Origin of the sequence: Streptococcus saliviloxodontae, assembly GCF_016908655.1 — a bacterium.
Lineage (GTDB): Bacteria > Bacillota > Bacilli > Lactobacillales > Streptococcaceae > Streptococcus > Streptococcus saliviloxodontae.
Genome location: NZ_JAFBEI010000008.1, coordinates 1 through 57671, shown reverse-complemented (window position 1 = coordinate 57671; position 57671 = coordinate 1). Strand labels below are relative to the sequence as shown.

Genomic DNA, 57671 nt, shown 5'->3' with positions numbered 1-57671 from the left:
AAACATATAATGTTTGTACTTCCATTAAGTATACAACCCCCTAGTGCTAGTTAATCTCAAAATATCTTAGATTATAAGCAAGTATAATTTGTTCAATTCTCAAATGGAGTCCTGTTAAACCTCTAGCTAGTGTGTGTTCTATATCAAAAAGGGCACAAAGCTCTGAAAATCGGGTTTCAATAGTTCGTCTCATAGCCATCAAGTGCCAATGATTATGTTGCTTAGCTCCAGCCATATTCTGACGCAGAGGTGTCCAAAGATGATAGCCTTTCTGCTTTAACTGTTCTTTAAGTTGTCGGATAAGATAACCTAAATCAGCTAAAATAAAGGGTTACCGGCAATTTTCTAGTAAATCATCCACTACTCTAATATCATGAACAGAAGCAGGTGTTACAACATAATTCAGGATATACCCCGACAGAGTGACCAGCATATGGACTTTAAAGCCGTAAAACCATAGGTACTTCGAAGCATTATAGCCAATATCTGCGATGCCATTAAAAATCTTAGCTCTGTGATTACGAACAGGCTGGCAAAGTGGTAAAGGAAAACTATCCATAATGGCAATCGTATCCTGAGAAATTTGATTGTTCAATTCTTGACGAATCAATTGTCTTGCTCGTCGATCAAAGCTACTCCGCTCTAACAATCGTTCACAAGGAAATAGTTGGCAGATGCGATAGAAATGACGTTGCGATTTAATGCCTAGCTCATCCTGTAAAAGAAGTAAAACTAGTAGTGACTCATCGGACACTTTGGATAACTTACGATTACGACGATGTTTGAGAGAATCAGGGCAGTAATCATGGTAAAGCTTTGAACAAATTTGAGATAATTGTTTCATATTCCATTGTAAATGATGGGATTTAGCAGTATACTGTAAGTGGCGCATTTGGACTAACCTCCTGTATGTTTCGTCACTTACAGTATAGTCCTTTCGGGCTTTTTATTATATTTTGAGATTAACTAGCACCACGAGTAGTATACAATGAATTGTAACTACTTTTGTCATTACTAAAATAATCCACTGAGCTATTTTAGTCCTCTTATCTGACCAGCTGAAGCAGCACTATGAACTCTACCAATGTCTTCTCTTTCATTTTCAAGAAAAGCAAGTGGATCACTTCTTTGGCCTCATTTCGGATACTATCAAGGAGGTTAATCCTATCTTCAAGACTGTTTTTTCAACCTTCCTCAAAGACCAGGACAAGATCATCAATGCAATGAAGCTCCCTTATTCCAACGCCAAGCTGGAAGCGACTAACAATCTCATCAAGGTTATTAAGCGTAACGCTTTTGGTTTCAGGAACTTTAAAAACTTCAAAAAACGGATTCTCATCGCTTTGAACATGCAAAAAGAGAGAACCAATCTGATTCTCTCTCGCTGCTGATTATAAGTCAACCCACTACAGTTGACGAAGAGCCAAAAAAACGCCTGCTTACGAAAGAGATTTATAGAAACCTATAAATCCTTTTCGTAAACAAGCGTCGCTTGTTCTCTATTCTATGATGAGTGTTCCCGCCGAGGGAATCCTCAGCGGTAGACCAGAGCTAGACTAAGAGGTTTCCCTCCATCATCATAACACTCAACAAAATTGATAAAAATTAAACTAATTCGATGATTGCCATCGGTGCAGCATCACCACGACGTGGTTCAGTTTTAAGAATACGAGTGTATCCTCCGTTACGTTCTGCATAACGAGGTGCAATTTCTCCAAAAAGTTTTTGAAGTGCAGTAGTTGAAGTATACTTGTCAGTTGCTTCATCATAGTTTTCAGAAGCAATTTCATTACGTACAAATGCAGCAGCTTGACGACGAGCGTGCAAATCACCACGTTTACCAAGTGTAATCATTTTTTCAACTGTTTTACGGATTTCTTTAGCACGTGCTTCTGTTGTCACGATTGATTCGTTGATAAGAAGATCTGTTGTCAAATCACGAAGCATCGCTTTACGTTGAGAGCTAGTGCGTCCTAGTTTACGGTAAGCCATTTTGTCCTCCTATATTATTTTATTTATCATTTTTCAAACCAAGCCCAAGGTCTGCAAGCTTAAGTTTAACTTCCTCAAGACTCTTACGTCCAAGGTTGCGAACTTTCATCATTTCAGGCTCAGTTTTTTCTGCTAGATCATGTACAGTATTAATACCTGCACGCTTCAAGCAGTTATATGAACGAACAGACAAATCAAGTTCCTCAATAGTGCGATCAAGAACCTTGTCATCATTAACTTTCTCAGTTTCTTTCATTACTTCTGTTGTTTTAGCAACTTCTGTAAGGTCCGTAAAGAGATTTAGGTGCTCGATAAGAACACGAGCAGACAAGCCAAGAGCATCTTCAGGAATGATTGTACCGTTTGTCATAATTTCTACAGTCAATTTATCAAAGCCATCGTTACTACCCACACGAGCAGGTTCAACTTGATAATTAACCTTTTTAACTGGCGTATAGATTGAATCTACTGCCAATGTCCCTACTGGTGCATCATCTTTTTTATTTTCATCAGCTGGTACATAACCACGGTTTTTAGCAACTGTCATAGTAGCCTTCAACGTAGAACCTTCTGAGATTGTAAAGAGATAATGATCAGGGTTAACAATTTCGATATCACTGTCAGTCAAAATATCCCCTGCAGTTACTTCAGCAGGACCTTCAACATCAAGTTCAATGATTTTTTCGTCTTCGACGTAAGATTTTACAGCAAGCCCTTTAATATTTAGGATAATTTGCATCACATCTTCTCGGACACCAGGCACAGTGTCAAATTCGTGTAATACCCCATCAATTTTAATCGATGTTACAGCAGCACCAGGAAGTGATGATAAAAGCACACGACGAAGTGAATTACCCAAAGTTGTACCATAACCACGTTCTAGTGGTTCGATAACAAACTTGCCATAATCTTTATTTTCATCAATTTTTGTTATTATTGGTTTTTCAAACTCAATCATTTATTTACTCCCTCGAAACGAATCTTGTGTATTAGTGAAATTATGATTACACACGACGACGTTTTGGAGGACGAGCACCATTATGCGGTACAGGAGTTACATCACGGATTGCAGTTACTTCAAGACCAGCAGCAGCAAGAGCACGGATAGCAGACTCACGACCTGAACCAGGACCTTTAACAGTTACTTCAACTGTTTTAAGACCATGTTCTTGTGCAGATTTCGCAGCAGCTTCTGAAGCCATTTGGGCAGCAAATGGTGTAGATTTACGTGAACCTTTGAAACCAAGTGCACCAGCAGATGACCAAGCTACAGCATTACCATGCACATCTGTAATCATAACAATAGTGTTATTGAATGTAGCGTGAATGTGAGCAATACCAGATTCGATATTCTTTTTCACACGACGTTTACGTGTTGGTTTAGCCAATTTCTTTTACCTCCTATTTTATTTTAAATTATTTCTTCTTACCTGCAATCGCAACAGCTTTACCTTTACGAGTGCGAGCATTATTTTTAGTGTTTTGTCCACGGACAGGAAGTCCACGACGGTGACGGATTCCACGATATGAACCAATTTCCATCAAACGTTTGATGTTCAAGTTCACTTCACGACGAAGGTCACCTTCTACTTTGATTGAATCAACTTCACGACGGATTGCGTCTTCTTGATCTGATGTCAAATCTTTAACACGGATATCTTCTGAGATACCAGCTGCTGCCAAGATTTTTTTAGATGTTGCAAGACCGATACCGTATACATAAGTAAGTGAAATTACTACACGTTTATCATTTGGAATGTCAACTCCAGCAATACGAGCCATTTTTTCTCCTTTCTATTATCCTTGACGTTGTTTGTGTTTTGGATTTGTTGGACAAATAACCATAACACGACCGTTACGACGAATAACTTTGCAGTATTCGCAAATTGGTTTAACCGATGGTCTTACCTTCATGTTCTAATCCCTCCAATTATTTCGATTATTTAAAGCGGTATGTGATACGTCCACGTGTCAAATCGTAAGGACTCATTTCAACAGTAACACGATCACCTACCAAAATACGGATGTAGTTTTTACGGATTTTTCCTGATACAGTTGCAAGAATTTGGTGTCCATTTTCCAATTCCACAGTAAACATTGCATTAGGCATCGTCTCAACAACTTTACCTTCAATTTCAATCACGTCTTCTTTTGCCACGCAAAAGTACCCCCTAAATTTCGATTTGATTTCCCCTGAATACAGGGGTAACAATTATAAGTCAGACTAAATCATTATATCATGACTCAGTCTAGTGTGCAAGTATGAAAATTTAATTATTCAGTGATGAAATCACTTTCTTAACATCTTCAAATACATCGTTGATATCTTGATTTCCTTCAATATCAAAAACCAATCCTTTTTCACGATAATGATTGATGATTGGTTCACCTTGAGCAATATTAACATCCAAACGGCGTTTTACAGTCTCAGGTTTGTCGTCTTCACGTTGATAGTAATCATCTTCATTGTAATCTCCAACAGGTGGATTAAAGACTTTGTGGAATGTTTCTCCTGTCTCACGATGAATGATACGACCACTCAGGCGTTCCAACAGACAAGATGGATCAACTTCAATATTGATGACACCATCAAGTTCAATCCCCAAATCAGAAAGAGTTTGATCAAGCGCAAATGCTTGTTCGATAGTACGTGGATAGCCGTCTAAAAGAAAACCTTTTTCTGCGATATCGTTTTCAGCAAGGCGTTCCTTAACAATTCCATTTGTAACTTCATCTGGAACGAGTTCACCTTTATCAATAAAGCTCTTTGCTAATGTACCCATTTCCGTTTGATTTGCCATGGCAGCACGGAACATATCTCCTGTGGAAATATGAGCAACACCAAATGCATCTACAATTTTTGAAGCTTGAGTACCTTTACCAGCACCAGGTAAGCCCATAATTAAAAGATTCATCTTACAATCTCCTTATTTTGTTTTCAAATAAGTCCATAAACTGACTATGGACTTATTTGAAAACAAAATAGAAGGTTGACAGTGTCAACCTGTTTTCTATTTTGTATTCATAAAACCAACATATTTTTTCTTCAATAAGTAACCTTCTAATTGTTTCATTCCCTCAATTCCTGTAGAAATTAGGATAAGAAGGCTAGTCCCTCCAAAGGCAACTGCATTTGATAAATGGAATACTTGCTGTGCTACAATTGGCATTAGAGCGATAAAAGCAAGGAATACTGAACCGACAGTCGCCAATTTTTTAAGGAGACTTGACATGTACTCTTCTGTTTCTCTACCTGGTCTTACACTCGGAATGTAAGATGAATTTTTTTGTAAGTTTTCCGCTGTTTTTTCTGGGTTAACTTGAACAAAAGTGTAGAAGAATGAGAAAAGGATAATCAATAAACCATAAATCAACATTCCTGTCGGAGTTGTATAGGTAAAAATTCCTTGCAGTGTGTTTAACCATGAAATATTATGGTGATTACTTTGTAAAAAGGTAATAATTGAGCTTGGTGCTGCAGTGATAGAACTTGCAAAGATAACGGGAATAACACCAGCTGGATTAACTTTTAACGGAAGATATGAACTAGTTGGAGCTCCCTGTGCCAATTTTGTGTATTGGATAGGGATTTTATATTCAGCCTGTTGAACAAATGTTGTGAAGAAAATGATAAGCAAAGTTGCTATCACTAAAATACCAACATAAATTAATGATGTCATCATGTCGCCTGAGCGCACATTGACAAAATAATCTTCATAGATGGAACTAATTGTTTTCGGGATTGAAGCAATAATACCTGAAAAGATAATCATTGAAACACCATTACCGAATCCTTTATCAGAAATCTGCTCGCCCAGCCAAGTGACAACCATACTACCAGTTGTTAAAATACAACCAATCATGAGGTAGGTTTGCCAATTAGGTGTTGCTACTAGTGATAAACTAGATAACGAGTTGAAACCAGCAGTAATACTAAGCGACTGGATAAAAGCTAATACGAGTGAAATATAGCGAGTAGCCTGATTAAGTTTTCGACGACCAACTTCCCCTTGTTTTCCCCATTCAACAAACTTCGGTAAGATGTCCATTTGTAATAACTGGACTACGATAGAAGCTGTAATATAAGGGCTAACCCCTAATGAGAAGACTGAGAAGTTAGAAATGGCGCTACCTGAAACCAGGTTCAACAAATTCAAAAAGGGAAGTTCACTTAACTGTTCTAGACTTTGTGCATTGATACCCGGAATAGTAACATGTGTTCCTAAACGAAAGACAAAAATGATAAAAATCGTAAATAATATTTTACTTCTAACATTTTTGATCTTCAAGGCATCTTTTAAAATTTTAAAGAACATATTGAGTTACCTCGCGTTCCTTAGATGACTTCGATTGAACCACCTTTAGCAGTAATTGCTGCTTCAGCAGATTTTGAGAATTTAGCTGCTTTAACAGTCAATTTTTTAGTCAATTCGCCGTTACCAAGAATTTTAACACCTGATTTTTCAGCACGAACGATACCTGCTTCTTTAAGAACAACTGGTGTTACTTCTGTACCATCTTCAAAGATGTTCAATTGATCAAGGTTAACAAGAGCGTATTCTTTAGCGTTGATGTTAGTAAATCCACGTTTTGGAAGACGACGGAACAATGGTGTTTGTCCACCCTCAAATCCAAGACGAACACCGCCGCCTGAACGAGCTTTTTGACCTTTTTGACCACGTCCAGAAGTTTTACCGTTACCTGATGATGTACCACGACCTACACGGTTACGAGTTTTACGAGAACCTTCTGCAGGTTTTAGTTCATGAAGTTTCATTTATTTTCTCCTTTTTTGTAAAATGCTAGCGCCTCTACGAGGGGAAAGGACTCCCCATAGAAACTCGCCTATACACAAATTTCAGATTAAGTCGCAAAGAATACTCTGCGACTTAATCATATATTTATAAGTAATATTTACTTATTTAACTTCTTCAACAGTTACCAAGTGAGAGATAGCGTTAACCATTCCACGGATAGCTGCGTTGTCTTCTTTAACAACTGAAGAGTTCAATTTACCAAGTCCAAGGGCAACAACTGTTTTACGTTGTTCTGGTTTGCGTCCGATTGGAGACTTAGTCAAAGTAACTTTAATTTGAGCCATGAGTATCTCCTTTCTTATGCCAAGTCAGAAACTGAGATGCCACGAAGAGCAGCAACTTCTTCTGCACGTTTAAGTTGTTTCAAACCTTCAACTGTAGCACGAACGATGTTGATTGGAGTGTTTGATCCAAGTGATTTAGATGTAACATCTGCAACACCTGCCAATTCGATGACGGCACGAACTGCACCACCAGCGGCAACTCCAGCCCCTTCAACAGCTGGTTTCAACAATACTTTCGCTCCACCAAATTCTGAACGAACTTCGTGAGGAATTGTTGTTCCAACCATAGGAACTTCGATCAAGTTTTTCTTAGCATCGTCAACTGCTTTACGAATAGCTTCTGGTACTTCTTGAGCTTTACCTGTACCAAAACCAACGCGACCGTTACGGTCACCAACAACTACAAGAGCAGCAAAGCGAAGACGACGTCCACCTTTAACAACTTTTGTAACGCGGTTAATAGCAACTACGCGTTCTTCAAGTTCAACTGCATTATCTTTAAATGCCATTATTAAGTGTCCTCCCTATTAGAATTTCAATCCGTTTTCACGAGCTGAGTCAGCCAAAGCTTTAACACGTCCGTGATAGAGATATCCACCGCGGTCAAACACCACTTCAGAAATACCTTTAGCTACTGCGCGTTCAGCAACAAGTTTACCGACAACAACGGCTTGTTCTGTTTTAGTTCCTTTAGAAACTTCTTTATCAAGAGTTGATGCACTTGCGAGCGTTACACCCGCTACGTCATCAATTACTTGAGCGTAGATGCCTGTATTAGAACGGAAAACGTTCAAACGTGGGCGATCAGCAGTTCCAGAGAGTTTACCGCGAACGCGACGGTGGCGTTTTTGGCGGATTTTATTTTTATCTGGTTTTGAAATCACAATTTTCACCTCTTAAAATATTATGTTTTGTCCAAAGACAAGTGTAAATAGTTAGAATGCTTCAGCTTCGCATGTAAGTCATACAAAAACTGAACCAAACTATTATTTACCTGTTTTACCTTCTTTACGGCGTACAAATTCACCAACGTAACGAATACCTTTACCTTTATATGGTTCTGGTGAACGAAGGCTACGGATGAATGCAGCAGTTTGTCCAACTACTTCTTTGTTGATACCTTCAACAGTGATTGAAGTTGGATTTGCTACTGTGAAAGTGATTCCTTCTGGAGCTTCCACTTCATCTTGGTGAGATTTACCAACTGAAAGAACAAGTTTAGTTCCTTGAAGTTGAGCACGGTAACCAACCCCGCGCATTTCAAGTTCTTTTTTGAAACCTTCAGAAACACCAACTACCATGTTGTTCAAGTTTGCACGTGAAGTACCGTGGATAGTTTTCATTTCTTTTGAGTCGTTTGGACGGTGAAGAGTAACTTCAGTTCCTTCAACTTTGATTTCAATGTTTTTGTTAAACTCACGAGTGAGTTCGCCTTTTGGTCCTTTAACAGTAACAACATTGTCATTGTTAAGAATTTCAACACCAGCAGGCAATGTAATTACTTTATTACCAATACGTGACATAGTATTATTTTCTCCTGTTAGATTATCAAGCCGCTCTAAGCGACGAGTTTTCACGGGGCACTCATAACACAAAGACTCTAATCTGAGGTAATGAGTGAAGTACGCTTTTGATCAAATGCGTCAATTTGAACACACTACAAACCTATAGAAAAGGTAAATTGCTTTAGTTATGTAATCACACTGAAACAACTTCCTACTCTATTAATCCTTGTTGCGTTTTATCAGTTCAAATTACCAAACGTAAGCAACAACTTCTCCACCAACGTTCTTTTGGCGAGCTTCTTTATCTGTCAAAAGACCTTCTGATGTAGAAATGATTGCAATTCCAAGCCCGTTAAGAACTTTAGGAATATCTTCACGTTTTGAGTAAACACGAAGACCTGGTTTTGAAACACGTTTCAAGTTAGTGATAACACGTTCACCGTTTTGACCATATTTAAGGAATACACGGATGATGCCTTGTTTGTCATCTTCGATAACTTCGATGTTTTTCACAAAACCTTCACGTTTAAGGATTTCAGCAATCCCTTTTTTAATGTTTGATGCAGGCACTTCAAGAACTTCATGTTTAGCCTGGTTAGCGTTACGAATACGTGTCAAAAAGTCTGCAATTGGGTCAGTCATAACCATTTTTTATTTCTCCTCTTACTAGTAGTTTGAAGTTTTCACTTGCTAGTTAATTATAGGGTACAAAGCTTACCAAGAAGCTTTAGTAACACCTGGGATTTGTCCTTTGTATGCCAATTCACGGAAGCAAACACGGCAAAGTTTAAATTTGCGGTAAACTGAGTGTGGACGTCCACATTTTTCGCAACGTGTGTAAGCTTGCGTAGAGAACTTCGCTGGGCGTTTGTTCTTAGCAATCATTGATTTTTTAGCCAATTTATTTACCTCCTAGATTATTTTGCAAAAGGCATACCAAGGCCTTTAAGCAATTCACGACCTTCTTCGTCAGTGTTAGCAGTAGTTACGATAACGATATCCATACCACGTACTTTATCAACATCATCAAAGTTGATTTCTGGGAAGATAAGTTGTTCTTTAACACCAAGAGTGTAGTTACCACGTCCGTCAAATGATTTTGTTGGGACACCGTGGAAGTCACGAACACGTGGAAGTGATACTGATACCAATTTATCCAAGAATTCGTACATACGTTCACCACGAAGGGTAACTTTAGCACCGATCGCTACACCTTCACGAAGACGGAAGCCGGCGATTGATTTCTTAGCTTTAGTAATCAATGGTTTTTGACCTGAAATAAGTGCTAATTCAGCAGCAGCTTTTTCAAGAGTTTTAGCGTTATTTACAGCCTCACCAACACCCATGTTAAGAACGATTTTCTCAACTTTTGGCACAGCCATAACTGAAGAATAGTTAAATTTTTCAGTCAAAGCAGGAATTACTTCGTTAGTGTATTTTTCTTTTAAGCGGTTAGCCATTTATACTTTCTCCTTTCCTTCGTGATTAATCAAGCACTTCGCCTGATTTTTTGTTGTAACGAACTTTTTTGCCGTCTACAACTTTGTAACCAACACGTCCTGCAACACCGTTCTTGTCAAGAACTTGAACGTTTGATGCATGGATTGGTGCTTCTTTTTCTACGATAGCACCTTGAGGGTTTTCTGTATTTGGACGTTGGTGTTTTTTGATGATAGCAACACCTTCAACAACAACTTTGTTTACTTTTGGAAGAGCCTTAAGAACTACAGCTTCAACGCCTTTGTCCTTACCAGCAATAACGCGAACTTTGTCGCCTTTTTTTACAAACATGTGAGTTTTTCTCCTATAAATTTCTTACGCCCAAATGGGCACCCTAGACTAGCTAGGGGACTTAGTTTGTGTATTTGATTAAAGTACTTCTGGTGCAAGTGAAACGATCTTCATGTAACCACCTTCACGCAATTCACGTGCAACTGGACCGAAGATACGAGTTCCGCGAGGAGTTTTATCGTCACGGATGATTACTGCAGCGTTGTCGTCAAATTTGATGTATGAACCGTCTGGACGGCGAGCACCAGTTTTTGTACGAACGATAACAGCTTTCACAACATCACCTTTTTTAACAGCTCCACCTGGTGTAGCTTGTTTAACTGAAGCAACGATTACGTCACCGATGTTAGCGAATTTACGTCCTGAACCACCAAGAACTTTGATAGTCAAGATCTCACGAGCACCGCTATTATCAGCAACTTTCAAGCGAGTTTCTTGTTGAATCATTTCAATTTTCTCCTTTTAGTTTGATTAGATAATAACAGCTTCTTCCACAACTTCTACAAGACGGAAGCGTTTTGTAGCTGAAAGTGGACGAGTTTCCATGATACGAACGATATCGCCTGTTTTAGCAACGTTGTTTTCATCATGTGCTTTGTATTTTTTAGAATAGTTGATACGTTTACCATAGACTGGGTGGTTACGTTTTGTTTCAACTACAACAGTGATTGTTTTATCCATCTTGTCAGATACTACGCGTCCAACAAGAGTTTTACGTTGATTACGTTCCATTATTTAGAATACTCCTTTCCCAATCTATTATTTAGTTTCAGATTGCACAGTTTTAACACGTGCAATTTGTTTCTTAACTTCGTTCAAACGAGCAGTTTGATCAAGTTGACCTGCTGCAGCTTGGAAACGAAGGTCGAAAAGTTCTTTCTTAAGTTCGTTTTCTTTTTTCGCAAGCTCTTCTTGAGACAAGCCACGAAGCTCAGCAACAAACTTTTTGATTTCTTCAAGTTTCATGTCTTCTCCTTATTCTGCGTCGCGTTTTACGAATTTAACTTTAACTGGCAATTTGTGGCCTGCAAGACGGAAAGCTTCGCGAGCGATTTCTTCAGAAACGCCAGCAACTTCAAACATCACTTTACCACGTTTAACTGGTGCTACCCAACCTTCAGGTGCCCCTTTACCAGAACCCATACGAACCCCGATAGCTTTTGCTGTGTATGATTTGTGTGGGAAAATCTTAATCCAAACTTTACCACCACGTTTCATGTAACGAGTCATTGCGATACGGGCAGCTTCGATTTGGCGGTTAGTAATCCAGTGACTTGTAGTCGCTTGAAGACCGTATTCACCGAAATCTACTTGTTTACCACCTTTTGCTTCGCCGCGCATTTTTCCGCGGAACTCACGACGGTGTTTAACACGTTTAGGTACTAACATTTGTTATTTGCCTCCTTTAGTGTTTTTACGAGCTGGAAGAACTTCACCACGGTAGATCCATACTTTAACACCAAGTTTACCGTATGTAGTGTCTGCTTCTTCCCAAGCGTAATCGATATCTGCACGAAGTGTGTGAAGTGGAACTGTTCCTTCTGAGTATCCTTCTGCACGGGCGATATCTGCACCGTTCAAACGACCTGATACTTGAGTTTTGATTCCTTTAGCTCCAGCACGCATAGCACGTTGGATTGCTTGTTTTTGTGCACGACGGAAAGCAACACGTTGCTCAAGTTGACGAGCAATGCTTTCACCTACAAGGTGAGCGTCCAAATCAGGTTGTTTGATTTCAACGATGTTGATGTGAACTTGTTTTCCAGTCAATTTGTTAAGTTGAGCGCGAAGAGCGTCAACGTTTGATCCACCTTTACCGATAACCATACCTGGTTTAGCAGTGTGAAGTGAAACAATAACTTTGTTTACTGCACGTTCAATTTCGATTGTTGAAACTGAAGCGTCAGCCAATTCTTTATTGATGAATTTGCGGATTGCCAAATCTTCATGAAGGTAATCTGCGTATTCTTTTTCAGCATACCATTTCGCATCCCAGTCACGGATGATCCCGACACGCATACCAATTGGATGTACTTTTTGACCCACGAGTTTACCTCCTTATTTTTCTGACACAACAACTGTTACGTGTGTTGTGCGTTTGTTGATTGGTGAAGCTGAACCTTTCGCACGTGGACGGAAACGTTTCATTGTTGGTCCTTCGTTTGCAAAAGTTTCTGATACTACCAAGTTAGCTTTTTCCAAACCAAAGTTGTTCTCTGCGTTAGCGATAGCTGAGTTAAGAGTTTTCTCAACAACGCGAGCTGCTTTGTTTGGAGTGAATTTCAAGATTGCGATTGCGTCAGCAACGTTTTTCCCACGGATAAGATCAAGTACAAGACGTGTTTTACGAGGTGAAACGCGGACTGTACGAGCCATTGCTTTAGCTGAAGTAATTTCTGCCATTGTATCCTCCTCCTATTAACGACGTGTTTTCTTATCGTCAGCTGCGTGACCTTTGTAAGTACGAGTTGGTGCAAACTCACCAAGTTTGTGACCTACCATGTCTTCTTGGATGTAAACTGGTACGTGTTTACGTCCATCATAAACTGCGATTGTGTATCCAATGAAACTTGGGAAGATCGTTGAACGACGTGACCAAGTTTTAATTACTTTTTTCTTTTCGTCATTTGCTTGAGCTTCAACTTTTTTCATCAAATGCTCATCGACGAAAGGTCCTTTTTTAAGACTACGTCCCATTTTGTAGTATTCTCCTTTAATGATTAAACCACAGCGGCTTGGGAGCAGGATAGAACCCCAATCACTATGTTCGTCATCCTGCCCACGCACAGTTGATTAGGGGTTTCGAAGTAGCTTAATGCTACAAGAAACTTCAATCAACTACTGCGTCAGGGTGATAGTGACGACTGATATAGAATAGAGATTAACTTTATCTTACTAGCCCTACCGAGTTGGCGGATAGTTAATTAGCTAAGCGACTTGCTTATTTTTCGTTACGACGACGAACGATAAGTTTGTCTGATTTAGCTTTCTTGTTACGAGTTTTAAGACCAAGCGCAGGTTTACCCCATGGAGTAGATGGCGCTTTACGTCCAACTGGTGCTTTACCTTCACCACCACCGTGTGGGTGATCGTTAGGGTTCATTACAGAACCGCGAACTGTAGGACGGATACCCATCCAACGGCTACGTCCTGCTTTACCGATGTTAACAAGTGATTGTTGCTCGTTACCAACAGTACCGATTGTAGCACGGCAAGTACCAAGAATCATACGAACTTCACCTGATTGAAGACGAACAAGAACGTATTTACCTTCTTGACCCAAAACTTGAGCTGAGGCACCAGCGGCACGGATAAGTTCTGCACCTTTACCTGGTTGAAGCTCGATGTTGTGGATAACTGTACCGACTGGAATATTTGCAAGTGGAAGTGCGTTACCAACTTTGATATCCGCATCTGGACCTGAAACAATACGTTGACCTACTTCAAGACCTTTTGGTGCAATGATGTAAGCTTTCACACCGTCAGTGTAGTGAACAAGAGCGATGTTTGCTGTACGGTTTGGATCGTACTCGATAGTTTTAACAACTGCTTCAACACCATCTTTGTTACGTTTGAAGTCAATCAAACGGTAGTGGCGTTTGTGACCGCCACCTTGGTGACGAACAGTGATACGACCGTTGTTGTTACGACCAGCTTTGCTTTTCAATGAAACAAGCAATGATTTCTCAGGAGTGCTTGTTGTAATTTCAGCGAAGTCCAAAGAAGTCATGTTACGACGGCCATTTGTCGTTGGTTTATAAACTTTAATACCCACGTTAATTCTCCTTTGTCTTATTCAGCTTCAGTCGCAAACAACTCGATTGCTTTTGAATCAGCTGTAAGAGTGATGATAGCTTTTTTAGTTTTTGAAGTGAAACCTGTGTAACGACCAACACGTTTTTGTTTTGGTTTAACAGTTACAGTGTTTACGTTAGCAACTTTTACTCCCTCAAAAGCAGCTTCAACAGCTTGTTTGATCAAGAGTTTGTGTGCACGTGTATCAACTTCAAATGTGTATTTGCCTGCTTCAAGAGCAACCATTGATTTCTCAGTGATAACAGGTTTTTTGATTACGTCATACAAATTCATTATGCAAGAACCTCCTCGATTGTAGAGATTGCTTCTTTAGTTACAAGAAGTTTATCTGCGTTCACGATGTCAAGAACACTTGCAGTAGTTGCAGTTGCAACAGTTACGTTTGCAAGGTTACGAGCTGAAAGTTCAGCGAATTTGTTTCCTTCTTCAACGATAACAAGTACTTTTGAGTCGATGCTAAGAGCTGAAAGAACGTTTGCGAATTCAGCAGTTTTTGGAGCTGCAAATGAAAGAGCATCAACAGCTACAAATTTTTCTTCAGCAACTTTTGCTGAGTAAACTGATTTCAAAGCAAGGCGACGAACTTTTTGTGGAAGTTTGTATCCGTATGAACGTGGAGTTGGTCCGAAGACAACACCACCACCACGCCATTGTGGTGAGCGGATAGAACCTTGACGAGCACGTCCAGTTCCTTTTTGACGCCATGGTTTACGTCCACCACCTGATACTGCTGAACGGTTTTTAACCGCGTGAGTACCTTGGCGAAGGCTAGCACGTTGGCTGATTACGACATCAAATACTACTGATTCGTTTGGTTCGATACCGAAGATAGCGTCGTTCAATTCAACTGAGCTAACTTCTTTACCAGTTTGGTCAAATAGTTTTACGTTTGCCATTTTAACTGATTTCCCCTTTCCTTAATTATTTAGCAGCTTTAACTGCTGATTTGATAGTGATAAGAGATTTCTTAGCACCTGGTACGTTACCTTTGATAAGGATAACGTTTTTCTCTGGGATAACTTGGACAACTTCAAGGTTTTGGATTGTCACACGGTTGCCACCCATACGTCCTGCCAAGTGTTTGTTTTTGAAAACACGGTTAGGCGCAACAGGTCCCATTGAACCTGGACGACGGTGGTAACGAGAACCGTGAGCCATAGGACCACGTGATTGACCATGGCGTTTGATAACACCTTGGAAACCTTTACCTTTTGAAGTACCAGTTACATCAACAACATCGCCAGCTGCGAAAGTGTCAACAGTGATTTCTGATCCAACTTCCAAGCCTTCAATGTTTTTGAATTCACGAATGAAGCGCTTAGGAGCTGTGTTAGCTTTAGCTACATGGCCTTTGGCAGGTTTGTTGCTCAATACTTCGCGTTTGTCGTCAAAACCAACTTGAACTGCTTCGTAACCGTCTGTTTCAACAGTTTTAACTTGAAGCACAACGTTTGGAGTAGCTTCGATGACAGTAACAGGGATAAATTCACCAGTTTCAGTGAAGATTTGAGTCATTCCCACTTTTTTCCCTAAGATTCCTTTTGTCATGAGAAAATATTTCCTTTACTTATTTGTATTTCAAAAAGTTTTTAATGAGCGTTTTTCATGCTCAAAAAAGTTTTTAACGAGCGTTTTTTGTGCTCAGTCAAACTCTAACAGATTAAAGTTTGATTTCTACGTTAACACCACTTGGCAAATCAAGCTTCATCAAAGCATCAACAGTTTTTTGTGTTGGGTTGATGATGTCGATAAGACGTTTGTGTGTACGCATTTCGAATTGCTCACGAGAATCTTTGTACTTGTGAGTCGCACGAATGATTGTGTAAAGACTGCGTTCAGTTGGAAGCGGAACCGGTCCAGCAACTGTCGCACCAGTGCGAGTTGCAGTTTCTACGATTTTTTCAGCCGCTGTATCAAGTGTACGGTGTTCGTATGCTTTCAAACGGATGCGGATTTTTTTGTTTGCCATCTTTTTCTCCTTCTCGTCTATTTAAGATAATAGGCTAGCTCCTCAAGAAAACCAACACGTGTTGCGTGGCAATGCAACCTGGCGTGTCGCAACCTCTTGTATCATAGCTAAAGCTGTTTTGTTACAGCACCATAATATGATATCAAAAAACAGACTGTATTGCAAGGACTTTAAACAAAAAAAGCAAAAATGATTCACATTTTTGCTTAAATCGTTTTCATATTTTTTCGATACATCGTATATAGGAAAATCACTCGAAAAAGATTATCTAAGATAGTAGCAAGCCATACACCTGATAAACCCATATTCAAACTAATCCCCAATAGATAGCCTAGTATAATACGAATAACCCACATACCAAACGTTGTTGCATAGAAAGGAAGCTGAGCCTTCCCTAGACCTTGCCATACTGCTGTATAGATAAGGGTCCCAGATGTAATAGGATTTCCCATGAAGGAATACAAGAGAACAACCACGCTGGCTTCTACTGCTCTGCTATTTTCCGTAAAAAGCCCTGTCAAACCAGAACCCAGAAAATAAACAGTAGCAGCTACAACCATCATCAAAAGCGTCGAAATCCAATACGAGGTGGCAACCAAGGATTTAATCTCTTCCTTTTTACCAGCACCTAAACTATGGGCAACCAAGATAACCGTCGCTGTGGCAACACCCATACCTGGCATGTAGTTGAACTGGGTCAGTGTCTCCCCAATGGCGTTTCCTGCGACAACTTCAGTCCCAAACTTGACCACGATAGCAATGATGACTACATCTCCTGCTCGCATCATCAACCTTTCACCTGCTGCTGGAAATACCAAGTGCAACAAGTCTCTATTAAACGGTTTGCTAATCTGATAACTCTTAATGTCTAACTTCATAACCAGCCAAAGAACCACAGTTCCTATCAAACGAGAGAGAACTGTTGCTCCTGCCACTCCTACAATTCCCCAATGAAAACAATAGATACTCATTGCAGATAGAACAGCATTAAGCAAATTAGACATAAGGCTGACATTCATGGAAACCTTAGGTTTTCCTTGAGCGCGCAGGACACTACCAAAAGTCGTCATCAAGCCAAGAAATAGAATCCCACCTCCGACTAGATAAAGGTAAAGACTTCCCGCCTCTGTTACCGACGTCACCGTTCCTAACAGAGACATCATCGATGAACCCGCTAAAAGTGATAGCAAGCCCAAAGCAAGGCTCAGTAACACCGTCACAAGAATCGAATCCCAGATAAAGCGATTTGTTTTCACCTCATCTCCCTCTCCCATAGCTTTAGCAATCAAGCTAGCACAGGAAGCTCCCAAAGCGATAAAAACCGCTTGATAAATGGTGATGATATTATTAGCAACAGAGACACCTGACACCGCAATTAGACCAACTTGGGCAACCAAGTAAGAATCCACCACTCCCATAAGCATCTGTAAGATATTCTCTACCATAGCAGGTAGAGCAAGGCTTAGAATTTGTTTTATTGATTTCATATATAACCCTTATTTAATAGAAGAAAAGAGGCTGGGGCAAATCTGTCCCAACCTCTTTGGTTGATCATTTTACACTACAAGCGACTTAGATACCAAGATAACTCTCAACTGCTTTTTGCATATCACTTGTTGCAACCACTGTTTTGTGACGAACTTCTGCTGTTTCAAGTCCGTTGACAGCTGCTGGAATAGCAACACCTGACAATTGGTTGAGTTCTTGAACAGCTACAAAATCATCTCCTGCATCTTTTCCTGTGACTGCTTCTACAGCAACACGTGGGAATTTATAAGGGCTAGCCGTTGAGGCGATGATTGTTGGTGTTTGGTCACCTGTACGGTCTGCATAAGCCTTGTAAACAGCTGACGCTACAGCTGTATGTGGATCTTCGATATAGTTTGCTTCATCGTAAACACGTTTGATTTCAAGAGCTGTTTCTTCTTCTGTCGCAAAACCAGCTTCAAACAAGTCAAGAATGGCTTGATCAACCTGTGGCAAGCTATACTGACCGTCATTAACAAGAGCTTCCATCAAAGCTTTTGTCTGCTCTGCATCATTGCCAAGAAGGTGGAAAATCAAACGCTCCAAGTTTGATGACACGAGAATATCCATAGATGGACTTGTTGTCACTTTGAAGTCACGTTTTTTATCGTAAGTTCCTGTTGTAAAGAAGTCTGTCAAGACCTTGTTTTCATTTGAAGCACAGATAAGCTTGTTAACTGGAACACCGATTTGTTTTGCATAGTAGGCTGCCAAGATGTTCCCAAAGTTTCCTGTTGGTACCGTAAAGTTAACCTTGTCTCCATTTTGGATATCACCTGATTTGACAAGCTGTGCGTAAGCGTAAACGTAGTAAACCACCTGTGGTACCAAGCGACCAACGTTCATTGAGTTAGCTGATGAGAACTGTGTTTTATTGTCAAGCAAACGAGCACGCAAGTCAGCATCGTTGAACATACGTTTCACATCTGTTTGAGCATCGTCAAAGTTTCCATCAATAGCAATAACGTGTGTGTTGTCGCCTGTCTGTGTTGTCATTTGAAGTTCTTGAATTTTTGAGACACCATCTCTTGGATAGAAGACAATGATTTCTGTTCCAGGAACATCAGCAAAGCCTGCCATAGCAGCTTTACCAGTATCACCTGATGTTGCTGTCAAGATGACGATTTTGTTATCAACGCCTTGCTTTTTAGCTGAAGTCGTCAACAGGTAAGGCAAGATTGACAAGGCCATATCTTTGAAAGCGATCGTTGAGCCGTGGAAAAGCTCCAAGTTGTACTGGTTGCCGAGTTTGACAAGCGGTGCGATGGCTGGAGTATCAAACTTAGCATCGTAGGCATTGTTGATACAGTAATCAAGCTCTTCTTCTGTAAAATCATCCAAGAAAGCTGACAAAACAAGTTTGGCTACTTCTTGGTAGCTAGCGTCCTTCAAAGTATCAAAATCCAAGTCAACCGCTGGCGTTGTTGTCGGAGTGAAAAGTCCTCCGTCCGTTGCCAAACCTTGTAGGATGGCTTGACTGGCTGTTACTTTGTTGTTAGCATCACGTGTTGATTGGTATGTTAATGTCATGATATATCCTCTTTTTGATAGTCTTTTTTCTATTATAGCATTATTTTCAGAAAATTTATACAAGTTTTAGGGGTGAAATCGCTTCTTATCGCTAATTCATGAATAATCATTATTTATTCCCGTTTTAAAGCTAACGCCTAACACTATCTTATCATTTACGATTAAACGTTAGATTTTTCTTTAAGTGACCTCCAGATAGAACGACCTGATTCGCTGTCAATTGATAATCAAGTAAATCACCTTTTTCAATACCAGTAAGGCTAAATGGTGTCTGGCTTGCTACATCAATTAGTTTAAGTTGGTGGTTTACACTATCCATACGAGCTGTCAAAATAGTCTGTTGCATTTTTCTTGTTTTCTCGTTATAGGTCCCATTTTTCTGTTGTGCATAGTCTGTCAGCAGTTGAGACAAATCTTTTTCCGTCTCAGACTCTGTTGGAATAATATCTTTTTGGGTGGTATTTTGTGACGAATGGTAGAGTGCCGCAACGTAATCCTTGGCATAGGTATCACTGTTAAAACGGTAAGAGACGACAAGCCTAACGGTATCTGATTTGACCACTAGATTGGTCTCTTGCTGTAATAGGTAGGCATCAATAGATTGACTAACGTAGTCACCTAGATAAGACAGATCCCCTTCGGTCTGTGCTTTCAACTCCTGAGACAAGCGGGCACTCTCCCAAACACCTGATGGAATCACTCGGTGGTCTTTTTTCCCAATGTAAAGGAAAAAGAAGGTGACAGCAATCGCAAATAGAAAAAGCACTCCTATTATTCTGTACAAAAATGTTGATTTTTGTTTCATCTGAGCATTCTCCTCCCTCTCTTTTATTGTAACAAATTTTAAAGCCTTACAAAAAAGAGGATGCCCAGAAACAATAAAAAAGCCCGTTTTTCTACCTCATACACCGTTAGATTGGTCTGTTTGGAACATACGATACCAAGACAACGACCATTCAAGCATTGTGTTAAGGTTTCAAAAACGAACTCGTTTTACAAAATCAGACGCTAAGTCTATTATCCTGAGAGGACTTAAATTACCCAGCGTGAGTCCTTACCTGCAATCGCAATCCAAACAATCGCAAATACCATAAAAAACTTTTCTGCCATAACTTAAATCTCCTTTTCTAACATCTTATGTTACTTATATTATACAGTGGATGTTAGATTTTGTAAACCCTTTCAAAGTGGTTTTGTAAAATTTTTGCTACAAAAAAGACTGGGGAACCCCAGTCTCAGTTTTAGGATATAGTCCTATCTTGGACATGACTGATAGTGAACTCAAGATTTACCTTATTTAAGTCGTCCTGGACGTTCTGCATAACCGTAGTAAGCATCAGCCATAATTTCTTCCATATCAGCAACCATCGGCAAGCGTGGATTAGCAGGTGAACATTGATCTTCGTAAGCAAGAAGCGCAATTTCATGTAGGCTATCTTTCCATGCTTTTTCATCAATACCCTGTGCTTTGAAGTTCATCTCAATACCGACAGCAACTCCGAGGTCATAGACAGCTTGAGCGTATGAAGCAACAGCTTCTTCTGGTGTGGCAGCTGGGAGCCCTAGCATACGAGCAATATCTTGGAATTTTTCATCAGCTTTCCAATAGTTGTACTTAGGCCATGTAGTTGTCTTAGATGGGCGTGTACCGTTGTAGCGGATAACATACGGAAGCAAGATAGCATTCGTACGTCCATGGATGGTGTGGTGAACGGCACCAATTTTGTGAGCCATTGAGTGACTCATTCCTAGAAAGGCATTGGCAAAGGCCATACCTGCCATGGTTGAAGCATTGTGCATTTTTTCGCGCGCTTCTGGGTCTGCTGTTTTGACAGATTTTTCAAGGTATTGGAATACTAATTTAATAGCTTGAAGAGCAAGTCCATCTGTGTAGTCATTAGCAAAGTTAGAAGTGTAGGCTTCTGTTGCATGCGTCAACACATCCATACCAGTATCCGCCGCTATGAATCCTGGTACTGACTCAACAAGGGCTGGATCAATAATGGCAATCGTTGGTGTTAAAGCGTAGTCAGCTAGTGGGTACTTACGATTGTTAGCCTTGTCAGACACAACCGCAAATGGTGTCACCTCTGAACCTGTACCTGATGTTGTTGGAATACCGATGTATTTAGCTTTTTTACCCAAAGCTGGGAATTTGAAGGCACGTTTACGGATATCCATGAATTTTTGAACAAGATCGCTGAAGTCCACCTCTGGTTGTTCGTAGAACATCCACATGCCTTTAGCCGCATCCATAGGAGAACCACCGCCAAGGGCAATGATAGTATCTGGTTCAAAGGCACGCATAACTTCAGTACCACGACGAACCGTTGTAATGTCTGGATCTGGCTCAACATCTGAGAAGACCTGAATCGTAACCTTGTTGGCACGAAGGTTCAACTGGTCAATCACACGTTGTACAAAACCAAGTTTTTCAATTGATTTATCCGTAACAATCATGACACGTTCAATGTCCTCGCAGGTTTGGAGGTATTGAATTGAATTACGCTCAAAGTAAATTTTTGAAGGAACTTTAAACCACTGCATATTATTTCTACGTTTTCCTACTTTCTTGATATTAAGAAGGTTGATAGCAGACACATTATCGCCGACTGAGTTGCGTCCGTAAGAACCACAACCAAGTGTCAATGATGGCAAGAAGGCATTGTAAACGTCACCGATTCCACCGAAAGTAGATGGTGAGTTCCAGATGATACGCATAGCTTTCATTTCAGTACCGAAGCGTTTCGCAAGCTCTTCATCCTTCGTATGAATAGCTGCTGAGTGACCTAGACCGTTGAATTCAACCATTTGACGTGCTTTTTTAAGTCCGTCCTCTGTATCTTCTGCTTTCAAGACTGCAATGACAGGTGAGAGTTTTTCACGTGTTAATGGCTCTTTTTCACCAACTTCAGCACATTCAGCTGCCAAGATGTTAGTCCCTTCTGGTACTTGGAAGCCTGCTTGTTCTGCAATCCATGCGGCTGGTTTTCCAACGATATCTGCATTGAGTTTAGCACCACCACAATTTTTGCTATTAGCTTTCACTCCGAAACAGAATTCTTCTAGGAGAGCTTTTTCTTTTTTAGTAACAAAGTAAGTTTTATAAGATTTGAACTCTTCTACAAAGTCTTTGTAGATTTCTTTATCAATGATCACAGCTTGCTCAGATGCACAGACCATACCATTATCAAATGACTTAGACATAACAATATCATGAGCTGCCTGACGAATATCTGCTGACTTTTCAACATAGGCTGGCACATTTCCTGCACCGACACCAAGGGCTGGTTTTCCGCATGAATAAGCTGCTCGCACCATGGCATTACCACCAGTTGCAAGAATGGTTGAGATACCATCATGATTCATAAGAGCATTCGTTGCAGCAATTGAAGGCTCTGTAATCCATTGGATACAATCTTTAGGGGCACCTGCTTTGACAGCAGCATCGTAAACAATCTGAGCAGCATGAGCTGATGATTCTTGAGCTGATGGGTGGAAACCAAAGATGATTGGATTACGTGTTTTGAGGGCAATGAGGGATTTAAAAATCGCTGTTGACGTTGGATTTGTTGTTGGAGTGACACCGCAGATAACACCTACAGGCTCAGCGATTTTGGTCAAACCAGTGATTGGATCATCTTCGATAATGCCAACAGTCTTAACACCTCGCATGTTGTTGACCACATGTTCACAAGCAAAAAGGTTCTTGGTCGCCTTGTCTTCAAAGACACCACGTCCTGTTTCACGAACAGCATGTTCTGCTAAAATTCCATGAGCATCTAACGCTGCTACAGAAGCTTTAGCAACGATGTAATCAACTTGTTCTTGATTGAGTCGACGGAATTCTTCTAGGGCAACAAGTCCTTTTTGAACAAGTCCATCAACGTGTAGCTGAGCTTGAGCTAATTTTTCTTCCTGTGTAAGTGTTTTTTCTGCCATTTCATTCTCCTTTTAGAAATATTTTGTTAAATATTTCACAACTTTTATGAACCTATTATACCCTAGAAAAACCGCCTTGTAAACCCTTTCACAATAAAATGTTATTTTTTTCACAAAACAATTCCATTATGGATGACATAACTGTCTGCAAAAGACCAAATTAAAAGCCCTAACACTCCTTAGAGAATCAGGACTTTTTAAGTTTAGATTGTCAAATGTAGACTAGATACCGTATTTATTTGGCAGCTTTCTTAGCTGCTGCAGTCACTGCCTGTTGAATAGTTTTAACATAAAGCTCAGCGCCAGTTGTCGTCGCATCGCTATAATGAACACCGTCTGTTCCTCCCCAAATATCAGGATTATCAAGGGCTACTTGATACCAGTCTGCCAAAGTCACATAGGTGTACTTCTTAGCCAAAGACTTTTCATAATCACGAACAGCTTTAACCGCATCCAAACTTTTGGCATTATAAGGGGATACAAAGACTAAACGATGTCCTTTAGGTAGAGCCTCTACAAATTGATTGGTTTCCTCTTCGTAGTTGCTTGTTGAGTTAACACCGACAGCAATCACGACTGTACTTGGTAGGGTATTGCTATCAATATTATTTTTAAAAATCTCATAGGCTTCTGAGAAATTTCGGCTAACCGCCGCATCAACTTGTGCTTCTTTCATCTGTGAAGTGAATGTTGCACTTGATCTCAAGGTTACCGAGTCTCCTATAATCATGATACTGCTCAATGCCTTGGCATCTCCTGCTGTCACATTGTTAGTCTGCGTCAGATTAGCATCTGCTTGATTAAGAGAATTCACCAGAAGGCTTTCTTCAAAACTTCCCATGTATGGTGCTACAGCTGCAGTCACCAAAGTTAAGGAGGCTAGAAGTCCTACAACCCCAATAAATGGTTTTTTATAGGCGGCTAGATCAATACTCACCCCTAACAAGACTGGCTGCTTCCCAATCAAACAAGGTTCAATAATATAGAAAGATAGCACCGTAAATAGATAAGAAAAAATCAAGGTAAGGACAACTGCCAATAAATTAGGCGCAATCTGAGAGAAGATAACATAGAATGGCCAATGGAAAAGATAAACACCGTAGCTGGTATCAGCTAAAAAACTCACCCACTTAGGCTCAGCGATACCTTCTGTCTTTTCATGCAACACACGCGCTGCATAAATCATCATCACCGCAAACAAGCTAGCCAAAGCAAAACCAAATAAATAGGTCAAAATATGATCAAAATGCAGTAAAAATGTTAAGGCAAGCAAAAGCACAAAGCTCAGCACCATTTGAGCAATCGTCCTTTTAGATGACCACAGACGAGCAGTCCGCTTAAAACGGGCAGTTGTTTCACTAATTCCAGAAACCGTAGCGACCATAGCTCCTAAATAAAATGGAAAACTATGACTAAGGGTAGAGAAATACAACATGGAAAAGTTTGTCGTAAAAAAGGCACGACCAAACATGCTGACCAATCCCAGACCAAAGAAGAACGATGATATCAGAAATACCAAACCTCTAAATTGTCCCTTGCTATAATGACGCTTCGCCAAAAACCAAACAATCAATCCCCAAATGAGGTAAAAATGGACCTCAATTGCCAGACTCCACGTATGGACAAATAAATGAGGAATGAACTGTGATTCGTAGCTACTTCCAGTTAGAATCTCGTAGTAGTTCGTCGTAAAGCCAAGCGCTGCCGCTATCTGGCTCCCAATCCCTGCTCTAAAATCACTCTTCACCAAAAAACTAAAAGGAATCGTCACCAAGACCATCAAGACCAAAGGTGGCACAATCCGATAAAAACGACGTTTCAAATAGGCTAAAAAATGAAACGTCTTACTTCGAGTGTATTCATCAAGCATCAAGGCAGTAATTAAGTAGCCTGAAAAAGTGAAGAAAACATCAACACCAATAAATCCTCCGGGAAATACTGTTTTAAAGAAATGGTAGAGTAAAACAAGCAATAAACCTGTTATCCTTACCAAAGAAAACCATTTAATTCTCATTTTTGATAAATCCCCTGTTTAAACGTTCCTTTGTAAATCTTTCCAGAAGCCGTCTTCAGGGTTCCTTTCCCGTCAGCTTGCCCCTGACGAAAACTGCCCGTATAAGACCACCCCGCTTTAGCGGTCAAGGTTCCCTGCCCATCCATCACTCCATTAACAAAGTGACCCTTATACACATCACCATTCTGAAATGTCAGGGTTCCTTGTCCATTCATGCGATGATTGACCACCTGACCTTGGTAACTAATATTCCCAGAATCATAAGTCAGTTTCCCTTGATGAGATATAGGAATTGCCACAACAGACAAGCCAAAAACAAGAATCACAATTGCCGCTAGCAATTCCCACTGTCCTCTGCTGATTTGACTCAATCGATCACTAACCTGTTTTATCATTTTTCTCTTATACTCTCAGCTAAAGAGATCCCTTTCCGCTAACATTATCTGATGTAACCAGTCCTGGCATCCTTTTGTAACCAAGTCATAGGTTTCATCAAAATCACCCGTGTACCAAGGATCTGGCACACCACCCTCTACAAAGAGGAAAATCTTGTCATCAAAACGCCCTGCTGATAGACGCTTGAGATCATGCACATTGTCCTCATCCATGCCGATGATGTAGTCAAAGGTCTCCAAATCACTCACGCTAATCTGCTGAGACGCTTTCGTCACTTCATAAGCAATGCCGTGCTTCTTAAAAATAGCCTGAGTACCTCTGTGGATAGGGTTGCCATGTTCCCAATTGGAAGTCGCTCTGCTCTCAACCAAGAGGGGACTATCCTTGGCAACTTCTTTCATGACAAATTCAGCCATAGGGCTACGGCAAATATTTCCCAAACAAACAAAACACACCTTTTTCATGGTATCTCTCTCCTATTCATGATCCGGTTGGGCGTAGCCTAGGTGCTCGTAAGCCTTGGCTGTTGCCACACGCCCTGTCCGAGTTCGCATCAAAAAGCCTTTTTGGATAAGGTAGGGCTCGTACATATCTTCGACCGTTTCTCGTTCTTCAGCAATGTTGACAGACAGCGTTCCCAAACCAACAGGACCACCTGAGTACATTTCAATCATGGTACGAAGGATCTTCTGATCCACATAATCAAGCCCTTCCTTGTCCACATCTAGCATGGTCAAAGCTCTATCTGCTATGCTATCATCAATCAAACCATCACCCATAATCTGAGCGTAATCACGCACACGTTTCAAGAGACGATTGGCAATACGAGGTGTCCCACGTGAACGGCAAGCCAACTCAATCGCTGCCTCATGTGTGATCTCCGCTTCAAAAATATCAGCCGTGCGTTCAACAATCTCTGTCAAATCTTCTAATTCGTAGTATTCCATGTGCCCATTGATACCAAAACGAGCTCTCAGAGGATTAGATAACATACCAGCACGTGTCGTTGCCCCAATCAAAGTAAAGGGTGGCAAGTCCAAATGCACGCTACGACTAGTTTCCCCAGCCCCAATCATAATATCAATGTAAAAATCTTCCATGGCAGAGTAAAGAACCTCTTCCACAGCCATAGGCATACGGTGAATCTCATCGATAAAGAGCACATCACCCGGCTCCAAATCATTCAAAATCGCTACTAAATCCCCAGCTTTTTCAATTGCTGGACCTGACGTCTGCTTGAGATTGACCCCAAGCTCATTAGCGATAACAAAAGCCATTGTTGTCTTACCAAGACCTGGAGGCCCAAACAAAAGCACGTGATCTAGCGCCTCATCACGTAACTTGGCTGCCTCGATAAAAATTCTTAACTGGTCCTTGACCTTATCTTGGCCAATATATTCCTTAAAATATTGCGGGCGCAACGTACGCTCAACGTACTCCTCATCACCCATTAAATCCTTGTCTACTATTCTAGTCATGGTATTATTATAGCAGAAAAGCCCTAGAATTACTAAGGCATGTCATTCTTATTCATTATATAAGGATATTAAACTCCCCACCAACTGCCTGTACTTAAAAGTTTAGCAAATAATAATCCTACTGAAGCAAGATGACAAATCAAATATTTATATTTATTAAAAAGTTTCATACCACATCTCCCTAAGTAAATCATTTATATATTACATTGTAAACGTTTTACTTATTGAGAAACATGACACAAATGTCCGATTTTACTAATACATCCCTATCATAAAGAATTCTTGCATCTCCTAAAAACTTACAAGATATTAATTACCAATATTAAGTGATAGATATTTTAAAAACTCAATGTTACCTAATCAAAATTAAACAACCTGACTCAATTTAAGAGTCAGGTTGTTTAATTACTTTTATTATTTTACTATCTTCTTGTCATAAGTCTACTCATGTGCATGGTCTTTTTCCCACTCCCTAGATAAATTTCGGGTAAGACAATTATCCCCCATCACACTAGCAAATAGAATAGCTTTATCAAAACAAATCTGAGCCCTAGTCTCATCTTGTAAAATATCAAGTGATAACTTCCATTCAAGCATACTGACAATAGGAGCTTTTTGAAAATCTTGCACTTTCGTCATTATAATCTGGCAAACCTCTAATACTTCTTCCAATATTTTCGCCTCTTTTTTCAAGAGTAGCTGTTCACAAGTATTAATTAAAACATTATTTAGAATGAACAAATCATCTAACTCAAAATAATCAACTTGTGCCATCAGACGAGAAACTAATTTTATATAGTGATTATCTTGTAATTGACATGTTCTATCCTCTGACAGAAAGGTATTGATCAGATATAAATCTATTAAAATTAAATCATTAACATCATAAATCTTTTTTCGTTTAATCTGCTCAAAATAATCATTAATAATTCCTTGGCTAAAATGAGTATTTTGACTAATATGAACATCTAACTTTGCTTGAAGGCAGTCAATGGCTAATTGTTCGCTTTCTGGCAGATTATCATAATAATCTGTATAGATTTCATCAAACTGTTCCTCACGTAAACGAACTCGTTCCTCATCCTTATAAGTTGGTGTTCTAAGGATCAGATACTTGAGTTCTTTATATCGTTTTGGAAGCTCTAAATTTTCCTCACCAGTCAAAAAGCTAATACTAACATCTAACTTTTTGGCAATATAGGTCACTGATGTCAGTTTCGGAATACTTTTTCCTGATTCTATTCGAGCTAGCTGACGAACGGATAACTCTGACTGATCACCACAAAAATCTTCCTGCGTTATTTGTTTCTCTTTTCTAAGCTGTTTCACTTTTAACCCAAAGTCTTTAAGCATGGCAACCTCCAAATCAATAATATCCCTTTGCATATATTATAACATGTAGAGTTATGCCCTCAGATATTGTTAAAAATTATAACTACTTATAAATTTTGATTTTTATACATAGATGAATATAGTGACACTATAAAAAGCCAAGAAGATAGACTTCCTGACCTTATTATTACTGACTAATATCCTTTTCCCACTCCTCTTTTAATCTACTCACTAAATGAAGGTCTCCCGTCATATTAGCAAATAAGATAGCTTGATTATAATGTTCCTGCGCTAGAGCTTTATCTTTCAAGAAATACAAAGCATATTCCCACTCTAAAAAATGATAAATTGGCATCTTTTGAAAATCTTGATTTTTTGTCATAACCTGTTTACTACTATCTAACAATTTCCTAAGAGTTGAGTATTTTTCTAGTTTAACAGCGATATGCGAACAAGATAACAAAACATTATTCAACAAGAATAAATCTTCCATTGGTAGATGATCTAGCTGATTTACTAGCTTTAGACTTAGTCTATCAAAGGTCCTTTCATCAAAAATCATCTCATCAAACTCTGAAACAATACTACAAATCAAAAAAAGATCAATCAATATCAGATCGTTTAACTGATAAATTGTTTTTTTTCGTACTTGATCCCCATAATCTTCAACTAAATCAGATCCAAAATTAATATTTGCAGTCTGGTATACTTCAAATTTCGCTTGAACAAAAGTGATTACTTTTTGCTCCTCTTCAGGTAAATTATCATAGTAGACATTATAAATTTCATCAAATTGCTCTTCTCGCAATCGTAAACGATTCTCATCCATATAAGTTGGCATTCGTAGAATTAGGTATTTCAGCTCCTTATATCTACCAGGCAATTCTAAACTTTTTCCATCTGTTAATTCTAGAATACTAACTCCTAATTTTTTTGCGATGTATAAAGCCTTTTGAAGGCTTGGGGCTGAACTTCCAGCTTCTATCCTAACTAACTGGCGAACGGATAAATTCGCTTCATCTCCACAAAGTTCCTCTCGTGTAATCCCTTTAAACTCTCTAATCGTTCGAACACGTTTCCCAAATTCTTTAGGCATCTGATAATCTCCTTAATTCCTATCTTTGGCTCAATAAGCCAAACCTTCAAATAAAATCCCTCTGCATATATTATAACATGCTAGCCTATGTCGTCAGCAATTGTTAAAAGTTATAGCGACTTATAATTAGCGATTGCAATCAATAGTTAGTTAAACTAAAACGACTTTAGGTTTCTTTAAGCTTCGTTGGCTATACTATCTTCAATCCTAAATAAACTTTTCTTTTTCATAATTTCCCTAAAAGAGTTGGCCGCTTGCCAGCTCTTCTTTTTATCCTTAAAATGCTATAAAGAAATCCCTCGTTCTTTTGAGCGAGGGATTTTAAGAGAGTGATGAGTTTTAAAGTCCATTGGAGTTTTGAAAGGAGATCTAGAAATCAAACGGTCATCTTTTTTCAATATAAAATGAAACCACTGACTTGGGTCAGTGGTTTCAGGAGATTTATGAAAAAGATACGTCCACTGTTTGTGCTTTAGCTCATTACAGTGGCGGATACCGAACGATGTTCGGTGAAAATTTTAGGATGCTTATAGTATATAAAGACTTGCTTAAACTTATCTTAAAGCAAAAAGTGTCCTAGAAATTCTAGGACACTTTATTTCAACATTAGTCTCCAAGTCCGATGCGGTCGAAGATTTCATCCACACGTTTGGTGTAATAAACTGGGTTGAAGATTTCATCGATTTCGTCTTGTGTTAAGCGTGATGTGACTTCTGGGTCTGCTTCAAGCAATGGCTTGAAGTCTACTTGGTTGTCCCATGAATGAGCTGTCTTTGGTTGTACCAAATCGTAAGCCTGCTCACGTGTCATGCCTTTTTCAATCAAGGTCAACATCGCACGTTGGCTAAAGATAAGTCCAAAGGTTGAGTTCATGTTGCGGATCATGTTTTCTGGGAAGACCGTCAAGTTCTTAACGATATTGCCAAAACGGTTAAGCATGTAGTCAATCAAAATAGTTGTGTCTGGTGTGATGATACGCTCTGCAGATGAGTGCGAAATGTCACGCTCATGCCAGAGAGCCACGTTCTCATAAGCTGTCACCATGTGACCACGGATCACACGCGCAAGACCTGTCATGTTTTCAGAACCGATTGGGTTGCGTTTGTGAGGCATAGCAGAGCTACCTTTTTGCCCTTTGGCAAAGAACTCTTCTACTTCACGTTGTTCTGATTTTTGCAGACCACGAATCTCAGTCGCCATACGCTCGATAGATGTTGCGATGCTTGCAAGAACTGCAAAGTATTCTGCGTGGAGGTCACGTGGAAGCACCTGCGTTGAAATCTCTTGCGGACGGATGCCCAATTTGTCACAGACATATTTTTCCACAAATGGTGGGATATTGGCAAAGTTACCAACCGCACCTGAAATCTTACCAGCCTCGACACCAGCGGCAGCACGTTCGAAACGCTCAATATTACGTTTCATCTCGCTGTACCAAGTCGCCAACTTAAGACCGAAAGTCGTTGGCTCAGCGTGAACCCCGTGGGTACGCCCCATCATGATGGTAAACTTGTGCTCTTTGGCTTTCTCAGCCACGATGTTTGTGAAATTCTCAAGGTCACGACGGATAATGTCGTTGGCTTGCTTGTAAAGGTAACCGTAGGCAGTATCCACCACGTCAGTCGATGTCAAACCGTAGTGCACCCACTTACGCTCCTCACCAAGCGTCTCAGACACCGCACGGGTGAAAGCCACCACATCGTGACGCGTATCCTGCTCAATCTCAAGAATGCGGTCAATGTCAAAATCCGCCTTCTCACGAATCAAAGCCACATCTTCCTTGGGAATCTCACCCAACTCAGCCCATGCCTCATCAGCCAAAATCTCGACCTCAAGCCAAGCACGGTATTTATTTTCCTCTGTCCAAATTGCCGCCATCTCAGGGCGTGAATAACGTTCGATCATGTTTAAGATACCAAGGGCGACCAGAGAGCGACTGAATTTTAGGAAACCAACGACGGACGCTTGTGTCCTAGGCGGTTTATCTAAATTCCGAGCTTCCCGCCCGGGTTCAGTTCGGCAAAACTGGTGCCCATTTCCTTTCTATTTTGGTTAATTTTCTGGTGAATATAAATCTTTATAGAATGCATCATTGAATGGTTCAAATTTCTTTTTGCCATCTTTTTCTACCAAACTTCCTCTAAAATAGATTAAAACTGATTCTTTTCCAATAAGATGAGCAATATTCCTCGTGTTAGATCTTTTTTTCACCTGTTCAAGGTTAGAATATATTGGTGGATAATCAGAATCCACAAAATTTATAGCTAGTATCTCAGATTTACCTTTTTGAGACATAAATGCACTTAGCTCTGCTTCTCCAAAGAAAATTCTATTCTGATTCTCAATTAAGTGACCATCAGTAACATCTACAAAGTAGTCGTCAAGAGAAATAGTTTCACCTTCTACTTTTATATTTTTTTTCTCATTATTAATTTCTTGATTATTATAAAGTTCAACAAATGTTGCTAAAGCAGTTAATTTTTTATTTTGTGCCTGATTTTTAAATCCGCTGTTTGATGTCTGATATGTTCTCTTTTCTTTTGATTCCGACTCTTCTGAATTTTCTTTATTTGTTTTCGCATATTTTTTTGATTTAGCAACTACAATTATCCCAGTCTGAGTAATAATTGTAATTGCTTCTTCAATTTCTTTCTTTATTTTATCTGTGATATCCCTATCAGACGCGTAAGTACAACCTTCCATATGATGTTCAACTTTAGTCGATGGGTAAAAATAATATCTTTGCCCATCTTCTCCCCACTTAGTACATGAAAGTGGAATTCGGCAATCATTACATTCAAATGCATCCTTTTTCTGTAATTTACCTGTCATAGAAAAATGATGGGCTTCAACTGCGCTTAATTCTCTACTTAACTCATAACTATATGCTCGTTCAGTCATATTTAAACTCCTTAATCCCTATCTTCTGCTTCTATTCCCCCTCTCACCCTTTATACCGTTTCCTAATCGTATTAAGTTGAGCTTTAAGGTTTTGAAGTTCTTCGTTGCTTGGTTGTCCGTAAGCTAGGACGGCAACGAGGTCAATAAGATAGTCATAGTTTGTTTTCAGCAGACGTTTTTGCTTAAGACTGGCACCAACCTTGGTGTCTGTTTGCTCTTTCAAGCGAGCTTGATAGGCTTTGGTAAACTGTGTCTGCGCAGCTTTGAGGTTATCGTAATGAACGGTTAGGTTCAACGTCGCCAATGCAGTTGTTTTTTCAGGCGCAGCCATTTCCTCAAAAAAGCGTGTCAACTGAGCTGTCTCTTCCTCATAGGTCAAGCCTGTGATGTTCTTATGCTCTGATAGGACTTGCGTCAGTTGCTTGTAGGCTGTCTCGATGTCCTTGCCGTCAACATAGGCATAAGATTTCACGAAGTTGGCAAATGTTTGATAAGCTCGGTCACGTTTTTTGTCGGCTTCGTCCAAATCTTTGGCCAAATCAGAAGCCACCTTGCCTTTTTGAACAACCTGAAAATCAGTTTGTGCTGTCTGCAAGTTTGTCGCATGAGTGGTCAGTAGTAGCTCGTTCTTATGATTTTTAACATAAGTCAAGACTGCTTGCGCCGTGTCAGCAGAAAGTTGAGAGAGCTCGTCTGATTTCAAATGATCCGTTGCCAGAGTATCAATGCCATAAGTTTTTAAATTCATTTCTCATCTCCTTTTTTCATTGGGAAATCCCAAAGGTTGTCTTTTATCTATCAGATTATCTTTGGGAAGTCCCAAGAGTTCGTTTTTCTATCCGTCAGACCTGTGGGAAGTCCCAAAGGTCTGTTTTAACTTCTAATCACATCTTTTGGAGTTCCCTAAGATGTATTGATGATGATTTTATATAGTTTGAAAATCCCATTCGTCTTTTTTGACTGTTGGAAGAATTTATGGGAAGTTCCATCTCCCTAAAACTCCTCCACACTATCCGGCTCATCACTAAACACGGTCACGTGTCCCATTTTGCGGTTATGCTTTGCTTCTAGTTTACCATACATGTGGAGGTGGGCGTTAGGATTTTCTGTCACGTAGCTTTCTGCCTGCTGGACGTGTTGTCCGAGGACATTGAGCATGACGGCTGGGGCATGGAGGTGGATGCTTGGGAGTGGTGCTCCTAGCACGCCCAAGATGTGGGTGTCAAACTGTGAAAAATCGCAAGCCTCGATTGAGTAGTGCCCTGAGTTGTGGGGACGTGGGGCGATTTCATTGACGATGATGTCATCTGCTGTCGCAAACATTTCTACACAGAGGGTTCCTGAGAGCTCCAGTTTCTTGGCGATTTGCACGGCCATGCTCTTGGCTTTTTCAGCGAGCTGGTCGGAAATGCGGGCTGGCACAATGGTTTTTGAGAGGATATTGTTACGGTGGATATTTTCCTGAACTGGGAAAACCGTCACGTCCTTGCCGTTACCAGACACGATGACTGAGATTTCAAGGTCAAAGGTGACAAATTCTTCCAAGACACACTCGGCAGAGTTGGCAAGCTGGCTCGCCTCTGCCATGTCGTCTGCAGAGCGGATGACCTTTTGCCCATGACCGTCATAGCCACCTGTCGCGGTCTTGAGGACATAGGTCTTAGAGTGGTCAAGCCCCTCCAAGTCAAGACTAGAAGTCACCACCTTATAGGGAGCGACAGCCACACCAGCCTTATTTGCCAAGAAGTCTTTTTCAAAGATACGGTTTTGAGAAATGCGGAGCAAATCTGTCCCTTGCGGTAGCTGACCTGCTGACACTACGGCGTCCAAGCCGTCAGCATCGACATTCTCAAACTCATAGGTCAAAACGTCGCAACGCTCTGCCAATTGCCCCAAAGCCTCAACATCGTCATAGGCTGCCACGATGACCTCGCTGACACGTGAGGCAGGACAGTCAGCTGCAGGATCCAGCGTGATGACCTTGTGCCCCATGTAGATGGCCGCAATCGCCATCATCTGACCTAGCTGACCACCACCGATAATCCCGATTGTTTTAGATGAGTTCATTGGTTGACTCCTCTGCGATTTTACCTTGTTCCTCGTGGAAATGGGCTAGCGCTTCTGCCAATTTGCCATCCTCGATAGAGAGGATACGAAGGGCTGTCAGGGCTGCGTTGGTCGCTCCCGCTTCTCCGATAGCCATGGTTGCCACAGGCACACCGCCTGGCATCTGCACAATTGAGTAAAGAGAGTCCAAGCCTGAAAGGGCACGTGATTTGACAGGCACTCCGATAACAGGCAGGGTCGTTTTGGCTGCGACCATTCCTGGCAAGTGGGCTGCTCCACCTGCTCCTGCAATGATGATTTTGATGCCACGCTCACGCGCTTCCTCAGCGTGCTTGAACATGAGGTCTGGGGTGCGGTGGGCAGAGACGACTTTTTTCTCGTATGCCACGCCGAACTGTTCCAAGACTTCGGCTGTCTTTTGCATGGTTGCCCAGTCAGATTTTGAGCCCATGATAATTGAAATAATTGGTGTTTTCATAAGATACAAAGGGACGTTTCGGCTTGCCGAAAATTTCCGTAGAAAAATAGGAAAACTAACGACGACGCTTGCGTCTAGGCCGTTTTATCTTTTTTCCTAGGAAATGAGTCCCGTGTTCAGTTAGGGCAACTAACTAAACGTTCCTTTCTTTAATATCCTTTTTCAAGCCTGCCTTAGGCTGTGAGGTCGTCGTGAGCTTTCTTGCCTGTCTTGCTACACTTTTCTTCTCGTCTTTTCTTAAAAGCCGAGGAAAAGTTAGCAACACATCTTAGAAATCTCACTGACTAAGTTTGTAGCCCAAAGGTCTACAAACTTCCCTAACTGCCACAGCGACAGCAGGCTTGGTTTCATGGCGACCTTCGGTCGCTTGAGCTAGCGCTGTTAGTCTTTGATGGCTTTGCTTCCGATGTCGTTTCGGTAGAAGAGTCCTGTGGTGTCTTGTTTGTCGAGTTGGGCATAGATTTTGTCCTGCCCTGCTTTGACGGTATCTTCTGTGGTGACCAGCATGTAAACGCGTCCGCCGTTAGAGAGCAGTGCTTTGCCATTTTCCGCAAACTTCGCCCCTGCATAGTAGGTGATGATGTCGCCGTCAGTCTTCTCTGGAAGTGGCACGCCCTTCTCGTAATCGAGCGGATAGCCCTCAGAAGCCACAACCACACCTAGGGTCACGCCGTCCTCTTGCCATGTCAGGTAAGGCTCAACTCCCATCATGATGTCGCTGATGTTCTGTGCAAAATCTGACGTCAAGCGAGGGAGGATAATCTGCGTCTCAGGGTCACCAAAGCGTGAGTTGAACTCGATGACCTTAGGGCCATCAGCTGTCAAGATAAGCCCTGCGTAAAGCACACCCTGATACGGACGACCTTCTGCAATCATGCCCTCAAGAACAGGCTTAACAATGGTCTCAACTGCTGTATCCACCACGCTTTGAGGCAGGTGAGGAACGGGTGCGTAAGCTCCCATCCCACCAGTGTTTGGACCCTTATCGCCGTCGTAGGCACGCTTGTGGTCTTGCGCTGTCGGCATAATATAGAACTTGTCGCCGTTAGCAAAGGCAAAGAGCGAGAACTCCTCACCGTCAAGAAACTCCTCGATGACTACACGAGCCCCAGAGTCGCCGAACTTATTATCCAAAAGCATCTCATGCGCCGCCTCGACTGCCTGCTCGACTGTCTCAGCAACGACCACGCCTTTACCTAATGCCAAGCCGTCTGCCTTGACCACGATAGGAGCTCCTTGCTCTTCGATGTAGGCTTTGGCTTCTTCAAAATCTGAAAATGTGCCATAGGCTGCTGTCGGAACGCCGTATTTGACCATGATTTCCTTAGCAAAGTCTTTTGACCACTCAAGCTCCGCTGCTGCCTTGGTGGGACCAAAGGCTTCAAGCCCAGCCTTGTTAAAATCATCAACGATTCCAGCTGCCAAAGCATCGTCTGGACCGATAAATGTCCATGCAATCTCATTTTCTTTTGCAAAGTCAATCAGCCTAGAATGTTCGGAAATTCCGATATTAACCAAATCCAACCCATCAAGGGTCATGCCGTCATTACCAGGAGCAACAAAAACCTGATCCACACCTTTAGACGCCAACAACTTCTTAGCAATCGCATGCTCACGACCACCAGAACCAACAACAAGTAATTTCATCTTTCAGCTACCTCATGTTGAAAACTATAAAAAGCACCAGTCTTTTTATTTACGAATTTTACAAAACTATTATATCATATTTGTTCGGAGATACGAAGGTTATTCCAAAAATTACTACCTTATCTAGCTTGAATATTGATTGAAAAGATGATTTTAAAAACTCAGATACCCTTTTAACTAAACAACACCCCAACATTTTCAGTTGAGGTGTTTGTCATTATGATAGTAATAAGGGGAGCCTGAGTCGTAAGAGAGTTTTTATTGCTTAACGTCCGTAAAGAAGCTGGTTCTGATTGTTGACGACAAACCAGCTGGTACGGCCATTACTGTAGGTTGTTTTTGACCAACGATAGCCTGCTGTTCCTTGCAGTGGAGCACCTACACTTGTAACTTGTTTTGGATTAAAGACAAAGTAAGACCCTTTGTGCAAGACTTGGCTAGCCGTCATATTACCATTGGCATCGACTGTATCGACAAATTCTACCGGAATACCATTATCCTTCCATTCAAACCCTGTCGGCACTAGCTCATTATTTCTAACGAACCAACTTCCATTGACCTTTTGAAGATCATCGACGCGATAGATTTTTAACTGCTGAGCTCCTGTTGATGAGGCGGCGCTACTTGCTTGAGGGGCATAGCTTACCGATGCGCTCTGCGTAGCTGATTGACCCGTAAAGGTTGGTGCGTTAGCAATCATTCCCGTAGGATCAATCCGTCCAGAGTAGCCATTTTTAAAGTTAGGATTAGCTGGAAGAAACTCAAAGTGAAGGTGAGGCCCTGTCGCCATACCCGTCGCACCGACATAACCGATGATATCACCTTGCTTGACAGAGGCGCCTGTGTGGGTTGCGATGCTAGAGAGGTGGGCATAACCACTGTGGAGACCATCACCATGCTGAATCAGAATACTATTACCGGCTAGCCAAGTCATCCACGAGTGCTGAGCTCCAGCTCCTGCAAACTTGACTGTCCCATCAGCAACTGCTCGAATCGGAGTGCCCTGTGGTATCGCATAATCGACACCTCCATGCCCCGGATACCCATTGAAACCTGTCGTAATAACACCATTATCAATAGGTTTTACATAAGTTGCTGCTGAAGCTGAGACACTCATACCAACAGAAAAAACTGCCACGCCAAAGGTTGCGATCACTTTACTAAACTGTTTCTTCAAAAAAAATCCTCCGTTAAGATTATTAGAATTATGTCGTTTTGCTTATCATGTTTGTCAGTAAGGCCAACATCAAAAGGACACTGACCAAGCTTACACGCACGCTTATCAAGCACCGAAATAGCGACATCATGTAGTCGTCAACCGCCTACACTATATCTATTCGTCAAGATTTTTTCTTTTGAAAAAGAAAATCAGCAAACAAGAAAAGAGATAACCAACTATTGCTAGCTATCTCAAGAGATTTATGAGTTCAAAAGTCCAGTGGACTTTTGAAGGGGTGACCTAGAAATCAAAACGTCACCCTTTTTCAACATAAAATGAAACCACCGGCCTAGGTCAGTGGTTTCAGGAGATTATGAAAAAGATACGCCCACTGTTTGGGCTTTAGCCCATTACAGTGGCGGATACCGAACAGCGTTCGGTGAAAGTTTTAGGATGGTTATAGTCTATAACGCTTAACGATACTTCTCTTTCTGATTTTAATGTCTAAAATGTCTCACGCCTGTGAAGATCATGGTCAAGCCGTGCTTGTTAGCAGCGTCAATAGACTCTTGGTCACGGACGGAACCACCTGGCTGAATGATAGCCTTGATACCTGCGGCAGCAATTTCTTCGATATTATCCGCAAATGGGAAGAAGGCATCTGAGGCAAGGACAGCACCGTCAAGACGGTCTTTCGCTTGCTCAATGGCAATCTTAACAGAAGCCACACGGTTGGTCTGACCAGGGCCGACACCGAGGGTCATGTGGTCGTTGGTCACGATGATACCATTTGATTTGACGTACTTGATGGCTTTCCAAGCAAACTCAAGGGCAGTAGCTTCTTGTTCACTAGGCTTGCGGTCTGTCACCACTTGCCAGTCGGCTGGATTTTCAGCGACCACATCTTGGTTTTGCACCAAAAGTCCGCCAACAACGCCTGTGTACTCTGGCTCAACCTCGCTGGCTGCCTGAGCGTCAAATGGCAACTCAAGAATACGCAAGTTTTTCTTTTTATTGGTCAAAATAGCTAGCGCTTCTTCTGAGTAACTTGGTGCAATGATGATTTCAAGGAAGACTGGGTGCATCTTCTCAGCTGTCGCAGCATCAACCTCACGGTTAAGTACCACGATGCCACCGAAAATAGACACTGAATCAGCCTCGTAAGCGTAATCCCAAGCTGTCTCAATATCGTCAGCCTGTCCGATACCACATGGGTTCATGTGTTTGAGGGCAACAACGGTTGGACGGTCCTTGAAATCACGGATGATACGGATAGCCGCATCAGCATCACGGATATTGTTGAAGGACAATTCTTTACCGTTAAGTTGTTTAGCTGAGGCAATTGAGTAGTCCGTTGGGATAGCTTTTTGGTAGAAATCCGCATCTTGTTGTGGATTCTCACCATAACGCATAGCCTGTTTGAGGTCGTAAGTGATGGTTAATTTTTCAGGCTTCGCCTCTCCGACTTGGGCTGTGAAGTACTCAGCAATCAAAGCGTCGTAGGCAGCTGTGTGACGGAAGACCTTAGCCGCCAAGCGTTGACGGGTTTCATAGGTCGTCTGACCAGCGTCAGCCAATTCTCCCAAAACGACGGCATAATCCGCTGGGTCAACCACAACGGTCACGCTAGCGTGGTTTTTAGCTGCCGAACGAAGCATTGAAGGACCACCGATGTCGATATTTTCCACCGCCAAATCGTAGGTCACGTCTGGACGACGAATAGTCTCTTTAAATGGGTAAAGGTTAACCACGACAAGGTCGATGAGTTCGATATGGTTATCCTTAGCCGCCTGCAAGTGGCTTTCAGCGTCACGACGAGCCAAAAGTCCACCATGGATATTTGGGTGGAGGGTCTTGACACGACCGTCCATCATTTCTGGGAAACCAGTCACATCGTCGATGGCAATGGTCTCAACACCAGCCTCATCGAGGGCAACCTTAGTTCCACCTGTTGAGATAATATCCCAACCTAAGCTTTTCAATTCTTTTGCAAAGTCCACAATCCCTGACTTGTCAGAAACTGAGATTAAAGCACGTTTAGTCATGTTATTCCTTTCTTACTGCTAGTTCACACTACATGATAACAAATTTTAGTCAATTTCATATAGCAAATAATGATTATAAGTTATAATGTTCTTGAGATAATTTTGATCTTCCTGAGATAAATCAAATTCTGGAAAAAGTGCTACAAGCCTACATAGATAGAGATAATTAGGACTTTTACGATAGGAAAAATTAGCTCCACCAAATCATCCTTGACAGAAATCAAAGGCAAGTTTTAAATATTGACTCTTCGTTAACTGAATAATTGATTCTAACTCTGCTATCTGATTTTTGTCCGTATTTTCTATCATGGCTCTCATTGTATTTACCAAGACAAAAAGCCAGTCTTTAGGAGCTTTCAATTGCTTAGGCCGATGATTTAGTTCCTCTCTCAAAGAAATATAGTGTTGTGTTGATCAATAATCATTTTTCCTCTCCACCAATGATATATCTAATATAGATTAGATTCTGAAATTACTCGAACCTTTTTATCAATTTATCCTGATGCGATTGCATAATTTCTTCTAGTGAAATCTGATACTTATCTGCCAAAATCATGATATTATCAAGCACGTCACCTAGTTCTTCCTTGATATTTTCCAATTTTTCAACCTTAGTCTCCTCCTCTTCATCAGGACGGTCTCGACCTATTTCAATCTTACGAACAGCTTGAGCAAGTTCACCAACCTCTTCTGCTAAAAAATTACAACGGATAAATGAATTATAGTCATACCAGCCACGTTTTTTATAGAAGTCACTTACCCAATCTTGATAGTCTTTTAGTTTCATTTCTTCTCGTCCACCCCCAATTGTCTCAACACCCTCGGATATAACTTATATTCCGCCTCGTGTATACGAGCTTCAAAACTTTCTAGGCTATCGTCTGGTAAACGTGGCACGCGCACCTGCTGGATAACCTTACCTGTATCCACGCCACTGTCAACCCAGTGAATGGTCACGCCAGACTGGTCAACACCAGCCTCCCAAGCATCTTCGATACCGTGAGCCCCTGGAAATTCAGGCAAGTAAGCTGGGTGAATATTGATGATACGACCTTCGTAGGCAGACAGTAAGGTCTCTCCAACGATTTTCATGTAGCCCGCCAAACAAACCAAGTCAATCTCGTGTTGATTGAGTAAATCAACAATGGCTTGCTCGTAAGCCACCTTGTTATCAAACTCCTTGAGTTCAAAAGCGAAGCCTGGAATAGACAGGTTTTGAGCACGTTCAAGGACATAAGCATCTCGATGGTCTGAAAAGACAAATTCTACTGGAAATTGCTCTGCAATCACTTGAAAGTTTGAGCCGTTACCAGAAGCAAAAACTGCGATTTTCATATTCGATACAAAGGGACATTCGTTGAAAATAGGAAATTGTCTAAGCGTATCTTGCACGCTAGACAATTTATCCTATTTGCTATGAAATGAGTCCCTTGTTCAGCTCGACTTGCAAACTGAACTTCCTTTCTTCATTTTTCAATATTCCCTATTGATTGGGAATTATTACTTAATCACCACACTAGCGTCAGCTTTTTTCACGATACGACCAATTTCATAAACAGGTTCGTCCAAAAGCTCTTTGATACGGTCAACCTTTTCTGGGCTAACAGCCAACATAAGACCGACACCCATGTTGAAGATTTCAAACATTTCTTCGTGTTTAATCTCACCGTATTTTTCAAGAGCCTTGAAGATAGGGAGAACTGGTACCTTGTCTTCCTCGATTTCAGCTGCCAAATCGTCCGCAAACATACGAGGAACATTCTCGATGAAACCACCACCTGTGATGTGGGCGATACCGTTAACCAACTCTTCTTTGATCAATGGCAGAGCTGCTTTGACATAGATACGAGTAGGCTCAAGAAGGACATCTTTAAGCTTTTTGCCCTCAAGCTCTGGCAAGACTTCCTCACCAGTGTAGTCCGCAAAGACACGACGCACCAATGAATAACCGTTTGAGTGGATACCACTTGACGCAAGACCAAGAAGAACATCTCCTTCTTTGACTTTTGAGCCATCGATGATTTGTGATTTTTCAGCCACACCGACCGCAAAACCTGCAAGGTCATAATCATCTTCGCCATACATACCAGGCATTTCAGCCGTTTCTCCACCGATAAGAGCTGCACCTGCTTGGACACAGCCTTCAGCAACACCTGCAACGACTTGTTCTAGTTTAGCTGGTTCATTTTTCCCAGTCGCTACGTAGTCAAGGAAGTAGAGGGGTTCTGCACCTGCTGCGATGATGTCATTGACACACATGGCAACGCAGTCTTGACCGATGGTATCGTGTTTGTCGTACTTAATAGCCAGCATGAGTTTTGTTCCCACACCGTCTGTCCCTGAAATCAAGACAGGCTCTTTGACACCTGTTTGTGACAAGTCAAACATACCACCAAAGCCACCTAGAGCTCCCATAACACCTGCACGTTCTGTACGAGCAACGTGTTTTTTGATACGTTCAACAACTTCGTAGCCAGCCTCGACATCGACACCAGACTGAGCGTAAGCATTTTTTGACATAATATTTTTCCTTTTCTACTTCTAACAAATCGGCAAAGCCATTACTTATTTCACTTGATCAATGTAAAAGCTAGTCTTTTCTTCCAAACTCTTAATGTAAGGCTCTTCATAATCATAAAGTGGCGTTGGGTATTCCCCATCAAAGTAAGCCACACAAAGTCCACCATTTGGAGCATCAGTTTCAAGACCGATAGAGTCAATCAAGCCTTCAAGCGATAGATAAGTCAGACTATCTGCACCGATAATCTCGCAAACTTCATCTGCTGTGTGATTGGCTGAGATCAACTCACGGCGTGTCTGAATATCAATACCATAGAAACATGGATACTTGAGCTCTGGACTACCGATTGCCACATGGACTTCCTTGGCACCCGCCTCGCGCAGCAATTGCACGATACGGCGAGAAGTCGTTCCACGCACGATGGAATCATCAATCATAACCACACGCTTATCCTTAACAACACTTGATACCGCAGACAATTTCATACGGACACCTTGCTCACGTAGTTCTTGTGTTGGCTGGATGAAGGTACGTTGTGTGTACTGATTTTTGACCAGACCCATCTCGTTTGGCAAACCTGATTCCTCGGCAAAGCCCATAGCTGCGCTGAGTGATGAGTTAGGTACGCCGACAACAATATCTGCTTCGTGTTTGAATTCTTGTGCTAGACGACGCCCCATATTCTTACGAGCCGTGTGAACATTGACACCAGCAATGTCAGAGTCAGGACGAGCAAAGTAAACATATTCCATTGAACAGATAGCCAACTGCGTTTCTGTTGTGTAGCTATCGTATTGGATACCATTGTCATCAATGATGATAATTTCACCCGGATTGACATCACGTACCCACTCCGCACCAACAACTTCAAAGGCACAAGTTTCACTAGAAACGACCCAAGCGCCGTTTTTCATACGACCGATTGAAAGAGGACGGAAACCATTTGGATCAAGTGCCGCAATGAGCTTATCTTCAATCATCAAGAGATAAGCAAAACCACCCTTGACCGTATTAAGAGCTTCTTTGACCTTGCCAATAAACTCAGGATTGTGACTACGACGGATCAAGTGCATGAGGATTTCAGTATCTGATGAAGCATTAAAGATAGCTCCTTGTCCTTCCAATTCTCGACGTAGAGAAATAGCGTTGGTCAAGTTACCATTATGTGCCAAACCAAACTGCCCATCATGAAACTTGTAAAGGAAGGGCTGAATATTGCGAATATCAGCTGCACCTGCAGTCGCATAACGCACATGACCGATAGCTGCTGTTCCTGTCAATTTATCCAAATCAGCAGGATTTTTGAAAACTTCTGAAAGAAGTCCTTTTTCACGGTGACCATTGAGCTTACCCTTATCGTTTGACACGATACCTGCTCCTTCTTGACCACGGTGTTGAAGACTGTGAAGTCCAAAGTAGGTCACTTGGGCCGCTTGAGGATGACCCCAGATGCCAAAGACACCACATTCTTCATTGAGAGATTTTACTTCGTATGTCATTTTTACCTCGATACAAAGGGCACCAAACAAGCAAAGCGAAAGGAGCGAAGTTAACAAAGAGCATTGACTCTAGGAAAACTAGCTTTTTCGCATATCTTGTCGCCCGTGTTCACTATCGCTCAAAAGCTGAGCGAGTTTCTTTCTCCCCTAACCTTTTTATTTTCTAGGTGAGGGCTAAAAAGGTTGGCTGAACCTTTTTACTTTCCTGTAAAGTAAGCAACTGCACTTTCAAACAGATGTTGGTCTTTATTTCCTGGAATATTTTGGAAAAGACCATCTTCCCAACGTTCTGAGTGTCCCATCTTACCAATGATTTGACCGTTTTTGCTAGTGATTCCTTCAATAGCATTGACAGATCCATTTGGATTGTACTTGCTGTCCATAGATGGATTACCATCAAAGTCCACGTATTGGCTCCAGATTTGACCGTTGTCACGAAGCTCTGCAAATTCTTCAGCTGTCACGACAAATTTACCTTCACCGTGTGAGACTGGAATAGCGTGAACATCACCGACTTGTACACCTGCCAACCATGGTGAGTTGGTGTTAGCGATACGTGTTTCAACCATTTTGGCGACGTGTTGGTTGGCATCATTGTAGAAGAGGGTTGGGCTTGTCTCAGTCGCATCCTCAAAGTTTCCGTATGGCAGAAGTCCTGATTTGACAAGGGCTTGGAAACCATTACAAATACCGATGATAAGCCCTCCGTTGTCGATGAAGCTGTCAATAGCAGAGCGAACTTTCTCATTGAGCAAGATATTGACGATGAACTTGGCTGAACCATCTGGCTCATCCGCCGCTGAGAAACCACCTGCAAAGAAGATGATGTTGGCTTTTTGGATATTAGCCACCATTGTCTCAACAGAGTTGGCAATCGCTTCTTCATTCAAGGTCACAAATGGTACTAGGTTAACTTTTGCACCAGCTTGTTCAAAGGCCTTAGCTGAGTCATATTCTGAGTTGGTACCAGGGAAGACTGGGATGTAAACCAAAGGCTCTGCAATCGTTTCTTTAGCTGTGATGACAGCATCTGATACCACTGCTGGAACCTCTTCAAGCACTGAAGATTGTTCAAACTCAGTAGGATAAACTTCTTCCAATTTACCCTCAAAGGCTGAAAGGAGTTTTGTTCCTGAAAGCTCAGTGCCGTTGACTGTCACTGTAAAGTCAGCCTCTGTTTGACCGATTTTCACAGCGTCAGCGATATCTTCAGTAGAGGTGAAGATGAAGCCACCAAGTTGTGCCGTCAAGCTGTTGTCAAGCTCTGCGATTTCCACAGAAGCACCGATACGGTTACCAAAACTCATGAGAGCAAGGCTTTCGATAACACCACCGTATTTGACCGCTGAGGCAGCTGTTACGGTATGTTTCGCCTGAATCGTAGCAAACTTAGCGAAGTTTCCTTTAATCAAGTCAAAGTCGATATTTTCAGAGATGGCTTGACCTGGAATATAGTAGATATTCTGACCAGCAGCTTTGAACTCTGGTGACAAGACCTTACGGTTATCAGCAGTTGTCACACCAAAGGCAACCAAGGTTGGCGGTACTGTCAATTCTTCAAAAGTACCAGACATAGAGTCCTTACCACCGATTGATGGCAAACCAAGTTGGATTTGTGCTTCAATCGACCCCAGAAGGGCTGAAACAGGTTGACCAAAACGCTCTGCCTGTTTGTCCATGCGCTCGAAGTATTCTTGATAAGAGAAACGTGCTTTAGACCAGTTGGCACCAGCAGCAACCAAGCGAGCTGTCGCTTCGATGACAGCGTAAGCCGCACCGTGGTATGGAGACCATTCAGCGATATAAGGGTTGAAACCTTGTGCCATAACTGAGGCTGTTGTTGTCACACCGTGTTGAACTGGCAATTTCTGAACAGAAGCTTCTGTTGGTGTGATTTGGTAACGTCCACCGAGTGGGTGGTTGACTGTTGAACGACCAACTGAAGAATCAAAAATAGTTTGAAGACCTTTTTGGCTAGCATGGTTGAGGTCTGACAAGACTTTTACAGTATCAGCTTCAAGGGTCTCTGCCGATGTTGTACGAACCTCTGGCAATTCAACTGCCTTATCGACAACTTTAGCATCAACCACCACGCGCACACCGTTGGTATCAAGGAAGCGACGTTCCAAGTCAACGATTGTTTCACCATTCCAAGTCATGACAAGGTTTGGTTTTTCAGTCACCGTTGCCACAACAACGGCATCAATATTTTCCTTATGGCAGGCTGCGATGAAAGCATCAACGTCGCTTGGACGAACGACAACAGACATACGTTCTTGCGACTCTGAGATAGCAATTTCAGTTCCATTAAGACCTTGGTATTTGAGTGGCACTTTATCCAAGTCAATTTCAAGACCGTCAGCCAATTCACCGATAGCCACACAGACACCACCAGCACCAAAGTCATTTGATTTCTTAATGAGACGTGTCACATCGCCATTGCGGAAAAGACGTTGGATTTTACGTTCTTCAATGGCATTCCCTTTTTGAACTTCTGCACCAGCAGTTTCTACAGACTCAACAGTTTGCACTTTAGATGATCCTGTCGCACCACCGACTCCGTCACGACCCGTCTTACCACCGAGCAAGATAACCACATCACCCGCCTCTGGTTTTTCACGGACAACGTTTTCTTTAGGGGCAGCACCGACAACAGCACCAAGCTCCATACGTTTTGCCACAAAGCCTGGGTGGAAATACTCACGCACATAAGTTGTCGCAAGCCCGATTTGGTTACCGTATGATGAGTAGCCGTGCGCTGCTGTTTTAGAAATCACTTGTTGTGGCAATTTACCTGTACGTGTTTCAGCGATAGGCGTCGTAATGTCACCAGCACCTGAGATACGCATAGCTTGGTACACGTAAGAACGACCTGACAATGGGTCACGAATAGCTCCACCAATACATGTTGCAGCCCCACCAAATGGCTCGATTTCTGTCGGGTGATTGTGAGTTTCATTTTTGAACATCAAAAGCCAAGGTTCTTTGACACCATCAACGTCAACTTCAATTTCAACAGAGCAGGCATTGATTTCATCAGAAACTTCCATGTCATCCAAACGACCGTTGGCACGCTCATAACGACCAAAGATAGTCGCCATATCCATCAAGGTCTGTGGTTTTTCAGTACGCCCCAACTCATCACGCATAGCGATGTATTTGTCATAAGTTGCCTGCAATTGATTTTGGAATTTAGAGGCTGAAAAATCAATGTTCTTCAATTCTGTCTCAAAGGTTGTGTGACGGCAGTGATCTGACCAGTAAGTATCCAGAACTTTCAATTCTGTCTCAGTTGGCACACGACCAATTGATTTGAAGTAATCTTGGATAAACACAAGGTCATCAACTTCCATAGCTAAACCTTGCTCAGCCTTGTAAGTGGCAAAATCTTCTGCAGTGTAGGTTGCAAAGAAATCAAGTGTTGGAATCGTCTTGTCTGATGCTGAAAAAGCCTGTGGTTGGATAGCTACCGTGACATCTTTGAAGCGTGAATCAACAGGGTTCAAGAGGTAGTTTTTCACGGCATCAAGCTCATCAGCTGAAATGTCTTTGTTCACCAAGTAAAGCTGTGCAGTGTTGACGGTCACACGACTGTCGCTACCAAGCAAAAGAAGAGCTTCTTGCGAGCTAGCAGCACGTTGGTCAAACTGACCAGGAAGTGCCTCAATAGCAAAGAAAGCATAATTTTCAAGCTCTGCACTAACCTCAGCCTCTGTCAACAGACGGTCTGTCACCTGCTCAGAAAAAATATGTTTTGCCGCACGCGCAAACAAGTCCTCAGCCAAGTTAAACACATCATAAACCTGTACAATACGCAAATCTTTCAATGATGTTAACTGTAAATTATGCGTCAACTCTTTTACTAGACTAACTGATTTAATTCCAAAGTCAGCCTTTTTTTCAACAAAAATACGTTTATTCATTTATAAATCCTTTATCTATAAAGTGTGTTTTCTTTTGATATTCTTCTTAATCAAATCATTCCCATTGTTTGATTTTTCTAGTATGCTTTGTTGCTTTTCTTATGTAGTGTGGGGCGGAAGCGACCAACTTCGTCGTTCCATTCCTTTTTAGCGAGCCTAAAGTCTCGCTAACCCCTCGTGCTAGAACTTTCAGTTTTAGCACTTCCACTACGGCGAAAAGCCACGGAAAGGGCTCGCTTTGCTCGCCTATAGCTGTCGCAATCTTCGTTTGCCTTTCCACTACCTCAAACAGTCCGATGAACTTTCGGCAAGTCTGAATTTTTGGTTGCCGACCTAAAACAATCCAGTGGATTGTTTTACCCCCACCACTTAAGGAGACTATCAAAAGCAAAAAATTCAACAATGGAAATAATTCTTAATCAAGTGCTTTTAATTTTTCAAGTACAACTTGATAGACATCTGTCAAGCTACCAAGATCTCTACGGAAAACATCCTTGTCCATATGATTACCGTCAGCATCCCAGAGACGGCAGTTATCAGGTGAGAACTCATCAGCCAAGATAATCTTGCCATCCTTGTCAAATCCAAACTCCAACTTGAAGTCGATCAACTTAAGCCCAATCTGAGCAAACCAATCTTTCAAGAGTTCATTGATACGACGAGTCTCTTCTTTCAGATAAGCAATCTCCTCATCATTGGCAATATCTAAGAACTTCACATGCTCATCATTGATGAAAGGATCGTCCAAGTCATCGTTTTTGTAGTAAAATTCCACGATTGGAGTTTCAAGCACGCGCCCTTCTTCCACTCCAAAGCGTTTTGAAAATGAACCTGCTGTCACATTTCGCAAAACCACCTCAAGTGGAATAATGTCAACTTTTTTATTCAATTGTTCGGTTTCTGAGATTTGCTCGATAAAGTGCGTTGCCACACCTGCCGCGTTCAATTTCTCAAAAATAAGAGACGAAATCTGATTATTAAGCACACCTTTGCCCTCGATAGTCTCCTTACGAGCTCCGTTTAGCATGGTTGCCTGGTCCTTGTAGACCGACTTAATCACATTTTCGTCTTCTGTACTATAGATATCTTTTGCTTTTCCCTGATAAATAAGTTGATTGCTCATCGTATTGTTCGCCTTTCGTCTTTGTTCTTTTTCATTATAACATAGCAAAGCTTCAAAATAAACAATAAACAGACTTTTAAATTAAATAAAAATAAAATCATTCGGAATTTACTCAAAACTAGATTGATAATTCAAACAAAAAAGCCGATCTGGATCTATCTCCAAATCAGCTTCTATTTTCTTAGTTGACACGCTGAACAACATAATCCAGCATATCTCCCATATTTTTCATATGATCAATAGCTTGATCCGTAATCTCAATACCAAATTCATCCTCAACACTGATAACAAACTCCATCAATTCGATAGAATCTGCTCCCAAATCATCTTGAAGGCTTGTTTCTGGTGTGATTTCCAAATCCTCACGGTGCATCTGGACCTTGATGAGTTCTGAAATTCTCTCAAAAATGGCCTCTCTAGTCATTCGTCTCCTCCTTTGAAAACTCCCCAACCAACTGATTAACAACATCAGTCTCTAGCATGGTACGTACTTGCTTAATAGTATAAAAAATTGCTCTAGCATCACTTGAACCATGTGATTTGACAACAGGTGCCTTCAATCCAAACAAGACTGCACCACCAGCTGACGAATAATCCAGCGAATCACGTAAACTACGCAAGCTATCCTTCATGAAGAGATAACCAAGTTTTGATTTTAATCCACCATTTTCAATAGCTGATTTCAGTTGTCCCATAATACCTAGCGCTGTACCCTCAATAGTCTTAAGGACAGCATTACCAGTAAAACCATCCGCGACAACAACATCCGCAACCTTATTCATCAATTCACGCGCTTCGACATTTCCAATAAAGTTGATAGCTTTTTCTTGAGATAGCAATTCAAAAGTTTCCTTACGCAAAGGATCCCCTTTGGTAGACTCTGTGCCATTATTAAGCAAGCCTACACGAGGTTTATCAATGCCACGAACATTTTTAGCGTAAAAAGAACCTAAAATAGCATATTGATGCAAATGTGCAGGAGTATTTTCAGCATTAGCTCCCAAGTCCATCATATCAAAACCTTGACCATCTGCAGTAGGTAGAGTAGACATCAGACCAGGACGATCCACTCCTTTGATACGGCCAACAACGAATAACCCTGCTGCCAAAAGAGCTCCTGTGTTCCCTGCTGAGATAACAGCATCCGCTTCACCAGCCTTGACTGCTTGTGCCCCTAAAACCATTGACGCTTTTTTCTTGCGACGAATAGCTTTCGCCGGTTCATCATCAGAATCAATCTTCTCATCAGTGTGAATAATCGATACACGCTCAGTAGCTGTCAGATACTGACGGATCTTTGTTTCATCACCGTAAAGCTGAATCTCAATATCTGAAAACTCTTCGAGAGCACGATTAACCCCTTCTACAATAGCCTGAGGAGCATTATCTCCACCCATAGCATCTACTGCAATTTTTTTCATTTATTACTGTCTCCTTTTGAAATAGCAAAGCTATCTCTTTTAGATAATTATTACTATTATAACATATTTTTAATGACTTTTCATAAGCAAATCATGGGACAAGACTACTTACGATTTCATAATATCGCCCCATTTTCCCAAGTCATCAATAAACTTCTTACTCTTGAGATTGATACCGACATAATCATCATAGAGAGCATCTAAAAACTGCCTCAAGTCTTTCTTCAAATTATCATTGACAGAGATAGATTGAAGCTCATCAAAGTTAAGAGACTGAAAACGATCTAAGAGGTAGGGAATATTAGGATTTAAAAAGCTGCGCTTTTCATCTTGATGGTAGTGTTCTGGACATAGTAAACCCGAGTATTTAAACGAAAAATCAAAAGGTAATCCCGTCCTATGGCAAAACACACATTCATGAAAATTGAGTTGTACTCCAAAGCGCTCCAATATCTGTATTTCAAAAATGTTAGTCAGTATGGCATAATCAAGCCCTTGATCCATTAACTCTAGAGTCTTGATCAAAAAAGCAAACAAGTGGGGATCGTATTGATTGTCATCAATAGCAGCATCCGCTAAAGATACCACGTAAGTTGCATACGATAACGTAAAAATATCATCATTGATTTGCTTAAAAACAGCTACATCTCGATAATCATCAATATAAGATAGACCCGAATCATTTAATTTCAGAATAAACTCTGCTACAGTTAAAGGTTGAATCACAGAAGCAAGCTTAGACTGACTAGCATGTTTCACGAAAAACATTCGCTTACCAGACGTCTCTGTGAATAACTTGACCAACTTATCATTCTCACGAAAATTACGATTATAAAGAACTAAACCTTTAGAAATCTTAGTTTGCATATTGGCTCATGAATTCTTCCAAACGTTTCATCGCCTCTTTAATCACTTCCATGCTCGCTGCATATGAAATACGCAAGTAACCTTCTCCATACTGACCAAAGGCAACCCCTGGAATCAAAGCGACAGCTTTTTCATGTGCAAAATCCTGCAAGAACTTGAATGAATCTTGCCCCTCAGCTACTGGAATTTTCGCAAAAATGTAAAAAGCTCCACTTGGCTTGATAATCTTGAAGTTCATCGCTTCCATCTTCTCGATAATATAGTCACGACGTTTGATATATTCTTCTTTCATCGGAAGAGCGTCATCCTTACCAACGGTCAAAGCCTCAATAGCAGCATGCTGAGCATTAGTTGTCGCTGCTGTCACAAGATACTGGTGACTCTTAATCAATTGAGCCGTTAAAACGGCTGGAGCAAAAATAAGCCCAATACGCCAGCCCGTCATGGCATGAGATTTAGAAAGTCCATTGATAACAATAGCCTGTTCTGGCAAGTACTCCCCAATAGAGACATGTGACTCTTCTGTATAAGTCAACTCTGAGTAAACTTCATCAGATACTACAAAAACATCATATTTTCGAAGAACAGCCGCAAAAGCTTTGATTTGCTCACGAGAGTAAGTCACACCAGTTGGGTTAGTCGGATAGTTGAGAAGAACAGCTTTCAACTTATCACCTTGTTCAATAATCGCTTTTTCTAGCATTTCAGGTGTCAAAATAAAGTCATTGTCTGTCGTATCAATCTCGACGATATCAGCACCGACCAAGTTAACAATTGGCTCATAGCCAGGGTAAGCAGGTGCAGGCAAAAGCACCGTATCACCCGGCTCTAAAATAGCTGTCAGTGTTGCTGAAAGAGCCTCCGTCGCCCCAATAGTCACCAAAACTTCATTTTCTGGATTATAGTTTAAGTTATATTTTTCCTTGACAAAAGCTGACGCCGCTTCTCGAAGAGCAGGTAAACCAGCCATCCCTGTATAGTAACTTTGATTAGCATCAATAGCAGCCTTAGCAGCTTCTTTGACATGACCAGGTGTTGTAAAATCTGGCTCACCTAAAGTCAAACGCAAGATACCTGGAATTGATGAAATTGATTGATCAAATTGACGAATTAAAGAAACCTCAATGCGATCTAAATTTTTATTAAAACGTTTTGTTAAATCCATAAGTCACCTCAAAAATATAGTTACTACCATTATACAAAAAATTCTGACAATAATCTCCCTAAAACCCTCAATCTGTACTGTAACAGTTGTGGACTAATCTTGAAATCCCAACTTATCCACAAGTGGATAAGTCGGAATTATCACATCTCATTTGATACTTTACCTATAAAAAAAGTTGAGGTCAAAGACCCCAACTTTAGGTTTACTTATTTAGATTTTCCAAGTTCAAACAATGGAGAAAGTGGACGTTTTTCATGGATACGGATAATAGCTTCCGCAATCAATTCAGCAATTGAAATCTGTTCAATCTTATCAATCAAACGCTCTTCTGGTAGATAAATAGTATCTAAAACTACCAATTTTTTAATCGCTGATTTTTCAATATTATCTAGTGCAGGACCAGATAACACAGGGTGAGTACATGATGCATAAACAGACGTTGCACCTGCCTCTGCAAGAGCATCTGCCGCATGACAGATTGTCCCAGCTGTATCAATCATATCATCAATCAAAATACATGTCTTACCAGCAACATCACCAATAATATTCATTACTTCACTGGTATTCATCTTATCAACACTACGACGCTTATCAATGATAGCAATCGGTGTTTTCAAAAATTCTGCCAATTTACGAGCTCGTGTCACACCTCCGTGGTCTGGACTGACAACAACAACATCGTCTCCAGTCAAGCCAGCACGATCAAAATAATCAGCAATCAGTGGAGCACCCATTAAGTGATCAACTGGAATATCAAAGAAGCCTTGAATTTGTGAGGCATGAAGATCAACTGTCAATAATCGATTAACCCCAGCCACCTCTAACATATTAGCAACCAATTTTGATGTAATTGGTTCACGAGATCGTGCCTTACGATCCTGACGTGCATAACCGTAGTATGGCATCACAACACTAATTGATTCTGCACTCGCACGCTTGAGTGCATCAACCATGATCAATATTTCCATCAAATTATCATTAACAGGTGAACTTGTTGATTGTAGGATGAAAACGTGCTGACCACGAATAGACTCCTCAATATTAACCTGAATCTCACCATCTGAAAATTGACGAACTGTTGATTTTCCAAGTGCTAGCCCCATAGTAGAAGCTACTTTTTCTGCCAATTCCTTGTTTGAAGATAATGCAAACAATTTTAAATCAGAATAAGACATGATTTCCTCCAAAGTTTTAATCCTCTACTATTTTAACCCTTTTAAGTCAATATTTCAATTAAAATTAGATAACATTTAAAAAGAGACAAGTTCCCTTGTCTCTCTCTTTTTATGGATAAATATAGTAAACAGTACCGCCACCCCAAGTTGCATCAGTAGGGTTAAATGTACCACGATAGTTACCGATTGAACGGTTTCCTGCGTAGTTAGATTCCATTACCTGGATTGCAGTTGAGCTAGTTACAGAAGTTACCACAGCAACGTGACCATAGCCACCACCGTCACCAGGCCATACAGCTACTGCACCAACTACTGGTGTTGAACCAACTGAATAACCTGCTGCTTGTGCACTAGCGATCCAATCCTTCGCATTACCCCAGTTATTACCTACCCAAGGAGCTAATGACTTAGCACCCCAAGTACATTCACCAACAGGATAAGTGTTAGCAGAATTCGAAACTGACTTAACAGCAGATGTAGATGTAGTTGCTGCAGTTGTTGTAGCTGTTGTTTCTACAGTTGCTGTTGAAGCTGCAGTTGACGTAGCAGTCGAAGTAGATACAGGTGCCTCAGCTACTGTCTCCTCAACAACAGATGCTGTTGAAGTAGCTTCTTGTGCTACTGTTGGAGCTTCAGAAGCTTCTGATGTAGTCGCTACTGAAGTTTGACTAGCTACCGCTACCTCTGACGTCGCTACTGCTACTGTTGCCGCTTCTGATGTTGCTGCAGCTTGGCTAGCTACCGCTGCCTCTGAAGCCAATTGAGAAGCTACTGCTGCGGCAGAAGCTGCCGCTTCTGATTGTGCTTGAGACTCAGATGCTGCTACACTTGCCGCAACTGATTCTGAAGCTGCTACGCTTGCCGCAACTGACTCTGCAGTTGATTTAGCAGAAACCAACGAAGCCTTCTCATCTTGTGCTGTTGCAAGTTCTGCTTGTAGGCTCAATTGAGTTGCTTCAAGCTCTGCTTTTTGAGTTGCAAGCGAAGCTTGATTTGCCGCAATTGCTTCTTGGTTTGCTGCAATTGTATTAATTGCTTCTTGGTTTGCTGATTGTTTTTCAGCTAATGTATTTTTATCTGCTTCTTGCTCAGCTAACATATTGCTACTTGCAGAAACAACTTCACGAATCGCTACAATACGACTAATAGCCTCTGAAACAGACTTAGAGTTAATAATAGTAGTGATATAACTTGTTGCTGAATGTGATTTCTGAGCACTACGAGCTTGCTTTTTCAAAGATTCATTACGAGCAACAATCTTTTCTGAAAGAGCTTGAATCTCTGCTGACAAGGCTGCTGATTCAGCCTCAAGTTCTGCGTTCTGAGCTTCAAGTTTATCTTGTTCAGATTGAAGAGAGTTAACTTGTGATTGAATTGATGTTACTTGCTCTTGTGTAGTAGCTTGTTGGTTGTTAATATTTGAAATAACGCTATCAGTTGCTGCAATCTGACTATCATAGTCATCTGCATTTACTGTTGTGGCAGCAGCCCCAAGTGTTACCCCACTAACAAGAACTGCTGATAAAATTCTTTTTTTCATTATAATTATCTACTCCTTTTTCGATAAGACACCTAATATTTTACCAAAAAAACACGCAACTAATGTTACGCGAATATTACATTTATATTTTATAAAATGTCTACTTTTTAAAGGATTTTGGTAGCACATGTAAGCATAAAAGAAGTATAGCATTCAAAAGTAGAGAAGGTGCCAAACTATAGGTTACAAAAGTAAATAACGACAAATTAGATAAACCAAACACGCTAGCTAGCAAATATCCAATAAAATCGAAGAAGAAGCAACCTAGAAAGAAAGTCAATCCAAAATAATAAAAATTCTGTAATAACACTTTTTTTATTAAATGTAAAAAGGTTAATAAAGATAACAGTGATAAAAGATAAATACCAATAAAGTTGAAATAATAAAGATCTGCAATGCAATAAACAACAATAAAGACGCTAATATCAATGGTTAATTTATTATCTTTACGGAATAAAATCAAAAGGTAGTAAAGAAGAAAATGACTTATAAAAATGAAATCACGATTAAAAAGATTTGATAGAAATTGTCCAAATTGAGCGTCTAAAAATAGTAAAAAAATACTACAAAGCAGTACTATTGAATATTCTTTGATATACTTCACTCTAATCACCAACTATAGTTACATACGAAAAATTATCAAAATTAACTTCACTTGATACATAAACTTTTGATTTTAAATGATCTGATGAAGAAACTACCTTAGATACAGAACCCAAAGAGATACCAGATACTGTAGATCCATCCAACCCACTCGTCACAACATTATCCCCAACATTAATGGGATTGGCACTGTTCAATTGACTAATGATAAAAGTATGAGTCTCCATATCAAACCCTTCTAAAATACCATAAATCTCACCAGATGTAGAAGAAATCTTCATTGAAATATTAGCCTCTTTAGAAGAATTTGTTAAAAGAGCTACTGAGCTAGACTTCTCTGACACCTTATCAATATAACCAATCAATCCACTAGAATTTAAAACAAGCATCCCAGTTTTAATTGAATCTTTACTTCCTTTATCAAGCAATACTTTATCCATCCAAGAAACCGGAGAACGAGAAACAACATTAGCGGTAATATTATTCTTCATAGAGAGTGATGAAGATAAATTCAAAATTCCTTCCAATTCCTGAACTCGTTTTTCAAGATCAGAAGACTCAATAGAAGTAGATTTTAAATCTGTATTTTCTTTTTTCAATTCTTTATTTTCTGCATAGGTCGAAAATAAAGAGGAAATATTTTCATTCAAATTCAATAAAAAAGAAAAAGGCTGTGAGACTGCCGAATCAACTCGACTAAACACACTGACAACTGGCGAAGATAGTTTGGTAAAAACACCGCTACTGTTCACCAAAATAATAAAGACTAATAAAAAAACAGCTACTGCTGACATAAAGAGAACAATTGCTCTAGAAAATAAATTTCTCCGCATTAGAAATAATCCTCACTATAAAATAAAAGGCGAGATATCAAAGATAATCTCGCTTAAAACGACGGAGAATAAGGGATTCGAACCCTTGCGCCAGTTACCCGACCTAACGATTTAGCAAACCGTCCTCTTCAGCCTCTTGAGTAATTCTCCAACCTATGATGGGCACGAGTGGACTCGAACCACCGACCTCACGCTTATCAGGCGTGCGCTCTAACCACCTGAGCTACGCGCCCAAGCTTAATGCTTGGTATCATATTTAAAATATGAAGCGGGTGACGAGAATCGAACTCGCGACAACAGCTTGGAAGGCTGTAGTTTTACCACTAAACTACACCCGCTAAAATGGCGCGAGACGGAATCGAACCGCCGACACATGGAGCTTCAATCCATTGCTCTACCAACTGAGCTACCGAGCCAACTATAATTGCGGGAGCAGGATTTGAACCTACGACCTTCGGGTTATGAGCCCGACGAGCTACCTAGCTGCTCCATCCCGCGTTAACAATAAGGAGGATGTGGGATTCGAACCCACGCACGCTTTTACACGCCTGACGGTTTTCAAGACCGTTCCCTTCAGCCGGACTTGGGTAATCCTCCAAAATACTTATATATGGACCTTGTAGGACTCGAACCTACGACCGCTCGGTTATGAGCCGAGTGCTCTAACCAGTTGAGCTAAAGGTCCAAAGTCATCCATATACTAAAATAGCGGCGAAGGGGATCGAACCCCCGACCTCCCGGGTATGAACCGGACGCTCTAGCCAGCTGAGCTACACCGCCATAAATCGGGAAGACAGGATTCGAACCTGCGACCCCTTGGTCCCAAACCAAGTACTCTACCAAGCTGAGCTACTTCCCGAAATAATGCACCCTAGAGGAGTCGAACCTCTAACCGCCTGATTCGTAGTCAGGTACTCTATCCAGTTGAGCTAAGGGTGCTCATTATTAAATTTTATGCCGAGGACCGGAATCGAACCGGTACGAAGTAAACCTTCGCAGGATTTTAAGTCCTGTGCGTCTGCCAGTTCCGCCACCCCGGCCTCACCAAAGCGAACGACGGGATTCGAACCCGCGACCCCCACCTTGGCAAGGTGGTGTTCTACCACTGAACTACGTTCGCAATATACTTCAATGCCGGCTACATGACTTGAACACGCGACCCTCTGATTACAAATCAGATGCTCTACCAACTGAGCTAAGCCGGCTAATATAGTT

The 57671-nt window shown here is 41.1% G+C and carries 61 protein-coding genes, 13 tRNA genes and 2 pseudogenes; 1 reads left to right on the top strand and 75 read right to left on the bottom strand.

All coding sequences use genetic code 11. The features are described from left to right. Nucleotides 1–46: 46 nt before the first annotated feature. Nucleotides 47–892, bottom strand: a pseudogene (locus JOC31_RS02890) (IS982 family transposase). 157 nt (nt 893–1049) lie between these two features. Between JOC31_RS02890 and JOC31_RS02885 the strand changes: the two are divergent. Continuing rightward, a pseudogene (locus JOC31_RS02885) lies at nt 1050–1391 on the top strand (transposase); the annotation flags it as partial. Nucleotides 1392–1605: 214 nt separating this feature from the next. Here JOC31_RS02885 and rplQ read toward each other — a convergent pair. The 74 genes from rplQ to JOC31_RS02510 all read right to left on the bottom strand — a co-directional run bounded on the left by rplQ (nt 1606) and on the right by JOC31_RS02510 (nt 57661). Beyond that, nucleotides 1606–1992 carry a 50S ribosomal protein L17 gene (gene rplQ / locus JOC31_RS02880; protein ID WP_205016685.1) on the bottom strand — a complete coding sequence of 129 codons (387 nt, stop codon included), beginning with the start codon at nt 1990–1992 and terminating at the stop codon, nt 1606–1608. A 19-nt stretch (nt 1993–2011) separates the two neighbouring features. Then, nucleotides 2012–2950 carry a DNA-directed RNA polymerase subunit alpha gene (locus JOC31_RS02875; protein WP_205016684.1) on the bottom strand — a complete coding sequence of 313 codons (939 nt, stop codon included), beginning with the start codon at nt 2948–2950 and terminating at the stop codon, nt 2012–2014. A gap of 46 nt (nt 2951–2996) precedes the next feature. Further along, entirely contained in the window at nt 2997–3380 is a 384-nt protein-coding gene (rpsK, locus tag JOC31_RS02870; RefSeq protein WP_002887520.1) for a 30S ribosomal protein S11, read from the bottom strand. A gap of 28 nt (nt 3381–3408) precedes the next feature. After that, a complete protein-coding gene (rpsM, locus tag JOC31_RS02865) occupies nt 3409–3774 on the bottom strand; it encodes a 30S ribosomal protein S13 (protein WP_027972207.1) in 366 nt (121 codons plus the stop codon). A gap of 15 nt (nt 3775–3789) precedes the next feature. Beyond that, the gene (rpmJ, locus tag JOC31_RS02860) at nt 3790–3906 is read right to left on the bottom strand and encodes a 50S ribosomal protein L36 (RefSeq protein WP_000868345.1); all 117 of its coding nucleotides are present in this window, start codon (nt 3904–3906) and stop codon (nt 3790–3792) included. 25 nt (nt 3907–3931) lie between these two features. Beyond that, on the bottom strand, nt 3932–4150 hold the full coding sequence (infA, locus tag JOC31_RS02855; RefSeq protein ID WP_001040189.1) for a translation initiation factor IF-1: 219 nt from the start codon (nt 4148–4150) through the stop codon (nt 3932–3934). Between the two features lie 112 nt (nt 4151–4262). Beyond that, the gene (locus tag JOC31_RS02850) at nt 4263–4907 is read right to left on the bottom strand and encodes an adenylate kinase (RefSeq protein WP_205016683.1); all 645 of its coding nucleotides are present in this window, start codon (nt 4905–4907) and stop codon (nt 4263–4265) included. Nucleotides 4908–5003: 96 nt separating this feature from the next. Next, the gene (gene secY, locus JOC31_RS02845) at nt 5004–6308 is read right to left on the bottom strand and encodes a preprotein translocase subunit SecY (protein WP_205016682.1); all 1305 of its coding nucleotides are present in this window, start codon (nt 6306–6308) and stop codon (nt 5004–5006) included. 20 nt (nt 6309–6328) lie between these two features. Continuing rightward, a complete protein-coding gene (gene rplO, locus JOC31_RS02840; protein WP_205016681.1) occupies nt 6329–6769 on the bottom strand; it encodes a 50S ribosomal protein L15 in 441 nt (146 codons plus the stop codon). A gap of 141 nt (nt 6770–6910) precedes the next feature. Continuing rightward, the gene (rpmD, locus tag JOC31_RS02835) at nt 6911–7093 is read right to left on the bottom strand and encodes a 50S ribosomal protein L30 (RefSeq protein WP_205016680.1); all 183 of its coding nucleotides are present in this window, start codon (nt 7091–7093) and stop codon (nt 6911–6913) included. A gap of 14 nt (nt 7094–7107) precedes the next feature. Next, nucleotides 7108–7602 carry a 30S ribosomal protein S5 gene (gene rpsE, locus JOC31_RS02830; RefSeq protein WP_205010081.1) on the bottom strand — a complete coding sequence of 165 codons (495 nt, stop codon included), beginning with the start codon at nt 7600–7602 and terminating at the stop codon, nt 7108–7110. 18 nt (nt 7603–7620) lie between these two features. Continuing rightward, nucleotides 7621–7977, bottom strand: coding sequence for a 50S ribosomal protein L18 (rplR, locus tag JOC31_RS02825; RefSeq protein WP_003001342.1), 357 nt, complete (start codon nt 7975–7977; stop codon nt 7621–7623). A gap of 102 nt (nt 7978–8079) precedes the next feature. Beyond that, complete coding sequence (gene rplF, locus JOC31_RS02820) at nt 8080–8616, bottom strand: 50S ribosomal protein L6 (protein WP_205016679.1); 537 nt, start codon at nt 8614–8616, stop codon at nt 8080–8082. Between the two features lie 231 nt (nt 8617–8847). Further along, complete coding sequence (rpsH, locus tag JOC31_RS02815) at nt 8848–9246, bottom strand: 30S ribosomal protein S8 (protein WP_205016678.1); 399 nt, start codon at nt 9244–9246, stop codon at nt 8848–8850. A 66-nt stretch (nt 9247–9312) separates the two neighbouring features. After that, nucleotides 9313–9498, bottom strand: a complete 186-nt coding sequence (locus JOC31_RS02810) for a type Z 30S ribosomal protein S14 (RefSeq protein ID WP_001085697.1) — start codon at nt 9496–9498, stop codon at nt 9313–9315. A gap of 17 nt (nt 9499–9515) precedes the next feature. Continuing rightward, nucleotides 9516–10058 (bottom strand): 50S ribosomal protein L5, encoded by a 543-nt coding sequence (gene rplE, locus JOC31_RS02805; protein ID WP_205016677.1) that lies wholly within the window; start codon nt 10056–10058, stop codon nt 9516–9518. A gap of 25 nt (nt 10059–10083) precedes the next feature. Then, nucleotides 10084–10389, bottom strand: a complete 306-nt coding sequence (gene rplX / locus JOC31_RS02800) for a 50S ribosomal protein L24 (protein WP_205016676.1) — start codon at nt 10387–10389, stop codon at nt 10084–10086. A gap of 78 nt (nt 10390–10467) precedes the next feature. Then, nucleotides 10468–10836, bottom strand: coding sequence for a 50S ribosomal protein L14 (rplN, locus tag JOC31_RS02795; RefSeq protein WP_000615920.1), 369 nt, complete (start codon nt 10834–10836; stop codon nt 10468–10470). Between the two features lie 24 nt (nt 10837–10860). After that, nucleotides 10861–11121, bottom strand: coding sequence for a 30S ribosomal protein S17 (rpsQ, locus tag JOC31_RS02790; protein WP_239548918.1), 261 nt, complete (start codon nt 11119–11121; stop codon nt 10861–10863). Between the two features lie 27 nt (nt 11122–11148). Next, complete coding sequence (rpmC, locus tag JOC31_RS02785) at nt 11149–11355, bottom strand: 50S ribosomal protein L29 (protein WP_205016675.1); 207 nt, start codon at nt 11353–11355, stop codon at nt 11149–11151. A 9-nt stretch (nt 11356–11364) separates the two neighbouring features. Beyond that, nucleotides 11365–11778 carry a 50S ribosomal protein L16 gene (rplP, locus tag JOC31_RS02780; RefSeq protein WP_205016674.1) on the bottom strand — a complete coding sequence of 138 codons (414 nt, stop codon included), beginning with the start codon at nt 11776–11778 and terminating at the stop codon, nt 11365–11367. A gap of 3 nt (nt 11779–11781) precedes the next feature. Further along, nucleotides 11782–12435, bottom strand: a complete 654-nt coding sequence (gene rpsC / locus JOC31_RS02775; protein WP_205016673.1) for a 30S ribosomal protein S3 — start codon at nt 12433–12435, stop codon at nt 11782–11784. A gap of 12 nt (nt 12436–12447) precedes the next feature. Continuing rightward, entirely contained in the window at nt 12448–12792 is a 345-nt protein-coding gene (gene rplV / locus JOC31_RS02770; protein WP_205010071.1) for a 50S ribosomal protein L22, read from the bottom strand. Between the two features lie 15 nt (nt 12793–12807). Then, nucleotides 12808–13086 carry a 30S ribosomal protein S19 gene (rpsS, locus tag JOC31_RS02765; RefSeq protein WP_000533765.1) on the bottom strand — a complete coding sequence of 93 codons (279 nt, stop codon included), beginning with the start codon at nt 13084–13086 and terminating at the stop codon, nt 12808–12810. Between the two features lie 244 nt (nt 13087–13330). Next, nucleotides 13331–14164, bottom strand: coding sequence for a 50S ribosomal protein L2 (rplB, locus tag JOC31_RS02760; RefSeq protein WP_205010070.1), 834 nt, complete (start codon nt 14162–14164; stop codon nt 13331–13333). Nucleotides 14165–14181: 17 nt separating this feature from the next. Continuing rightward, complete coding sequence (locus JOC31_RS02755) at nt 14182–14478, bottom strand: 50S ribosomal protein L23 (RefSeq protein WP_205010069.1); 297 nt, start codon at nt 14476–14478, stop codon at nt 14182–14184. Continuing rightward, entirely contained in the window at nt 14478–15101 is a 624-nt protein-coding gene (gene rplD, locus JOC31_RS02750) for a 50S ribosomal protein L4 (protein WP_205016672.1), read from the bottom strand. The genes JOC31_RS02755 and rplD overlap by 1 nt, the downstream gene beginning before the upstream one ends. A 25-nt stretch (nt 15102–15126) precedes the next feature. Next, nucleotides 15127–15753 carry a 50S ribosomal protein L3 gene (gene rplC, locus JOC31_RS02745; RefSeq protein ID WP_205016671.1) on the bottom strand — a complete coding sequence of 209 codons (627 nt, stop codon included), beginning with the start codon at nt 15751–15753 and terminating at the stop codon, nt 15127–15129. A gap of 112 nt (nt 15754–15865) precedes the next feature. Beyond that, on the bottom strand, nt 15866–16174 hold the full coding sequence (rpsJ, locus tag JOC31_RS02740; protein ID WP_002885653.1) for a 30S ribosomal protein S10: 309 nt from the start codon (nt 16172–16174) through the stop codon (nt 15866–15868). A gap of 206 nt (nt 16175–16380) precedes the next feature. Continuing rightward, the gene (locus JOC31_RS02735; protein ID WP_205016670.1) at nt 16381–17661 is read right to left on the bottom strand and encodes an MATE family efflux transporter; all 1281 of its coding nucleotides are present in this window, start codon (nt 17659–17661) and stop codon (nt 16381–16383) included. Between the two features lie 85 nt (nt 17662–17746). Then, nucleotides 17747–19231 (bottom strand): threonine synthase, encoded by a 1485-nt coding sequence (gene thrC / locus JOC31_RS02730; protein WP_205016669.1) that lies wholly within the window; start codon nt 19229–19231, stop codon nt 17747–17749. Between the two features lie 151 nt (nt 19232–19382). Next, nucleotides 19383–20036, bottom strand: coding sequence for a hypothetical protein (locus JOC31_RS02725; protein WP_205016668.1), 654 nt, complete (start codon nt 20034–20036; stop codon nt 19383–19385). A gap of 488 nt (nt 20037–20524) precedes the next feature. Then, a complete protein-coding gene (gene adhE / locus JOC31_RS02720) occupies nt 20525–23173 on the bottom strand; it encodes a bifunctional acetaldehyde-CoA/alcohol dehydrogenase (protein WP_205016667.1) in 2649 nt (882 codons plus the stop codon). Nucleotides 23174–23408: 235 nt separating this feature from the next. Beyond that, nucleotides 23409–25187 carry an acyltransferase family protein gene (locus JOC31_RS02715; protein WP_205016666.1) on the bottom strand — a complete coding sequence of 593 codons (1779 nt, stop codon included), beginning with the start codon at nt 25185–25187 and terminating at the stop codon, nt 23409–23411. Further along, on the bottom strand, nt 25184–25582 hold the full coding sequence (locus JOC31_RS02710) for an MORN repeat-containing protein (protein WP_205016665.1): 399 nt from the start codon (nt 25580–25582) through the stop codon (nt 25184–25186). The genes JOC31_RS02715 and JOC31_RS02710 overlap by 4 nt, the downstream gene beginning before the upstream one ends. A 15-nt stretch (nt 25583–25597) precedes the next feature. Continuing rightward, on the bottom strand, nt 25598–26047 hold the full coding sequence (locus JOC31_RS02705) for a low molecular weight protein-tyrosine-phosphatase (protein WP_205016664.1): 450 nt from the start codon (nt 26045–26047) through the stop codon (nt 25598–25600). Nucleotides 26048–26059: 12 nt separating this feature from the next. Next, a complete protein-coding gene (gene ruvB, locus JOC31_RS02700) occupies nt 26060–27061 on the bottom strand; it encodes a Holliday junction branch migration DNA helicase RuvB (RefSeq protein ID WP_205016663.1) in 1002 nt (333 codons plus the stop codon). A gap of 441 nt (nt 27062–27502) precedes the next feature. Continuing rightward, entirely contained in the window at nt 27503–28414 is a 912-nt protein-coding gene (locus JOC31_RS02695) for a helix-turn-helix domain-containing protein (protein WP_205016662.1), read from the bottom strand. 166 nt (nt 28415–28580) lie between these two features. Further along, a complete protein-coding gene (locus tag JOC31_RS02690) occupies nt 28581–29489 on the bottom strand; it encodes a helix-turn-helix domain-containing protein (protein ID WP_205016661.1) in 909 nt (302 codons plus the stop codon). A gap of 606 nt (nt 29490–30095) precedes the next feature. After that, on the bottom strand, nt 30096–31394 hold the full coding sequence (gene purB, locus JOC31_RS02685) for an adenylosuccinate lyase (RefSeq protein WP_205016660.1): 1299 nt from the start codon (nt 31392–31394) through the stop codon (nt 30096–30098). Nucleotides 31395–31541: 147 nt separating this feature from the next. Then, nucleotides 31542–32390, bottom strand: coding sequence for a hypothetical protein (locus JOC31_RS02680; RefSeq protein WP_205016659.1), 849 nt, complete (start codon nt 32388–32390; stop codon nt 31542–31544). A 43-nt stretch (nt 32391–32433) separates the two neighbouring features. Next, the gene (locus JOC31_RS09845; protein ID WP_239551628.1) at nt 32434–33138 is read right to left on the bottom strand and encodes a DUF6261 family protein; all 705 of its coding nucleotides are present in this window, start codon (nt 33136–33138) and stop codon (nt 32434–32436) included. A gap of 245 nt (nt 33139–33383) precedes the next feature. Next, nucleotides 33384–34457: a 5-(carboxyamino)imidazole ribonucleotide synthase gene (gene purK / locus JOC31_RS02665; protein ID WP_205016658.1), complete on the bottom strand. Its 1074-nt coding sequence runs from the start codon at nt 34455–34457 to the stop codon at nt 33384–33386. After that, on the bottom strand, nt 34444–34935 hold the full coding sequence (purE, locus tag JOC31_RS02660; RefSeq protein WP_205016657.1) for a 5-(carboxyamino)imidazole ribonucleotide mutase: 492 nt from the start codon (nt 34933–34935) through the stop codon (nt 34444–34446). Before purE ends, purK begins: the two co-directional genes overlap by 14 nt. Nucleotides 34936–35316: 381 nt before the next feature. Next, nucleotides 35317–36582, bottom strand: coding sequence for a phosphoribosylamine--glycine ligase (gene purD / locus JOC31_RS02655; protein WP_205016656.1), 1266 nt, complete (start codon nt 36580–36582; stop codon nt 35317–35319). 265 nt (nt 36583–36847) lie between these two features. Continuing rightward, the gene (locus JOC31_RS09915; RefSeq protein ID WP_205016686.1) at nt 36848–37699 is read right to left on the bottom strand and encodes a lytic exoenzyme target recognition domain-containing protein; all 852 of its coding nucleotides are present in this window, start codon (nt 37697–37699) and stop codon (nt 36848–36850) included. A gap of 539 nt (nt 37700–38238) precedes the next feature. Further along, nucleotides 38239–39786 (bottom strand): bifunctional phosphoribosylaminoimidazolecarboxamide formyltransferase/IMP cyclohydrolase, encoded by a 1548-nt coding sequence (gene purH / locus JOC31_RS02645; RefSeq protein WP_205016655.1) that lies wholly within the window; start codon nt 39784–39786, stop codon nt 38239–38241. A 472-nt stretch (nt 39787–40258) separates the two neighbouring features. Beyond that, nucleotides 40259–40573, bottom strand: a complete 315-nt coding sequence (locus JOC31_RS02640) for a MazG nucleotide pyrophosphohydrolase domain-containing protein (protein WP_205016654.1) — start codon at nt 40571–40573, stop codon at nt 40259–40261. Further along, nucleotides 40570–41121, bottom strand: coding sequence for a phosphoribosylglycinamide formyltransferase (gene purN, locus JOC31_RS02635; RefSeq protein WP_205016653.1), 552 nt, complete (start codon nt 41119–41121; stop codon nt 40570–40572). The genes JOC31_RS02640 and purN overlap by 4 nt, the downstream gene beginning before the upstream one ends. 165 nt (nt 41122–41286) lie before the next feature. After that, complete coding sequence (purM, locus tag JOC31_RS02630) at nt 41287–42306, bottom strand: phosphoribosylformylglycinamidine cyclo-ligase (RefSeq protein WP_205016652.1); 1020 nt, start codon at nt 42304–42306, stop codon at nt 41287–41289. A gap of 45 nt (nt 42307–42351) precedes the next feature. Next, nucleotides 42352–43806, bottom strand: a complete 1455-nt coding sequence (gene purF / locus JOC31_RS02625) for an amidophosphoribosyltransferase (protein ID WP_205016651.1) — start codon at nt 43804–43806, stop codon at nt 42352–42354. Nucleotides 43807–44003: 197 nt separating this feature from the next. Next, nucleotides 44004–47729: a phosphoribosylformylglycinamidine synthase gene (locus JOC31_RS02620; protein ID WP_205016650.1), complete on the bottom strand. Its 3726-nt coding sequence runs from the start codon at nt 47727–47729 to the stop codon at nt 44004–44006. 415 nt (nt 47730–48144) lie between these two features. Further along, a complete protein-coding gene (gene purC / locus JOC31_RS02615; protein WP_205016649.1) occupies nt 48145–48852 on the bottom strand; it encodes a phosphoribosylaminoimidazolesuccinocarboxamide synthase in 708 nt (235 codons plus the stop codon). Nucleotides 48853–49033: 181 nt separating this feature from the next. Continuing rightward, entirely contained in the window at nt 49034–49276 is a 243-nt protein-coding gene (locus tag JOC31_RS02610) for an acyl carrier protein (protein ID WP_205010204.1), read from the bottom strand. Further along, complete coding sequence (gene plsX / locus JOC31_RS02605) at nt 49269–50273, bottom strand: phosphate acyltransferase PlsX (protein ID WP_205016648.1); 1005 nt, start codon at nt 50271–50273, stop codon at nt 49269–49271. Before plsX ends, JOC31_RS02610 begins: the two co-directional genes overlap by 8 nt. 108 nt (nt 50274–50381) lie before the next feature. Continuing rightward, nucleotides 50382–51140, bottom strand: a complete 759-nt coding sequence (recO, locus tag JOC31_RS02600; protein ID WP_205016647.1) for a DNA repair protein RecO — start codon at nt 51138–51140, stop codon at nt 50382–50384. Beyond that, the gene (locus JOC31_RS02595; protein ID WP_205016646.1) at nt 51130–52305 is read right to left on the bottom strand and encodes a pyridoxal phosphate-dependent aminotransferase; all 1176 of its coding nucleotides are present in this window, start codon (nt 52303–52305) and stop codon (nt 51130–51132) included. The genes recO and JOC31_RS02595 overlap by 11 nt, the downstream gene beginning before the upstream one ends. Before the next feature lie 206 nt (nt 52306–52511). After that, a complete protein-coding gene (locus JOC31_RS02590) occupies nt 52512–53480 on the bottom strand; it encodes a ribose-phosphate diphosphokinase (RefSeq protein WP_205016645.1) in 969 nt (322 codons plus the stop codon). A 109-nt stretch (nt 53481–53589) separates the two neighbouring features. Next, complete coding sequence (locus JOC31_RS02585) at nt 53590–55020, bottom strand: PcsB-like coiled-coil domain-containing protein (protein WP_205016644.1); 1431 nt, start codon at nt 55018–55020, stop codon at nt 53590–53592. A gap of 100 nt (nt 55021–55120) precedes the next feature. Further along, complete coding sequence (gene mreD, locus JOC31_RS10060) at nt 55121–55624, bottom strand: rod shape-determining protein MreD (RefSeq protein ID WP_205016643.1); 504 nt, start codon at nt 55622–55624, stop codon at nt 55121–55123. 1 nt (nt 55625) lies between these two features. After that, nucleotides 55626–56456, bottom strand: a complete 831-nt coding sequence (gene mreC, locus JOC31_RS02575; protein ID WP_275586104.1) for a rod shape-determining protein MreC — start codon at nt 56454–56456, stop codon at nt 55626–55628. Between the two features lie 62 nt (nt 56457–56518). Further along, nucleotides 56519–56606, bottom strand: a tRNA-Ser gene (locus JOC31_RS02570). 9 nt (nt 56607–56615) lie between these two features. Next, nucleotides 56616–56689 (bottom strand) — tRNA-Ile (locus tag JOC31_RS02565). Between the two features lie 34 nt (nt 56690–56723). After that, nucleotides 56724–56794, bottom strand: a tRNA-Gly gene (locus JOC31_RS02560). 5 nt (nt 56795–56799) lie between these two features. Next, nucleotides 56800–56872 (bottom strand) — tRNA-Phe (locus tag JOC31_RS02555). An 8-nt stretch (nt 56873–56880) separates the two neighbouring features. Then, nucleotides 56881–56954: transfer RNA gene (locus tag JOC31_RS02550), tRNA-Met, on the bottom strand. A gap of 9 nt (nt 56955–56963) precedes the next feature. Next, a tRNA-Ser gene (locus JOC31_RS02545) sits at nt 56964–57053 on the bottom strand. 14 nt (nt 57054–57067) lie between these two features. Beyond that, nucleotides 57068–57141 (bottom strand) — tRNA-Ile (locus tag JOC31_RS02540). Between the two features lie 21 nt (nt 57142–57162). Beyond that, nucleotides 57163–57236 (bottom strand) — tRNA-Met (locus JOC31_RS02535). 5 nt (nt 57237–57241) lie between these two features. Then, nucleotides 57242–57315: transfer RNA gene (locus tag JOC31_RS02530), tRNA-Pro, on the bottom strand. Nucleotides 57316–57321: 6 nt separating this feature from the next. Continuing rightward, a tRNA-Arg gene (locus JOC31_RS02525) sits at nt 57322–57395 on the bottom strand. 16 nt (nt 57396–57411) lie between these two features. Continuing rightward, nucleotides 57412–57496 (bottom strand) — tRNA-Leu (locus JOC31_RS02520). 8 nt (nt 57497–57504) lie between these two features. Continuing rightward, nucleotides 57505–57576: transfer RNA gene (locus JOC31_RS02515), tRNA-Gly, on the bottom strand. Nucleotides 57577–57588: 12 nt separating this feature from the next. Further along, a tRNA-Thr gene (locus tag JOC31_RS02510) sits at nt 57589–57661 on the bottom strand. Nucleotides 57662–57671 lie beyond the last annotated feature (10 nt).

Bases quoted from the DNA above. Each gene is read 5' to 3' on its own strand.
- JOC31_RS02585 (WP_205016644.1), bottom strand. From the start codon at position 55,020: ATGAAAAAAAGAATTTTATCAGCAGTTCTTGTTAGTGGGGTAACACTT.
- JOC31_RS02850 (WP_205016683.1), bottom strand. From the start codon at position 4,907: ATGAATCTTTTAATTATGGGCTTACCTGGTGCTGGTAAAGGTACTCAA.
- JOC31_RS02735 (WP_205016670.1), bottom strand. From the start codon at position 17,661: ATGAAATCAATAAAACAAATTCTAAGCCTTGCTCTACCTGCTATGGTA.
- JOC31_RS02595 (WP_205016646.1), bottom strand. From the start codon at position 52,305: ATGGATTTAACAAAACGTTTTAATAAAAATTTAGATCGCATTGAGGTT.
- purE (WP_205016657.1), bottom strand. From the start codon at position 34,935: ATGAAAACACCAATTATTTCAATTATCATGGGCTCAAAATCTGACTGG.
- JOC31_RS09845 (WP_239551628.1), bottom strand. From the start codon at position 33,138: ATGAATTTAAAAACTTATGGCATTGATACTCTGGCAACGGATCATTTG.
- rplV (WP_205010071.1), bottom strand. From the start codon at position 12,792: ATGGCAGAAATTACTTCAGCTAAAGCAATGGCTCGTACAGTCCGCGTT.
- rpsQ (WP_239548918.1), bottom strand. From the start codon at position 11,121: ATGGAACGTAATCAACGTAAAACTCTTGTTGGACGCGTAGTATCTGAC.
- secY (WP_205016682.1), bottom strand. From the start codon at position 6,308: ATGTTCTTTAAAATTTTAAAAGATGCCTTGAAGATCAAAAATGTTAGA.
- JOC31_RS02620 (WP_205016650.1), bottom strand. From the start codon at position 47,729: ATGAATAAACGTATTTTTGTTGAAAAAAAGGCTGACTTTGGAATTAAA.
- rpsH (WP_205016678.1), bottom strand. From the start codon at position 9,246: ATGGTTATGACTGACCCAATTGCAGACTTTTTGACACGTATTCGTAAC.
- purC (WP_205016649.1), bottom strand. From the start codon at position 48,852: ATGAGCAATCAACTTATTTATCAGGGAAAAGCAAAAGATATCTATAGT.
- purB (WP_205016660.1), bottom strand. From the start codon at position 31,394: ATGATCGAACGTTATTCACGCCCTGAGATGGCGGCAATTTGGACAGAG.
- JOC31_RS02640 (WP_205016654.1), bottom strand. From the start codon at position 40,573: ATGAAACTAAAAGACTATCAAGATTGGGTAAGTGACTTCTATAAAAAA.
- rplD (WP_205016672.1), bottom strand. From the start codon at position 15,101: ATGGCAAACGTAAAACTATTTGACCAAACTGGTAAAGAAGTTAGCTCA.
- rplF (WP_205016679.1), bottom strand. From the start codon at position 8,616: ATGTCACGTATTGGTAATAAAGTAATTACATTGCCTGCTGGTGTTGAA.
- rpmC (WP_205016675.1), bottom strand. From the start codon at position 11,355: ATGAAACTTGAAGAAATCAAAAAGTTTGTTGCTGAGCTTCGTGGCTTG.
- JOC31_RS02725 (WP_205016668.1), bottom strand. From the start codon at position 20,036: ATGAAACAAAAATCAACATTTTTGTACAGAATAATAGGAGTGCTTTTT.
- rpsS (WP_000533765.1), bottom strand. From the start codon at position 13,086: ATGGGACGTAGTCTTAAAAAAGGACCTTTCGTCGATGAGCATTTGATG.
- thrC (WP_205016669.1), bottom strand. From the start codon at position 19,231: ATGACATTAACATACCAATCAACACGTGATGCTAACAACAAAGTAACA.
- purD (WP_205016656.1), bottom strand. From the start codon at position 36,582: ATGAAATTACTTGTTGTTGGTTCTGGTGGTCGTGAGCATGCGATTGCT.
- rplN (WP_000615920.1), bottom strand. From the start codon at position 10,836: ATGATTCAACAAGAAACTCGCTTGAAAGTTGCTGATAATAGCGGTGCT.
- JOC31_RS02680 (WP_205016659.1), bottom strand. From the start codon at position 32,390: ATGACTGAACGAGCATATAGTTATGAGTTAAGTAGAGAATTAAGCGCA.
- mreC (WP_275586104.1), bottom strand. From the start codon at position 56,456: ATGCGGAGAAATTTATTTTCTAGAGCAATTGTTCTCTTTATGTCAGCA.
- adhE (WP_205016667.1), bottom strand. From the start codon at position 23,173: ATGGCAGAAAAAACACTTACACAGGAAGAAAAATTAGCTCAAGCTCAG.
- rpmD (WP_205016680.1), bottom strand. From the start codon at position 7,093: ATGGCTCAAATTAAAGTTACTTTGACTAAGTCTCCAATCGGACGCAAA.
- JOC31_RS09915 (WP_205016686.1), bottom strand. From the start codon at position 37,699: ATGAGTGTCTCAGCTTCAGCAGCAACTTATGTAAAACCTATTGATAAT.
- rplQ (WP_205016685.1), bottom strand. From the start codon at position 1,992: ATGGCTTACCGTAAACTAGGACGCACTAGCTCTCAACGTAAAGCGATG.
- purF (WP_205016651.1), bottom strand. From the start codon at position 43,806: ATGACATACGAAGTAAAATCTCTCAATGAAGAATGTGGTGTCTTTGGC.
- rplX (WP_205016676.1), bottom strand. From the start codon at position 10,389: ATGTTTGTAAAAAAAGGCGACAAAGTTCGCGTTATTGCTGGTAAGGAC.
- JOC31_RS02690 (WP_205016661.1), bottom strand. From the start codon at position 29,489: ATGCCTAAAGAATTTGGGAAACGTGTTCGAACGATTAGAGAGTTTAAA.
- rplP (WP_205016674.1), bottom strand. From the start codon at position 11,778: ATGTTAGTACCTAAACGTGTTAAACACCGTCGTGAGTTCCGCGGAAAA.
- JOC31_RS02590 (WP_205016645.1), bottom strand. From the start codon at position 53,480: ATGTCTTATTCTGATTTAAAATTGTTTGCATTATCTTCAAACAAGGAA.
- JOC31_RS02610 (WP_205010204.1), bottom strand. From the start codon at position 49,276: ATGACTAGAGAGGCCATTTTTGAGAGAATTTCAGAACTCATCAAGGTC.
- JOC31_RS02695 (WP_205016662.1), bottom strand. From the start codon at position 28,414: ATGCTTAAAGACTTTGGGTTAAAAGTGAAACAGCTTAGAAAAGAGAAA.
- purH (WP_205016655.1), bottom strand. From the start codon at position 39,786: ATGACTAAACGTGCTTTAATCTCAGTTTCTGACAAGTCAGGGATTGTG.
- purK (WP_205016658.1), bottom strand. From the start codon at position 34,457: ATGAACTCATCTAAAACAATCGGGATTATCGGTGGTGGTCAGCTAGGT.
- rplC (WP_205016671.1), bottom strand. From the start codon at position 15,753: ATGACAAAAGGAATCTTAGGGAAAAAAGTGGGAATGACTCAAATCTTC.
- rplO (WP_205016681.1), bottom strand. From the start codon at position 6,769: ATGAAACTTCATGAACTAAAACCTGCAGAAGGTTCTCGTAAAACTCGT.
- purM (WP_205016652.1), bottom strand. From the start codon at position 42,306: ATGTCAAAAAATGCTTACGCTCAGTCTGGTGTCGATGTCGAGGCTGGC.
- ruvB (WP_205016663.1), bottom strand. From the start codon at position 27,061: ATGACTAGAATAGTAGACAAGGATTTAATGGGTGATGAGGAGTACGTT.
- rplE (WP_205016677.1), bottom strand. From the start codon at position 10,058: ATGGCTAACCGCTTAAAAGAAAAATACACTAACGAAGTAATTCCTGCT.
- rpsM (WP_027972207.1), bottom strand. From the start codon at position 3,774: ATGGCTCGTATTGCTGGAGTTGACATTCCAAATGATAAACGTGTAGTA.
- JOC31_RS02710 (WP_205016665.1), bottom strand. From the start codon at position 25,582: ATGATAAAACAGGTTAGTGATCGATTGAGTCAAATCAGCAGAGGACAG.
- recO (WP_205016647.1), bottom strand. From the start codon at position 51,140: ATGCAAACTAAGATTTCTAAAGGTTTAGTTCTTTATAATCGTAATTTT.
- purN (WP_205016653.1), bottom strand. From the start codon at position 41,121: ATGAAAATCGCAGTTTTTGCTTCTGGTAACGGCTCAAACTTTCAAGTG.
- JOC31_RS02875 (WP_205016684.1), bottom strand. From the start codon at position 2,950: ATGATTGAGTTTGAAAAACCAATAATAACAAAAATTGATGAAAATAAA.
- JOC31_RS02755 (WP_205010069.1), bottom strand. From the start codon at position 14,478: ATGAATTTGTATGACGTAATCAAAAAACCTGTTATCACTGAGAAATCA.
- rpsE (WP_205010081.1), bottom strand. From the start codon at position 7,602: ATGGCATTTAAAGATAATGCAGTTGAACTTGAAGAACGCGTAGTTGCT.
- JOC31_RS02705 (WP_205016664.1), bottom strand. From the start codon at position 26,047: ATGAAAAAGGTGTGTTTTGTTTGTTTGGGAAATATTTGCCGTAGCCCT.
- rpmJ (WP_000868345.1), bottom strand. From the start codon at position 3,906: ATGAAGGTAAGACCATCGGTTAAACCAATTTGCGAATACTGCAAAGTT.
- rpsJ (WP_002885653.1), bottom strand. From the start codon at position 16,174: ATGGCAAACAAAAAAATCCGCATCCGTTTGAAAGCATACGAACACCGT.
- plsX (WP_205016648.1), bottom strand. From the start codon at position 50,273: ATGAAAAAAATTGCAGTAGATGCTATGGGTGGAGATAATGCTCCTCAG.
- JOC31_RS02715 (WP_205016666.1), bottom strand. From the start codon at position 25,187: ATGAGAATTAAATGGTTTTCTTTGGTAAGGATAACAGGTTTATTGCTT.